This window comes from Blautia sp. HCP28S3_G10 (assembly GCF_052065235.1).
In the GTDB taxonomy this organism is placed as follows: domain Bacteria; phylum Bacillota; class Clostridia; order Lachnospirales; family Lachnospiraceae; genus Blautia_A.
Map to the genome: position 1 here is coordinate 54,582 of NZ_JBQHUL010000003.1, position 57,671 is coordinate 112,252.

Below are 57,671 nucleotides of genomic sequence, written 5' to 3' on the forward strand. Positions count from 1 at the left end.
ACGACTGGATGATGCACCAGTCATGGCAATAGTGACTCTTGTGGATTCTTCAGGAAAAGAAGTGACAGTAAAAGCGGAGGACGCCAGGCTCTATGAGCGTAATATCAATGAAGGAGACAAAGTTTGTTTCGATGTAAATAATAAATTGGAAAAAGTAGAATGAAAGCTACAGGGAGAAAGTAAATGGTAAAGCAAATTGTAAGAGACATTTTCTTTTTAGGTCAGCCATCTGAACCAGCCACGAAAGCTGACATCCAGGTTGGAAAAGATCTGCAGGACACACTGCGGGCAAACCGGGAACGGTGTGTTGGTATGGCTGCCAATATGATTGGTGTAAAGAAGAATATTATCATTGTGAATATGGGATTCATAGATGTTGTGATGTTCAATCCGGTGATTGTTTCAAAGCGTGATATGTATGAGACAGAAGAAGGCTGTCTGTCCCTGGACGGTGTTCGTAAGACGACCAGATACCAGGAAATTGAAGTAGAATATTATGACTTCAACTGGAAAAAACAGCGCCAGAAATTGTCAGGATGGACAGCACAGATTTGCCAGCATGAAATTGATCATTTGTCTGGAAAGATTATTTAACCGCATGCGGATTGTGAATATTCGCTTGACTCAAAGCGGATTGTGAGGTGACGGATATGCTGAAAAACGTACTGATCGTGGTGGATGATATAGAAAAATCCATAGAGTTTTATAGGGACTTATTTGGACTGCAAGTGATTCTTAAGAATGAAGGTAATGTGATCTTATCGGAAGGACTTGTGTTGCAGGAGGCGGATGGGTGGGGGAGAACATTGAATGAAACTTCTACACCATTTAATAACATGATGGAACTGTATTTCGAGGAATTTGATATAGATGGATTGCTTGCAAAATATGAATCCGGTAAGTATTTCGTCCGATATGCCACTGAACTGACAGAACTTGCAGGTGGGCAGAAGCTTGTAAGGCTGTATGATCCGAGTGGTAATCTTATTGAGGTTCGTACGCCATTTAGTTGCAATTAAAGGAGGGAATATGCAGATTTTTGTTGATGCAGATGCCTGTCCGGTAGTTGGTATTGTTGAAAAAGTTGCAAAAGAGCACAGTGTTCCGGTAACGTTGTTGTGTGATACAAACCATGTGTTGTCTTCTGATTACAGTGAGGTGATTGTAGTTGGAGCCGGCGCAGATGCAGTGGATTATAAACTGATCAGTATTTGTCATAAAGGCGATATTGTTGTATCACAGGATTATGGTGTGGCGGCAATGGCACTTGGAAAAAATGCATATGCGATTCATCAGTCCGGGAAATGGTATACCAATGAGAATATTGACCAGATGCTTATGGAGCGTCACTTGAATAAGAAGGCACGAAGGGCATCTGGAAAGAATCACTTAAAAGGCCCAAGAAAACGAACATCGGAGGATGATGAGCATTTCAGAGAATCCTTCGAGAAAATGATACATATGGCGATGGATAAGGAGAAGTAGTTCGAAATGGAAGAATATAGATTTCATATTGGTGATGTAGTCCAGCATTTTAAACGGGAAAATGTAAATCTGGAAACAGCGGAGTACTTGTACCGGATTCTGGCTTTTGCGCAGCATACAGAAAATGGTGAGAAGCTGGTGATTTATCAGGCATTGTATCCGCCTTATAAAACATGTGCCAGACCATACGATATGTTTTGCAGTGAAGTGGATCGGGAGAAGTATCCGAATGCGAAGCAGAAATATAGATTTGAGGTAGTGCCGGTAGATTTTTGGCCAAGATAATATGGGTAGAAAAAGAGAATTACATTGAAGGGCAAGACCTATGTGAAATTATGAGGTGATGTGCTATGGCTTCATTTGATCAGAAGCTCCGTACGTTATATCTGATGGAAATCCTGCTGGAACGTACCGATGATGAACATATGTTAAATGCATCGGAGTTGTGCACGATTCTGGATCAGGAATATGGGATCAGTACGGATCGAAGAACCATTTATACAGAGATGGAGATTCTTGATAAATTCGGATTGGATATCCAGCAGAAGAAAGGCAAGTGTTCGGGCTATTATATCGGTGCCAGGGATTTTGAACTGCCGGAGTTGAAGCTTTTGGTGGATGCGGTTCAGTCTTCTAAATTTATTACAGAAAAGAAATCCAAAGAATTGATACAGAAACTGGAGAAGCTTTGCTGTAAGACAGATGCCGAAATGCTTTCCAGATATGTCTTCATCGTAAACCGGCCGAAGACAGAGAATGAAACGGTGTATTATAACGTAGATTATATTCACACGGCTATTTACGAGAATAAACAGATCAAATTCCATTATGCGGAATGGACAGTTAAGAAAGAACTGAAATTTAAAAAGAATGGCGCTTTTTATGTTGTCAGTCCGTGGGCGTTGACATGGGATGATGAAAACTACTATTTGGTTGCTTATGATGCAGCGGCCGGAATCATCAAGCATTATCGTGTAGATAAAATGCGCGATGCTGAGATTCTGGAGACTGATCGTAAAGGAGAAGAGTCCTTCAAAAATTTTGATCTGGCTGCATTTGCCAAGAAAACGTTTGGTATGTATGGCGGTGTCGATGCGGAAGTTACACTGGAATGCAGAAATGAACTGGCCGGTGTTGTGATTGATCGTTTTGGTCATGATGTATGGATGTGTCCTCATGGAGAGGATCGTTTCAGAGCCAGAGTGCCAGTGGCAGTAAGCTCACAGTTCTTTGGATGGATTACCGGTATCGGATCCGGGATGTGGATTGTCGGACCGGAAGATGTACGGCAGCAGTATAAAGAGTACCTGCAAAATGTGATTCAGAACTATATGGACTGACGAATTCCGCTGGTTGTGCGGATTTTTGTACTCCTATTTTACGATAATATGATCATCAGTTAAAGGTACCAGGGGTGCCAAAGCAAAACGATAGAGAAAACATTTATCAGGAGGAAGGTACAATGAGTAAGAAAGATGGATATAGCAGACCGGGATTATTTGGAAGTATAAATCATTACGACAGCAAAGGACATAAGATTGGAGAGAGCAGGCCAGGGTTCTTTGGTGGGTATAATGATTATGATGCAAAAGGTCATAAGATCGGAGAAACAAGGCCAGGATTTTTTGGTGGGATGAATCATTATGACAGTAGAGGTCACAAGGTTGGAGAAACAAGACCGGGGTTCTTTGGCGGAATGAATCATTATGATGACAGAGGTCACAAGACGGGGCACAGTGACAGGAATTTCCTGGGAGACTGGAATCATTACGATGATTAATGGGAGATGTTATCTGTGAGAGAACTTAGAACTAGTTTGAGGGAGCTTCGTATGGAAGCTGGATTTACGCAGTTGGAACTTGCTGAGATTGTCGGAAACTGCAGAGACAATATAAGCAGGTAGGAAAGGAATAAATTCAAAAACCCGACATATCAGCTGCTGTATGATATTGCAGAGTATTTTGGAAAGTCGGTAGAAGTGAAGAGATATAAGAATAGGCTGGTGCATAAGTGGCGAGAGAAGTCACTACTGCATCAGCCTTTTTGTACGTTCAGCCCACAACTTTACCAAATGTTTTCAGAGTGGACTTTGAGGAAACGTTGATAGGCGAATATTTGCTGTTTAATGAGATAAGCTGAATACCGGAATCTGTCTGATGGTATTTTTTTACGTAAGCTTCACCATCAAGGAAGAAAATTCCGATCTTGCCCTCTTCAAGTGTATCCTGTTTATGTATCCAGATGATCTGTCCATCCAGATAGAGCGGTTCCATACTGTCTCCGGCAACACGGACACCAAAATCTGCGTTGGCAGCTACTTCATCGCCGACTTCTATTTCAGAGAATCGGTCGGAATCAAGGAACTGGCTGGTTCCAGCTGAAACAGGAAGATCAAAGAGGCCGACCTTTCCCTTTGGCATTCTGCAGATGGATAGAAGCATAAGTCTGACCTTTTCGTATGGCAACATCATCAATGCCAATCTCTTCTACCTCCGGATTATCTATAAATTCGATTCGATCATATAAGCGTTGTATGGTGTCATTGCTAACTTGTACTCCAAGCAATGCCAGTACTTTACTTGCCCCTTCATTACTAAGAAACATCGAAACGGCAAGGATTAATGTGTTCAAAGCATCCGTTCGTACCTGAGAGGCTTTAGACGCCCTTTTTTCTACAAAGATCATCTTTTCATAGCAGTTTCTTTCTTATGGAAAAGAATCGTACAAATCAGTACAGTAAGCGGAACGGAAAGCACAATTCCGAAGCTTCCGGCAAGTCCCTGCATGATCGCAATACCGATATTGTTTGAATTAATAATCTGCTGATATGGAAGATCATAGGCATAATTCAGAAGAAGTGTACTGACACTGCTTCCTGCAAATGCAAGGATCAGAGTATTGCTGTCTGTTCCCATCATATCTCTTCCGACACGCATTCCGGCCTTAAACAGTTCCTTTCGTGTAAGGGAAGAATTCTGTTTGTAGATCTCATCAATAGCACTGCTGATGGACATGGCGACATCCATGACAGCGCCGAGACAGGAGATCAGAAGTCCAGAAAAAAGAAGTCCGCCAACCTGGATCCGGTTGGTATTCCACAGAGTCATCAGTGTTTCAATATCAGATACATTGTAGCCGGAAATGCCGGATGCTTTACTGAAGCACCATGCAGAGATACCGGCAAGAACAACACCTGCCAGAGTACCCAGTGTAGCTGCACAGGTTTTCTTTGTCGATCCGCCGATCAGATACATAGTGACCAGTGTGGTAAGAAAACAGATAAATACTGCTGACCAGAATGGTGAATATCCAAGATACACAAGCGGAAGATACACAAAGATCACGCAGAAAAAAGTAAAGATCAGGCCAAGACATCCTTTGATCCCCTGTTTACCGCCGATGATGCACAATGCAAGGAGATAAAGAATGGCAAAGATGTAAATAACCCATTCACGATCCTGAGAGTAAACGCTGGCAATCGTGGTCTCACCGGCAACGCTCTGCATGACAATGACCTTCATTCCTACTGTACAGGCTGCACCAAAAAGATAACCGGAACTGCTGGTGACATCAAGTTCTTCTTCTTTTCGTACACCAGTGAGCATTTTTACCCGTACTTTCTGTTCTCCTACGCGAGTTCCGTTGGAATCGAGATTATCCTGAAGGATTTCTGTGACTTTTCCCTTTTCAAATGTCTGCCCCGTCCGGACAACCAGTTCTGTTTTCTCAACCTGATTAAGCCTGAATACAAAAACAGCGAACACACAGACAAGTAAAAGATAAATAAGATACCGGACCGCTTTTTTTCTGGAAAGTAGCCCGGTAAATCTGGTGTGAGTCATACGAGTTCAGATACCTTTAATTTGCAGAAGCGTCGGCTTCAGTCTCAGAAGCATCTGTGGTGTCAGCAGATGTATCTGTACCGGATTTCTGGATGGTAAAAGTGTCATCGATAGCTTCAGTTTTGCCATCATCGGTGATCTGGTAAGTGTCGATGGAGAAAGAATCAGCACTCATTGTGATGACGGAATAACTTGGAAGCCAGTTCTGGCTGCGTGCTGCTACATAATCCTGTTGTGTGGAGAGCAGTTCGTAATATTTAGAACCGGAAGCGGAGTTTGCTGTCATGTAAAGAATTCCCTGAGGATCTGCTACAGTATTTCCGTCTACATCCTCAATTGTATAGCAGTTGTTGTCCTCGTGGAATGCATCGAGAGCAGCCTGTGTATCAGTATCGCCTTCTTCCGGAGCAAGTGTGATCTGATCGCCGGTATCTACATTTGTAGCGTGATCCCAGTCATAGTCCGTGCCGTCTGCGTTTAAACTGAACTCATAGTTCTGATGAGTCTGTCCGTCACCGTAGAGCATTTTGGAACGGCTGTAGGTGTGGTCATGACCCTGGAGAACGACATCAATATCGTTAGCATCAAAGACAGGAGTCAGTTGGGTACGAAGGATCATACCATCTGTATCAGAATGATCAAGACCGGAGCCGTAAATATCCTGGTGGATAGTTACGATACGCCATTTTACATCCGGATATGCCTTTACAGCCTCCTCGATGGTTTTCTGATGCTCTGCCACATTATAGTTGTTTGTGTTCAGAACAATAAAAAGTCCTTCGCCATAGCTGTAATAGTAATCACCGCCGGCAGCAGTTTTTCCGTTTTCTGTATTGTTCGGATTGTTAAAATGATAGGAGTAATCAGGATTCAGAGAATCATGATTACCGATTGTTGTTGCTACCGGAAGGCTTTTCAGTGCGTCTGCACTCAGATAGGAAGCGTATTCCTCTTCTTTGGCTTCACCGGTTTTGTTTACCTGATCACCGGCGGAGATAACAAAGTTAATATCTGGGTTTTCAGAAAGAGCAGTATTGAGAGTACGATTCCAGGAAAAACCATCATTTTCTGCTGCAGTATTAGCTTCACCGGATTCGTTTGTCAGCTCGGCACCATCCTGAGTCTGACCTTTGGAAGCACCAATCTGTGGGTCACCTACATAGAGGATTTTTACGGAATCTGTTTTCTGTGTTTTATATTCGCACACGTCTGTCTGCTGACCGTTTTTCTCTACTGTGTAGTAGTAGGTTGTCTCTGGTTCGAGTCCGGTTACAGTTACGTGATTATATTCATATGCTTTATCGCCGGTAAGTTCCTGATCCACATCGCCGGCAGTACCCTCGAAAGTTTCAAGATTGTCTTTATCGGTTCCGAAATGGACAACAGGAGTAGCAGTACTGTCACCTTTTTCGCTGTACCATGCAAAGTTAAGCTGTGTGTCATCTGCACCCGGAGTGAGAGATACTTTGGTAAAATCTGCTGCCGCATCTGCCCAGCTGGAAGTCCAGTCAGACCATCCGGAATCAGCACCGGTAACGCTGCTGTCTGTGTAGTGTTCTGTGGAGGCATAAACGGAAGGACATGCAGTTGTAATGGAACAAAGAGCTAAAAAACCGACAATCAATTTTCTTTTCATAATAATATAAACTCCTTTAAGAGATAGATAATTAAAATGTAATAGATATTTGTTGGATCCAATCTTTATCCTCAGTCGACGCTGTGAAGTATATCACTGTAATTTTCAGAAAACAATAGCATTTACGGAGGTTTGATTGAGATTTTACAGAATCTTCATATAAAAATGTTTGATAATCTTTGTCAGGATTGCAGAATGGATTCTGTATGTTTCGTGAATAGGAAAATCTTCACAGGGATGTTATGATAGTAAATACAAAGAGGAGAATCGAAGGTGTGATCCTTAATCCCTGGAACCGCACGATCATGTTAGATAAATACCTGATCAAGGTGATTCTGGGAAAAAATATATAAGATTTTTTCTGAAATAAGTCTATAAAATTTTATCATAAGTTCAGGTATAATATTTCCCATCACAGCAGATACTGTCATCGTATTGCAAAATCAAAGAGAGGAAGCGTATACGATGATATTAAAAGAAAAGGAACGTACCACGATTGAAGACTTACAGACACAGGAAAAAAGCTGTATTGAAAAATACGGAAGATATGCGCAGCAGGCGAAAGATCCTGAACTGAAGAATCTTTTTCAGATTCTGGAAAAGAAGGAAAGAGAACATTATGATTCTCTTGACCGTGTACTCAGAGGAGAAGTCCCGCAGTGTAACTGCAACGACAATGCAGGGAAAGAGTATCAGCCGAAGGCTGCCTATACGGCGATGAGTTCCCCGGAGGACAAACAGCTGGATGCTTTTCTGGCGACGGACTGTATTGCGTCAGAAAAGCTGGTATCAGGAGAATACAATTCAAATGTATTTGCCTTTGGTGACAGTGGAGTGCGTAAACTGCTCGCAGATATTCAGGTAGAAGAGCAGAATCATGCAGAGATGTTGTATAAGTACAAAACAGTAAACGGCATGGCATAAGATAACAGGTTACTGTGAACGGAGTGAACAGTAACGATAACAGAAGATGAGGGCACAGCTCAGATAAAGGTTCTTTCTTAGCTTTGGGTATAACCAAGTGAAACATTAGCTGGTATCAAATTGATACCAGCTTAAGATCACAACAGGATAGTTGCTCTTATGTAAAATAATTAAGAGAGTTACAATTCCGGTACCTGCCCAAAAATGTTGTCGCTGACCAGAATCACGCGCCAAGTCTCGCAGATGCTCAACTTGAATATCTTGCGAATTTATCATTGTAACGAATATGCATATCTTCCCAATCCATGAACAATACGTAGAATACTTTCCCGTATTGCGGGTTCTCTACAATTCTTCCATGATCAAGAACAGAAAAATAAGTTCCGTCAGCTTTTCGAAGATGAAAGTGAATATAGTCATTTTCATTACCATTGTCAATCTGTTTCCAGATACTTGATTCTATCTGTTGCTGTTCATCTTCCCGGATCAAGTTGCGAAAACTTTTCTTAGTAAGTCTGAACAGTTCATCTATATCTTTATATCCGGACATATGAAGAAATTCATCATTTGCAAAAAATAGTTCATCATCTTCTTTGTCAGCTCTGTATATGATGAATGCACCTGGAAGATGTTCCGCGATATCCTTGAATACGAATCCAAGCTGTTTGCGGGCACCTGACCGAAGTCCTTCTCTGTAGACCATACATCCATTTTTTCCACGAAGCTTTATTTCATAAAGAGCGGCATCTGCGCAGCGCATGAGCTGTGAACGATTGGATGCAAATGTTGGATATTCTGCATATCCTAGAGAAATATAAAATGCATGTTCCTTACCATGGTATGAGAATGATTTAGGAAGTTTGGTGAATTGCTGTAGCTGTACATCTGCTTCTTTAAAGGTACAATTTGGTAAAAGAATGCAGAATTCATCACCACCATTTCTTCCTAGTAATGCATCGGATGGGAAAAAAGCCTTCATGCTGTCTGCAAGATTTTTTAATGCCCTGTCTCCGTAATTATGTCCATAGATATCATTAATAAACTTGAAATCATCGATATCAAGAAGCGCAGCCACAAAATGTGCTTTTGGATTTTTTTGAATCAATTTTTCTGCAAATTCATCAAATCCATAGCGGTTATAAATATTTGTAAGAGAATCTGTGTGCGCCAGTATCTGAAACTTTTTCTTATGTTCTTTTGCTACTAACCATACTCTGGTAAGAACTGACAGGAGAAGGCTTATTGTAAGAAACATTCCGATGATGATTATCAGTAGTGTGGCATTTCTCCATCCACTTTTAGGAGTTATTTCAAATTCCCAGTTTTCATCTCCTATTGTAAAAGTATAAGAAACAGGATGATTTATTTGCCCATCTGATTGATAAACCACTTTATAAGCATCACTCCATGGAGCATCTGTTTTGGAAATTTTGTATTCGTATCCAAAATTTGAAAGTGCACTGATTGAATCTGAAAAAATATCCGGAACACGCAGGATAACAATAGTAAATCCCCAGAAATACTCATGTCCGTTTTTATCTTTCAGGTATACGGGATTGCGGACTGCAATTCCATATCCTCCCTGTTTTAATTTGAAGGGGCCCTGTGTAATGATTGTATGGTTGTCTCTTGCGTAACGAGAAATTTTTCCGCGATCTTTATCATGGATCAAATCAATCTTACCTGCCTCATTTCCATTAGCCGGATAAATATCTGTAACAATACCATTAGGAGCAAGCTGTACACTTTCAATAGAATCAGACATAAGATTTCCGGCAATTGTTTCAAACTGATGGATCTCGCCATCTTCACTTATTAAGATTTGCTTCAAGGTATCTGTGATCTCAATTCCATTTGTAATTTCATTCTTTATTCGTTCTCCATAGGTGGCTACGTTTAATTGTGCTGTTATGTGTCTCTGATCTTTTTCGTGGGTGTCTGTTTTGTATACAATCAAACTAACAAGGCATATGCCCAGTAAAAAAATGATAAGAGGCACAAGTGTTTTCTTTTTCACTTGGTTCACCTCATTTTGTCCATGGGAATTTTTATAATAAAGCATTATATCACAGAAGTTGAAAAACAGAATAAGTTTTATAAAAAAAACGAACTGTGCATAATCTGTGAAATAAGGCGGGTTAATTCTTCGATTTATATATTTTTTAATGTGTTCGGGAATGATATTATGGTACTTATAAAGAACCTATCATGTCAGTTGGAGAGAGCGGTGAAAAGTTATGAAGCTATTGTTTAAACAAAGGTTATTTTCATGGTTTGACAGCTATGATATCTATGATGAAGCAGGCAACACTGTTTATGTAGTAAAAGGCCAGTTGTCCTGGCTCATTCCTGACGCCACATTATAATATTGATTACAATGGATGGCATATTGATTGAACCATTATGGAATGGGACTATAGCATTCTTGATCAAAGCGGTTATTCAATTGCATAGGGAAAAAGGAGTTATTTTATAAAGGAGATATGATGAAAATTACTTACATTAACCACAGTGGATTTTTAATTGAAACTAAAGATTGCTACTATATTTTTGACTATTATAAGGGTGAATTACCACTTCTTGACAAGAAAAAAGAAGTAATTGTTTTTTGCAGTCATTTTCATAAGGATCATTTTAATCCTGTGATTTTTGAGATCCTTGATGATATGAGCATGACATATCAGGCAATTTTGGCGAAAGATATACGCAAAAGAAAACATTTGCCAGATATGAAGATCACATATGTTTATCATGATCAGACTTATAATCTGGATAATGGCACCCAAGTCGATACATTGTTATCTAACGATAGTGGTGTAGCATTTATTGTCAAAACAAAGGAAGGCACCATTTATCATGCCGGTGACTTAAATGACTGGTATTGGGATGGTGAGCCAAAAGCTGATAACCAGAGACTTACTTCAGCATATCGTGTAGAGATCAGGAAAATCAAGGGTATGCATTTTGATGCTGCATTTGTCCCTTTAGATCCGAGACAGGGAAATCACTATGCCGACGGGATTCTGTATTTCCTTAAAAATGTAGATTGCAATGTCATTTTTCCAATGCATTACTGGAATGATGCCAATGTAATTGAGCGGTTTATTACTGAATATCCGCAATATAAATCACGTATTAAAAACACAGAATGTGCAAAAGGAGAAGAATTATGAAATTCCACAGCCATATAATCTGGGTGAATGCGAATTCCACCTGGCATTCCAGGCAAAGGATTACGAGGCAGCGCATAAGAAGCATGAAGAGATGGCATTCAGTAATAAGCTTGGTATAAAGAACACATCTGAATATTTAGCAGAAAAAGAACAGAAAAAATGAAAGACACATGTCAGAATGAGTTTCAGAAGGAAGAAAAAAATGTTATCGTTATTATTTATAATTTGTATGATTTGGTTTGTTGGAAAATTTTTGTTCTTTAATCAGCCTTTAATCAGTTATTTATGACAATTTATTACATGTAAGGTATAATAATGAACAAGAGATTCGGTTATGAGCAAGTAGCGAAGCGGATTGCGAATATCCGCTTTGAAAGGACCACGAAAACGAACAGCAGAAGATGATGAGCATTTCAGAGCGTTTTTTGAAAAAATGATACATATGGCGATGGACAAGGAGAATTAATTTGAATATACAGATTTTTGGAACAAAGAAGTGCAATGATACAAAGAAAGCAGAACGTTTCTTTAAGGAACGTGGGATCAAGTTTCAGTTTATTGATATGAAAGAAAAGGGAATGAGTAAGGGCGAATTTAATTCAGTTGCCCAGGCAAATGGTGGACTGGAAAATATGATTAACTGGGAGGGCAAGGATAAGGATCTGCTTGCGCTCATTAAGTACATTGCAGAGGAAGATAAACTTGAGAAGGTGCTGGAAAATCCGCAGGTGATTAAGACACCGGTTGTCCGTAATGGAAAACAATCCACTCTTGGATATCAGCCCGATATCTGGAAGGCGTGGAAGTAAGAGTGCCGGTAGATTTTTGACCAAGATAAAACAAATGATTCAACTGAAAGGCAATTAAATGACATTCAATTTTGACAGAGAATTCCAATCTATGATGCAAGAGCACAATTTAAATTCGGTGATTCTTTTGGGGCATCTGAACCCGGATGGCGATGCAGCCGGATCGGTGATGGGACTTGCACATTATATAAAGGTAAACTATTCGCAGTACAAAGTGCTGCCATATCTGGCAGATACGTTGGATAAAGGACCGAAGAAGCAGGTAAAACTGGATAAGGTCTTCGATCCGTTTGAGAAGCCGGATGTAAAAGAAAAATATGCAGTTATCGTATGTGATACTGCAGTTCTATCAAGGATGATTGGCAGGGAATATTACGAGGGAGCAGCAGCTAGTATGGTAATTGATCATCATGCGTCCAATGAGGGTTATGGCGATGTGAATTATACAAAAATCTCGGAAGCCTGCGCAGAGAATGTTTACTACATCTTGGACTCGGCCAAGCTGAAGAACACTGTCGATTGCGAAGCGAAACCGACTGCAGCAGACTACATTTATATGGGTATCCTGCATGATACAGGATGTTTTACCCGAGCGAAAGTAAGTACCATGAAGGCTGTGACTGGACTACTCGAGATGGGAGTAGATCATAGTTATGTAATGCATACTATGCATAATGACACTCTGGAAAGTCTGCAGAAGAGATCAGAATTGTTGAAGCGGGCAGAACGTCTGCTGGATGGAAATGTTGCCTGTGTGTGTATCAATCGTGCTGAGAGCGAGGCAGAGGGAATCAGTTATGAGGATATCCATCCAATCAGCGGATTTCTCAGAGACTGCGAAGACATTCAGCTAGGTTTTACCATGTATGAGGAAGAAGAAAACCGCTGGCGTTGTTCCTTCCGGTCTGATGGAAAATGGATCAATGTAAATGAACTTCTGCAGGCATTTGGCGGAGGTGGACATGCTGCAGCAGCAGGTGTGCGCAAGCGGACGAATGATGTAGAAAAATTCAGACAGGAAATCCTTGAACGGATTGTTGCGATGAGAAAGATTTCCGGTCAAGATAAATAAGAATTAGAAACAGAACACAGGAGAATCGGGAGGTGTAGAATGATGGAAAAGGAAAGAACCTATATTGCAATCGATCTTAAGTCATTCTATGCGTCTGTGGAATGTAAAGAACGAAATAGGGATCCTTTGACGACCAATCTTGTGGTTGCGGATAAAAGCAGAACAGAAAAAACGATCTGTCTTGCGGTATCTCCAGCTTTAAAGTGTTATGGGATACCAGGAAGGGCTCGTTTATTTGAGGTTGTTCAAAAAGTAAAAGAAGCCAACAGCACCCGCAGGTGGAAAGCGCCGAACAGAACTTTTATCGGAACCTCTGATGACAGCACAGAATTAGATACCGATCCTGCACTGGAGATCGATTATATTGTTGCTCCACCCCGGATGGCTCTCTATCTGGAATACAGCACCAGAATTTACAGCATTTATCTGAAATATATTGCGCCGGAAGATATTTTCCCTTATTCGATCGACGAAGTATTTATGGATGTAACGGATTATCTGCATATTTATAATATGACAGCAAGAGAACTTGCAATGACCATGATACAGGATGTACTGAAAACAACAGGCATAACGGCAACTGCAGGAATCGGAACAAATATGTATTTGTGCAAGATTGCGATGGATATCGTGGCGAAGCATATTAAAGCAGATAAAGATGGTGTACGAATTGCAGAACTGGATGAAATGTCATACCGAAGGAAACTCTGGAGTCACAGACCACTTACTGATTTCTGGAGAGTCGGAAAGGGATATGCAAAGAAGCTGGAAGAATACGGACTTTATACAATGGGCGATATTGCCAGATGTTCCATCGGAAAAGAGAATGAATTATATAACGAAGATCTGCTATATAAATTGTTTGGCGTTACTGCGGAGCTGCTGATCGATCATGCCTGGGGGTATGAGCCCTGTACCATGGAAATGGTCAAGGCTTATAAGCCGGAAACGAACAGTGTTTGTTCCGGGCAGGTACTTCATTGCCCTTATGATTTTGAAAAAGCAAAATTAGTCGTCAAAGAGATGACGGACCAGATGGTTTTGGATTTGGTGGATAAGAAGCTTGTCACAGACCAGATCGTGTTGACAGTTGGTTATGATATTGAGAATCTGAACAATGCCGACAGGAAAAAGCAGTATCATGGAGAGGTTACGATCGACCGTTATGGAAGAAGAATCCCGAAACACGCACATGGAACGACCAATCTGAAACGGCAGACGTCCTCAACAAAACTGATAACGGATGCAGTAACAGAGCTGTATGACAGAATCGTTGACAGAAACCTGCTTATCAGAAGAATCAATATCACAGCGAACAGGCTTGTGAATGAAAGCTCTGTCAAGAAAGAAGAAGTGTATGAGCAGCTGGATCTTTTTACGGATTATGAGGCGCAAAGGAAAAAAAAGGAAGAGGAAGAAGCCGCGCTGGATCGCGAAAAACGTATACAGGAAGCAATGCTCAGTATCAAAAAGAAATTCGGAAAAAACGCTGTACTGAAGGGAATGAATCTTCAGGAAGGTGCAACCGCCAGGGACAGAAATGAACAAATCGGTGGACATAAGGCGTAAAGGAGTTGGAAGAGGATGAAAAATAATTCTTATGACGATATCATTAATTTGCCACATTCGGTCTCTAAAAATCATTCGCAAATGCCGCTCCAGGACAGAGCAGCGCAATTTGCTCCTTTTGCAGCCCTGACAGGACATGATGCAGCAATAAAAGAAACTGCCAGATTAACCGATGAAAGATTGGAACTGAGCGAGGAAGCGATTGCGCAGCTGAACGAAAAAATCAACATAATCAGAAATAATATCGGTATAGAACAGAAGGTATCGATAACTTATTTTATTCCCGATGCAAAAAAAGCAGGCGGCTCCTATGTTACGTGTTCTGGTGTTGTAAAAAAGGTAGACGAATACGAGCATGCTATAATCATGACGGATCAAACGGTCATTCCAGTCGAACAGATAAGTGATATTAAATGTGAAGAGTGGTAAATGTAAAAACAGACACAAAGAATATAGGTAACCACGATGGCTTCTTTTGATCAGAAGCTTCGTACGTTATATTCCTCACTTTTCTTCATTTCGCATTTCCTCCTTCAGTCTGAAAAACAGATGTGGTGTCTGACACCATTAAGCCGACATTAAAATATGAAATCGAAACATTTATATGTTTAAATTAAATTCTGTATGTCTAAAAACTTGAAAAGGTTTTTGAACAGTGATATATTATTAATATGGTGTGTCCAAAAACTGATATTTGTTTTTAAACATGAGGTGATTTTGATGAAGAGCAATAACATTGACAATGCGCAGATGTCATTATTTGAGATTATTCCAGGTATGAAAGAAGAAAAAGTTTCCGATGACATTATTTCTGTTACAAAAGTAAAATTTATATCTCAGGAAAACACAACTTATGAAGATTTGTTCATAGGGTATAACGAACTGCGAGTCATTACCTTTTCCTATGCACTTTCCTTTATTGAAAAAATCATGCATTTTTTTGACAGAGGTGAAGTGATTCTGGGATTTGAGCAATTGGTAAACAAGAATGTTGCAGCGTTGATAGCTAATCAGCAGTTTTCTATCAACGAAATATGCAAAAACTCATATCTTCAAAAACGTATAATTGATAATGATTTTAAGTTTTATGTTCTTAACGATCTTGTCTCTCATCAGAAAGTTTATTTATTGAAAGCGGATGATGGACGTGTACGTACTATTACGGGTTCTGCGAACTTTTCGCAAAGAGCCTGGACTGGCGATCAGATTGAGACAGTCACCGTATGCGATGATTATGAGTGTTACAAAGTCTATCAAAAACAGTATGAAACTTTACAGCAGTTCTCAACGGATGAAATTGCGAAAAATGCTGTTCCTATATCTGAAGATGGTGATAATGCGGAAGAACTGCCTTTTTTTAAACGCATCGAAAAGGAAAATGCTGTGCTGATTCACGATATAAATTCTTGTGAAGAAAAGGAATATGCTTTTCATGCAGAGAAATTGAATAAAGACTGGGAGGAACGTTTAAAGGCCGTTAAGCTAAAGTCTGCCAAAGAGGGGAAAATTCTTCTGGAGGTCAAACACATTCGGAATATGCTTACGGGAATAAAAAAAGATATTCAGATAAAACGCAAAAGAGAAAGAATCAATCCTCAGTTTGTTTTGGATTATGTTAACCATAGTGCGGTTTACAATCAAAAAGAGTTTTTTTTGACACCAGACCCTGACGATGTAAAAAGTGATCTTCTTAACATATACGAATATATGTCTGGATTTGATTTGTTTACAAAGGATACTGTCAGATTAAAGACGCTCTATTGGAAAGTTCTCAACTATATGTTTTTGTCACCTTTTATCGCTAAGTTACGTTATGAAGGAAACCTCTTTGATTATGAAGATCGTTTCTTTCCGATGTATATGCTTATTTATGGGGACTCAGATGCAGGAAAAACTGGATTCATCAATCTGACACGTCAGCTCATGTTTGGTGAGAAAATGAATCCTTTAACTCAGGATTATTTTTCGAGTAAACCGATGACTTCATTGAAGACTGATGTAAAGGGGTGCCCGATTCTTATCGATGAGCTTACCCCTACTTATTGGAAATATGCCAAAGACATTGTAAAAATGGATAGTATGCTCATAAAGGAAAAGATTACAAATCATCCTACATTTGTACTTCTTTCCAACGATATTAATAATGTCGCACCGGAACTCAGTAAGCGTATTATTGTAATTAATCTCGATAATCGTCTGGATAGAACTACAGCTGCCTATAATGGAAAGAAAATAAACAGTATTATTAAAAATATAGGCAATTCTCTTTATTGTGAATATTTGAGACGTATGTTTGAAGGAGTTGACAATTTGATAGAAGAACTTCAGGAACACGATAACAAAGATAAGGAAGATTGGATTCCGGATATCTTTACACTTTCATCTGGCATCCTTCAGGATATCATGATAGAGTCTGGTACAGAAGTTCCGGCAGAATTCAGGGTATTTACCTGGTTTGATTATATGGGGGATGCAGTAATTAGTGAGAAAGCAGATGGAATCATACGAGACGAATTTACGCATAACTCTAAGATTTTTACTGAAAATGAATCAAGAAATGAACTAGAAATTGATTTTTCATGCTATGATACTAATGAGTCCAAGAAAAAACTTCGTATTTTGCATGATGAACTTCCGGCAGATGTAGAATGTAAAATTATAGGGACAAAAGCTGTTCTAAAACTAAACGTTATTAGGGAGCATACAGGGCTCACTTTTAAAACTAAGAAAGGTTTTTTATGGTTTAAACGATGAAATCCAAAATTTATGTGTATATCAAAAAGGGCGAGGATATAAAAGAAATAGAGGTTTTGTTGCAAAAGGCTTCTCAAGGTCGAGAACTGTATTATGACTTGTATACTGATTTCAACCGTGATTATATTGCTTTTAATCAATTGAAAAGAGATATCGAAAAAAAAGCAGGGATATTGATCATTAGTTCTATCAATAATATCGGATCAAATAAACAGGATGTTTATGAGCAGCTATTATGGCTCAAAGCAAATAAAATTGAAACTGTATTTGCAGATTATCCAGCTACGCATATATTTGATAATCCCATAGCGAATGAGCTTGCCCTTAGTGTGATTATAGATGTGTACGCTTCACTTCTGGGAAATAAAACTTTTGATATACGGTCAGCCATGTCTGCTGCAACTGGACGAAAAAAAATAAGTTATCCTGAAAACTGGGAAAACTTATATATGCAATGGGACAATGGTGAAATTACAGCTAAGGAATTTATGGATAAAACTGGTCTCAAAAAAGGAACTTTTTATAATCTTGTAAATGAATATAAAGAAACACTTGAGATTAATAAGCACACTATGGGCATAGGGTAGGAGCGGTGCACTAAGTAACTAAAGCAAAATTTTTATTCTTTATGGAGAATGTAAAATTTACAAACTCTATTTTTATGGCCTATATCAGTAAATAAGAAGGAAGAAATTCCTCCTCTTTGCAAGGAATACAAAGTATTCCATCACCAGAATCACTATAAAATATCTGAAAATAAAAAACAACGATGTAAACCTAAACAACAAAGGATAAATTTTTTTAGTAGTGTTAATAATTACATCTACCTATTCGGAGGTGCATTAGCGTCATAATTCCGATTGTGGAAGAGACTGGAAAATGTTATTCTTATCATAGGCAGTGGAGCTTAACAATAATGGATTATGGAAAGTAATTCCACTGCTATTTTAATAAAAATAAAACTGCGCCACAGCCTTGGCAGGCCATTGCGCAGCGATTTTGTTCAATTGGAAGTTGTGAAGGCAAATGAATCGGATACTACGATACAAGTACCATGGAGGAATATGAGAATGTCGAAAGATGAGTATTTGATAACCGATGCGCCCCTCAAAGCGTTGACGGTTTTTGCAATGCCGATGATTCTTGGAAGTTTTTTTCAGCAAATATACAATATGGCCGACTCCATTATTGTCGGCCAGTTTGTTGGTTCTTCTGCACTTGCAGCTGTCGGTGCCTGTGCAGCATTGACCAATGTATTTATTTGTGTGGCACTGGGAGCCGGCGTAGGTGCCGGTGTGCTGGTGAGCCGCTATTTCGGTGCCAAAGAATATGGCAAAATGAAAACCATTGTGTCAACGTCCTTGCTCAGCTTTTTGATTCTGAGCATTGTCCTTGGCGTTTTTGGCTTATGCTTTTCCTGCCCGATGATGCGGGGCTTGCAAACCCCTCCCGACATTCTGGATGAGGCAGTGCTGTATCTGCGGGTCTATTTTGCGGGCTTTCCGTTCTTGTTTATGTATAACATTCTCTCCACCATGTTCACCTCCATCGGTGAATCAAGAATTCCCTTGGCACTCCTGATTTTTTCTTCTGTCCTGAATATTTTTATGGACCTTTGGCTGGTTGCCGGGCTTGGTCTGGGCGTGTTCGGTGCCGCTCTTGCAACCTTGATTGCCCAAGGCATTTCCGCCGTATTTTCCCTTCTGATTTTTCTTCATCGGATGCGGCGATACGAGAGCCCATTTCAACGATTTGACTGGCGGGGGCTGCAATCCATGCTGCAAATTGCCGTGCCGTCGATTCTTCAGCAGTCTACGGTATCCATCGGTATGCTGATTGTGCAGGCAGTTGTAAATCCATTCGGCACACAGGCGCTGGCAGGCTATTCGGCGACAATGCGAGTAGAGAATGTATTCTCTTTGATTTTTGTCTCCATCGGCAATGCGGTTTCGCCGTTTGTTTCCCAAAACCTTGGCGCAGGCAAGCCCCAACGCATCAAAAAAGGCTACCACGCTGCACTGGTGCTGGATCTGTGCTTTGCAGCCATTGCGTTTGTGGCCATTGAAGCGCTGCACACGCAGATCTCCTCGCTGTTCTTGGGAAAAGATGGAACGGCGTTGGCCTATCAGGTGTCTGGTGATTATATGAGGTGGATTGGTTACTTTTTCATCTTCATGGGTATCAAGATGGCAACCGATGGAGTCCTTCGCGGTCTCGGAATTATGCGTCCGTTCCTCGTTGCAAACATGGTGAACCTTGCGATTCGTCTGTCCGTTGCCCTGATTTGTGCACCGCGTTTCGGCATTGCCTTTGTCTGGCTTGCTGTACCAGCTGGTTGGCTTGCGAACTTCCTAATCTCCTATGGGGCTCTCAGGAGATCATGGCCGACTGATAAAATGGCATCAACCAGATAACTTCAAGTTTGTCAACTTGCCCTTTGAGGGAGGAAAAATCCTTTTCTCAAAGGGCTTTTAGGACAATAAGCGGGAATCCTTGGCAATTCAATTACCGGAGATGAAAGCGCAGCATTGTGCGTATCCGCAAAAAAAATATGACAACAAAAATTGATTCCTTATATCTCCTGATCATTGTATTTGTTTTCAGAAGTAAGCAGGTCAGGTCTGCGTTGAAAAGCAAGAGCATTTTGTGCTATGATATAAACATAGTAGAAATTATGAATCAGAAGGAGAATGGAGATGCTGCTGTCACATAAAACGTCTATAAGGATCAGTCAGGAATATTCCAATATCATAGGTCATATGTGTTATGCAGCTTCCAAACTCTGGAATGTCTGCAACTATGAACGCCATTATTATAAAGAGCTGGGACTGGAAAAGTATCCTGACTGGTATTATCAGAAAAAAGCACATAAAGGAGATCTGTGGTACAGACAGCTTCCGTCACAGACAGCGCAGGAGACCTGCAAGCAGCTGGACAAAGCAAGGAAATATCTTTCATTGGAAAGATATTTTCATAAAGAGATCGCCAGGGTTCAGTCTGTATGGTATGCCCAGCAGTCAGAGAAAGGTATAAAATATCCAAGATCATCGAAACATATCCGGAGACTTTACAGGAAAAAGCAGAATGCAGTGAAGGATTACCTTCACAAAGTGACCAGATGGATTGCAGAATACTGCAGAAAAGAAGATATCTGCTGTGTGGTTGTGGGAGACATTCGAAATATCCGTAAAGAGAAAGATATGGGGCATAAGACCAACCAGAAGTTTCACGGACTGCCATATAACAGGCTGTATATCATGCTGGAATATAAGCTGAAACTGTATGGAATACAATTAATAAAGCAGGAAGAAAGTTATACCAGCCAGTGCAGCCCGTTATCACCAGAAGTATCAAAAAGATATGCAGAAGCATCAAATCGAAAAGAACGGGGTATATATATAACTGATGGAGTAAGATTTAACGCCGATGCAGTCGGCGCGTTTAATATCCTGCGGAAATATCTTTCCGTATCCGGAAAGCAAAAAGAACTGTCCGTAACCGGACTGAAAAATCCAGAAATAATAAAAGTAGCTGCATAGCCGAAAGGCAAGCAGTATTGGTGTCATGGACGCACCCTGAAAAAAGGCGGTATCCCGCCAGATTTCAGATGCTCTGGTAACTTGTTGCCGAGTAGTTCACAATTTGCTGATTTATTACTTAAATCGTTGTTTCTTAATGTTTGACAAGTTCTAAGTTTAAATATCTCATCGTGTATGCCTGAACAAATTTTGAACTTGGAAATTTAATATCATAATATGAAAGTGTGGAAAAAATGGCAGGGATTAAAGATGTTGCAAAAATGGCAGGAGTAGGTGTGGGAACAGTTTCAAGAATGCTTAATGACAGTGGATATGTTTCTCTGGATACGAGGGCCAAAATAGAAGCTGCTATGAAAGAATTGAATTATACACCGAATGAACTTGCTAGAAATCTGTATCATAAAAAAAGTGGTATAATTGCTGTACTTGTACCGAATGTATCCAATCCTTTTTTTGCTGAGTTTGTTGATTGTGTAGAAGGGGAACTGCGCAAAGCCGGCTTCAAAATTATGCTATGTAATACATTGAAAGATGTAAAGACTGAAGCTGAATATCTGGATTTGCTGAACAGACATATTGTAGATGGGATAATTGCGGGAATGTCTTCTTTGGATGAAAGTGAGTATTCTAAAATTCATAAGCCGATTGTTGCACTTGACAGATATCTGGGAGAAGAAATTCCGGTAGTAACTGTGGACCATAAAATGGGTGGACGTCTGGCAGCAGAAGTGTTGCTGCGTAATGGCTGCAAAAGAATACTTCATTTCAGAAGTACTGCAGAAAAAGAGTCTTTATATCATGATCGTCATGCAGAATTTCAAAAAATTATGGATGAGCAGGGAATAGAAACCTATTGTTATGATCTGGACTGGCGGCGTTTGGATATTCAGTATTATCATCAGGTTGCAGAAGAAGTTATTGAAAAAAATCTGAAATTTGATGGTGTGTTTGGTGTAGACCGACTGGCTATTGAATGCATGAATGGATTGATCAGGCAACACAAAAAAATCCCGAAAGAGGTAAAAATAGTTTCTTATGATGGAACGTATATTACAGAATTGGTAGAACCGCAAATAAGTACAATTGTTCAGCCCATTGACAGAATGGCAGAGGAATCAGTAAAAAGACTTTGTGAGCTAATTAATGGAAAAAAGGTGAAAAATAAAAAAAGTATTTTAATACCTGAATTCCGTAAAGGCGGAACAACAGTATGAACAGATGTCATACATATGTTGTGCATTTGTTACAAAATAAAGGATGAGAAACAAAGATAAGTACAAAATATTTGTATATAATTTATGAAAAAAATAAAAAGCCAATAATTGGATTGACAAAAACAGCAAAAAGTTTATAATAAAATTAGCAAGACGAAGAAAACAAAAGTTTTTTTAAACAATGTGGAACGCGTTCCACATTGTAAAACAAAATTTGTTTTCACAATGTTAACCCGTAGAATTAGATTACTCCGGAGAATATCTAAAGCGGTTGAAGCAGTATGTAAATGGAACGGCATGATGTTTAATATCATGGAATTTAGGATCTTTAAGAATAGGAGATTAAAAATGAGAAAAAAGATTGTTAATTCATTAATTACAGCAACTGTGATTGGAAGTATGCTTACAGGAATGGCAGTTCCCTGTTTTGCCGGTGGGAAAAAGGACGGTGAAAGTAGTATTACAGTTCTTGTAGAAAGTGGTTCACCTGCAGAAGCACTTGCCAATAATACAGCAGCTGATTTCGAGAAAGAAACAGGCTGTAAGGTTGTTGTTGATGCTGTTGCCTATACTGGCATGTATGATAAGCTTTCTACCGAAATTAAATCAGGACAGACTGCTCATGATGTTTCATGCATGGATTTTGTATGGCTGGCAGCTTTTGCTGATGCAATCGAACCAATTACAGATGCAGATACCAGTGATTTCCTTCCAACGCTGGAAGAAAGTGGAACAATAGATGGTAATCTCCTGGGATATCCGATGTGGGTAAACTCTAAGATTCTTATTTACAGAAAAGATCTGATTCCGGAAGATAAAGTGCCAAAGACCTGGGATGAATATAAAGCACTGGCAAAAGAAATGAAAACTGATGATATGTACGGAACAACAGTTTTTGGAAGTGGTTCTGACGCAGTTTGTTCCTTCCTTGATTTTGCCTGCCAGGCCGGTGCAGATGGATTAGTATATGACAAGGATGGAAATGTAAATATTACAGATCAGCCATATGTGGATGCGCTTGATTTTATGGTTGAAATGGCAAATGAAGATTGTACGCCATCCGATTCGCTGGCTACGGCTTCTACAGAGTCTCAGGAACTTTTCAATAATGGTAAAGTTGCAATGCAGTTGAACTGGAGCCATCAGTATCCTGCAGCTGTTGAGGCACTTGGAGCAGATAAGGTTGGATGTGCACCAATGATTGCCGGCAGTGCAGGAGTAGGAGCAACCACAGGTCCATGGTATGAATGTGTAATGAAAAATTCTGAGAATAAAGACATGGCACTGAAATATGTAGAATATATGTATGATCATAATGCAGATTATATGAACGGAACCCTTAAAATTGCCGGCAGAACTTCTGTTTATGAGGAAGCTGGAAAACAGGCTGGTAATGAGCATACAACAGCAGTTCTTGACACATTGAATGAAAAACAGTCTCAGCCAAGACCTATGATTTCAACCTGGTCACAGGTAGAGGAGGTTCTTACAGGTGTTGTAGAATCCTGTCTGGGTGGAGCTGATGTGAAAGAAACCCTTGAATCTGCAAAAGAAGAGATTGAGGCAATTGGAAAGTAAAGTGACAAAGTAATAAAGAAAAAGCAGATTGCAGACATCTACCAAATAATAAAAAAAATGTAATTAAATCAAGGGTGATTTCACCTGTACATCGAACACACTAAGCTATGATGTATGATGCAGGGAGTAAATCGCCCTTGATTTTATAAGAAAGCGGGAAATATTATGAAATTGATATCAAAAAAAACACTATTGCTGTTTTTTCTTCCTGGCGCGATTTTCATGGGTGCCTTTTTGATTTATCCTATTTTTAAAATGGTATTTGACAGTTTCTTTAAGGTTGGAATTACAGGAACCAGAACTTTTATTGGATTTGATAATTATATTAAAGCATTTACAGCTGGCGGTTTTTTGAAGCAGCTGAAAAATACATTGATTTATATTTTGATTGCGGTATCTGTGGAAACAGTTCTGGGATTTATTTTTGCATTATTATTTGAACTTAATTATAAGGGCAGTAAAATAGTACGTTCATTAATGATGACACCACTTATGATCGCACCGTTGGTTGCAGGTCTTATCTGGAAATTGATGATGAGTTCAAATTTTGGTATTGTCAATGAGTTTTTGAGCAGAATAGGGATCTTATCCAGTCCAAGTGAAATTTTGTGGCTTGCAGATTCCAGATGGTCATTGATCGCCTGTTGTATTGCAGATATATGGCTGACTACACCGTTTATGATGCTGATGATTCTGGCTGGCCTTCAGGGATTGGATACCAGCGTGTCAGAAGCTGCAAGAATGGATGGAGCAAGTAAGCTACAGGAAATTTTTTACATAAAAATACCGGGAATTAAACCGGTTCTGTTGACGGCATTGTCAGTGAGAATTATAGATGCGGCAAAGACTTTTGATATTATCTGGGCAATGACAGAAGGTGGACCTAATAGTTCATCGGAGACAATCAGTATTATTATTTATAAGACACTTGTAAAGTATAATAATACAGGATATGCCAGTGCAATGGCTGTTATCTTTATCATAGTTCTTGTAGTGTTTACATTAGTATTTATGCAGAGTTTATGGAATCCAAAGAAAAAGTAAAAGCTGTCAAAGAAAAACAGTAGTAAAAAGGATTCAATAAGGAGACCAAAATGAAGAAAGGTAATAGTATCAAACTAAAAATAGCAGTTATTATTTCTATAATTATTACAATATTCTGGCTGCTTCCATATATTTATGTAATTTGTTGTTCGTTTAAACCCGGATCAGAGGTAATTGCTGTTCCACCATCTTTTCTTCCAAAAAGCTTTTCAGTTGAAAATTTCACTCAATTATTTGTAAGAATGAACGCAGGTGGGTATCTGCTGAACAGTTTGATTACAGCAGTTTGCAGTACAATTATTGCAGTTATCCTGGGTTCACTGGCTGCATATGCTATTCAGAGATCTGGAGCGAAGCTGTCAGTAGGATTGGTGGTATTGATTTTATGCCTGAAAATGATTCCTACGTCCAGTATTGCAGTACCTATTTATGAGATTATTTGTAATATGGGATTGTATGATACCAAAATTGCATTGATTATTGTTTATGCGGCAGTAAACATGCCTTTTGTAATGTGGACAATGCTTAGCTTTTATGAGGGAATACCGTCTACTTTGGATGAGGCTGCATATGTAGATGGCGCTTCCAGCCTTCAGACATTCAGAAAGGTTATTTTTCCGATTTGTAAGCCGGGACTTGCAACTGCCTTTATATTTACATTGTTCCTGGCATGGAATGATTTCCTTATTTCTCTGTTGCTGACCAGTATGAATGCTAAAACATTTACAGTAGGTCTTGCCGGTTTCCTGTCAGCGTATAATCTTGACCTTGGACCGATGTGTGCAGGAGCATTTTTATTTAGCTTCCCGGTAATGATTTTATCAATGTTTGCACAGAGATACATTGTTCAGGGAATGACAGCAGGAGCTGTAAAGGGATGATAAGAATGGAGAAAGCCAGTGAATAAAATATTAATGAAACAAAGAATAGAAAACGCGCAAAAAGAAATTGACAGTAAAAAGATGACTGTTCAAAATGGAAAAATGCGTCAGCATTATCATTTTATGCCCCAGAGTGGGTGGATGAATGATCCTAACGGACTGATATTTTTTAATGGACAGTATCATGTGTTTTATCAGACGAATCCATATAATGGATTTTGGGATTGTATGCATTGGGGACATGCAGTCAGCAAAGATTTAGTTCATTGGGAATATTTGCCTTTGGCATTGGCACCCAGTGAAGAGTATGATGATTATCAAAAAGGTGGATGTTTTTCCGGTAGTGCAATCGAACACGAAGGTAAGCTATATGTATTTTATACGGCAACTGCAAATCACGGAAACGGAAGTGAGCAAAGCCAGTGTCTTGCTATAAGTGAAGATGGAATAAATTTTGAAAAGTATGACGGAAATCCTCTCTTTGATGCACCGGAAGGTATTCAGCCGGATTCATTCCGCGATCCAAAGGTATGGAAGCATGAAAATAAATATTATATGGTTGTAGGGGCCAGTCGTAATAACAGAGGATTAGCATTGATATATGAATCTGAAGATCTTTATCATTGGAATTTCTTAAACGTGCTGGCAGAAAGCCGAGGAGAATGGGGTTTCATGTGGGAATGTCCGGATTTTTATCAGCTGGGCGATAAATATGTTCTCACTTTTTCTCCAATGGGGTCAGGAGATCATACATCAGTATACCTGACAGGAGATTTTGATTACAAAACAGGAAAATTTGACTGGCATATCAGTGGTGAAATGGATTGGGGATTTGATTTTTATGCGCCACAGTCCATGGTTGCTCCTGATGGAAGACGGATGATTGTTGCCTGGGCGAATGAATGGGAATGGATGCCTCTATTTAAGGACTGGGGACCTACTTATCAGGAGGGATGGTGCGGATTTTTTAATGTGATTCGTGAAGTTCGGATGTGCAATGATGGAACGCTGGCGTTTGTTCCTGTAGAGGAAATGGAAAAAATCCGTGAAAACAAATTTATGCAACGGGAAATACAGGTTACAGAAACACCTCAGCAGTTAAAAGCAGGAGATGGAATCAGCTTTGAGATGAAATTTACATTGGATCTTGAAGAAACTGATGCAGATAGGGTAGAATTGAAGCTCAGATGCGGAAAAGAAAAAGAAACTCGTTGTATTTTTGATCTGAAAAATGGTGAATTGCTGGTAGACAGAAGCTGTGCAGATGGATGGAGTGTAGGAACATCCAGAAGTGTACTTAAGGTCAGTGAAAAAAGTCTGGATGTACATATCTTTTCAGATCAGAGTTCTCTGGAGATATTTACAGATCAATACAGAAATAATCATTCCAATAATATTTTTGCAGGAAATGATCAGGATGCAATAAGTATATCTGCGTTTGGTGGAAGAGCGGTAATCAGAGACTATGAAGCATATGGATTGCAGGAGTGTTTTAACTGAATCAAGTAGCGAAGCGGATTGCGAATATTCGCTTGACATGAACTGAAAGCAGGAGGAGTGTTGACATGAAATGTAATAATTATTATGATGTTACTGACTGGCAGATAGGTAACCCATATACGGATATCGGTGAAGTAATCAACAGCATCATTGCAGACATCAAGAGCAGACAGAAGGATACAAATGTAAATGATGAAGGAAAACCGGGAGCAGTAATTTATATTCCGTCTGGAGATTATCATTTAAAAACACAGGTAAAAATTGATATCAGTTACTTGAAAATTCAAGGATCAGGACATGGATTTGTGTCTTCAAGCATCCGATATAATGTGCCAAAAGAACAGTGGAAGGATCTTCATGACATCTGGCCGGGAGGCAGCAGGATTCTGGTAGATTTGGAACCATTAAAGGGAGATGAAAGATCTGGTGCTGCTTTTCTGGTGGAACGAGAGGGAGATCCGAGAATTAGTTCCGTGGAGTTTGAAAATTTCTGTATTGATGGACTCCATTTTGTAGATGATGGAAATGGAGATCCAGAGAATACATATTTAAATGGAAAAACAGGAATTTATGTAGCCAGCGCACAGGATTCTTTCAGAATTACAGGAATGGGTATTATTTATCTGGAGCATGGAGTGACTCTTTACAATTCTGATGCATTATCTGTCCATGATAATTTTATAGCGGAATGTGGAAATTGTGTAGAACTTCGTGGAGCCGGACAGGCATCTAAAATAACAGATAACCTTATGGGTGCCGGTTATAGAGGTTATACTATTTTTGCTGAAAATTTTGGAGGACTTCTGATTACTTCCAATAACATTTTTCCAAGAGGAAAGAGTATAGTACATCTTAGGGGTGTTCTTAGATCATCAGTAACAGCAAACAGATTTCATTCTTTTTATCCGGGAATGCTGATAATGGAAAGCTGCAGAGAGAATCTCATATCTTCCAATCATTTTCTCAGAGATCATGAACCATGGCCGCCTATGCTGGCATATGATAATGGATTAGAGGATGATTTTGGGTTGATTCATATTCAGGGAAGCAGCAATTCCCTGATTGCCAATCACATTTCAGAGACAATTGAACAGCAATATCTGAAACCGGCAGGCGTAAAACCGATAATCATTCGTTTGGTGTCCGGAAGAGAAAATTACATTGCAAACAATCATATTGTGGCAACAACAAAGGCAGATAAAAAGGAAAACGAGGAAAATAAATCCTGCTTTGATGCGCAGGTAGATGCTCTGTTAAGTATGGATGAATTAGTGAAACTTTCAAGTGAAGTTGTACATATCGATGAAGAATCTATAGATAACATAATATTGGATACATGCAGGGAAAATGAAGCGGCTATGGATTTCTCCAGAAATATATTCAGAGGGATTCCGGTTAAATAAATGTATACACTTACTTCATTGTTTTATTCTGAGACGGTGTGAATTTTTTTCTGTAAATTCAGATTTTCTATGATAATTGATGCGGCTTAACAGCAGATTTCTGGGTTAAGCCGTTGTTTATTTAATAGCAAAAATAAGCTGGTATGTCAAGAGCACCCAGAGAACGCTGGGTACGTAATGTGGTTATACGCGGAGAAATCGAAGCTTCTGAATATGCCATGATCTTTTTAAGAGACATTACAAAAGAGGAAAATATAAAGCAACGTAAAATGATTTCTGAAAATGCCCACATGGAACAGTTTCTTGTGAATTATAAAACTATGGAACCACTGGAAACATTGGATGTGCTGCTTTCCCCGGAAAATATTTGTGAATCTGTTGAGTAATGCCATCAAATATACTCCGGATGGAGGAAATATTACTCTTTTTATTGAGGAAAAACCAAATGGATTCTCAGAACCTGGCTGTTATGAATTCATCATTGAGGATAGCGGAATCGGTATGTTACCTGAATTTCAGAAGATTATGTTTGAACCTTTCAGCTGTGCAGATGATAAAAGAACTACTAAAATTCAGGGGACAGGTTTTGGCATGGCGATCACCAGAAAAATTGTGAAGATGATGAATGGACATATTGCGAAACCGCTGGATATAAATAAGCTGAGTGAGATTTTGATGAAGATTTTTGTAACTGTTCACAGGTAATATCCCGCGAGGTGTTTTGCCATGAATATGGCAAAATCCCGAGACATACGGGGCAAAATCCCATCACCGAAGGTGATTTGGAATGGATTTTGACCAAGTTGCTGTGAACGGAGTGAACAGTAACAGATTTTTATATGATTCACATATGGGACAGTAAATAACACTTGCTATTTATTGTCTCTTTTATTATAATTTAATATGTATGATAAGGCATTTATATGTTATTATGTACAAAAATGGGAGAGAAAATATGTGGCAGCTCATTTTAGGAAGTACAGGATTTCTCCTGTATTTTATTTATGACATAAACAGCATTAAAAAGAAGAATGCATTTCTACAAAAATTTTTCGCATTGGGGACGGTTCTGGTGGCTTTATCACTCGTCATGGAACTCTGGCTTTTGTGGGGACAGTGCCAGCACAGAATCGGAAGTATAATCGGATTTGGAATCGGAGCCCTGAGCTTCTTTGTACTTCTTATATATACCCTGTTTTTTGCTCTTCCCTTTGAAGAGACTTACTGTGAAGAAAACAAATTACGTGCGGCATACACTGAGGGAGTGTACGGCTTGTGCCGACATCCTGGAGTTTTGTGGTTCGCAGGGGCATATCTTTGTATGTGGGGAATGTTTGGCGGATGGAGACAGGGAATCTATTTTCTACTTATGATTTTTTGGAACTATCTGTATATCATTTTTCAGGATCTGTGGACTTTTCCACAGACATTTTTTAATTATAGGGAATATCAGAAAACAACCCCGTTTTTAATACCAAATAAAGAAAGCATACAGGCTTGCCTGCATAGTATCAGAAAACAATGATCGATCTGGAGCGGACAGACTATGAATTTAGAAGAAAAATTAAAAAAACAACAGTATAAAGAAATCTGGCAGCAGTACTGTGGTTTCCTGGATCTGTCGATGGATGGATATATGAAGATTCAGCGGCGGTTGATGGAGGAGCAGGTCAAGTTGTGGAGCAACTGTGGTCTGGGACAGTCTATTTTAAAAGGAAAGCATCCAAGAAATCTGGATGAATTCAGACAAATGGTGCCGTTGACAACCTATGATGATTATGCGGATATTCTGCTTGCCAAGCAGCCGGATATGCTTCCGGGAAATCCGGTCATCTGGATCCAGACAACCTGGGAGGGTGGAAAGCACCCGATCAAGGTCGCTCCGTATACCCGAAGCATGCTGGACACCTATCGAAATAATGTCACAGCATGTCTGATCTTATCAACCAGTAAAGAAAAAGGAATTTTTGATGTGGCTGCTACAGACAAATTCCTGTATGCGCTGGCACCACTGCCTTATGCTACCGGACTTTTTCCGTTGGCCCTGGGCGAGGAGATTGGAATCGAATTCCTGCCTGCAGTAAAAGAAGCTGTAAACATGAGCTTCAGCGAAAGAAATAAATTAGGATTTAAGATGGCAATGAAGAAAGATCTTGGATTTTTCTTTGGGCTTGGAAGCGTAGCCTATGCAGTAAGCCTGAGTCTTTCTTCACTGACAAGCGGCGGTGGAGGCGGCGGAGTCAAACTGTCAAGCCTCATGAAATGTAAGCCGCATATGATATTACGTCTGCTGCAGGCGAAGCGTCGCTGCAAAAAAGAAAACCGGGTAATGCTTCCAAAAGATCTTTTCCATCTGAAAGGATTTATGGTAGCTGGTACAGATAATCTCTGTTATAAAGACGATCTCGAAGAACTCTGGGGAATCCGTCCGATGGAATTATTTGCCGGCACGGAACCGTCCATTATGGGAACAGAGACCTGGACAAGAAAAGGAATGTATTTCTTCCCGGATACAGCGTTTTATGAATTTATCACCGAGAAAGATATGATGCGAAATTATGAAGATCCTTCTTACATCCCGCCGACTTATCTGATGGATGAAGTCCGGCCTGGAGAAAAATACGAACTCGTATTTACTATTCTCAAAGGCGGTGCATTTGCCCGCTACCGCTGTGGTGATATGTATCGCTGTGTTGGCCTGGAGAACCGCGAAGATGAGACAAAGATCCCGCGCTTTGAATATGTGGACCGAGTGCCGTGGATCATCGATATTGCTGGATTTACAAGAATTTCGGAAAACGGAATCCGAAGCGTGATCGCTCTTTCAAAGCTGCCGATCATAAACTGGGTCGCAACAAAAGAATATAATGAACAGAATCGTCCTTATCTGCATATGTATGTGGAACTGGAACGTGACGCACTGCTCAACACTGCGATGAGCACAAATATTTTGAAAGATCTTTTGAGTACATATTTCAAATATATTGATCAGGATTATAGGGATCTGAAAAAGATCCTCGGAATGGATCCTCTGCAGGTGACGATCTTTACTTGTGGGACATTTGAAGCCTATGAGAAAAAGACCGGCAAGAAGATACATCAGATGAGTCCTTCTCATTATGAACTGAAGGAGCTGCTGGATATGCAGGAAAGCCTGAACAGAGTGAGATAAGATTTAAAATAAGAATGAAAATAAGAATGAAAACAAGAATGAAAACAAGAGTGGAGTAAGGGGAGTTTATGGGAACCTATGGATATATATCGATCATAGCCATGTTGTGCTATGGATTTTTGCTGTTGATGTTTTTAACGGCAAAGAGAAATAAAATAATAAACAGTTTTTTGGTGGTGCTGACGGGCCTGCTATTCTGGGCCGGAGGTTCCGCCTTTATGCGAGCACAGCTTTGGCCTGGATGTGAATTCTGGTACCAGGTTTCCCTGTTGGGAATTTTATTGCTGCCATATGCGTATTACCGTTTTATTCTTGCCTTTGGCGGCGAAAAGAACGGCATTTCAGGAAGAATATACCTTGCAGTCATGTTGATCTGCTTCTGGCTGAACGTACAATTTGGAGTTTTTCTTGAATCACCGAACATGGTAGAAAAAAACGGAGTTGCAACTTTTGTATATGAGATCAAGCCTGCGATCATCGTATTTTTTATACCAGCGGCAATTTTCCTGCTCCATATCTTTACAGTCCTTGTACGGATCTGTAAAAACAATCCAACTATGAAAGTCCAGTACGAACCAGTCATGCTGGGAGTTCTGGCATTATTCTTAGGAAATGCATTTCTTGGAATTCCATTCTTCAGTGGATTTCCGATTGATATCTTAAGTGGTGTAGTAAACGTATTTTTACTGTTCTACGCATTGATTCGCAGACGTTTGTTCCGTCTGCAGATGCTGGCATCCCCTTCCTTGTACTATGGTGTCGGCTTTCTGTTTTCCATTCTTGTTTTCTTAAATATCGTTCCATCCCTGCAAAACTTATTCCACATGCAGCCGGATAAGAACACCCAAATTTATACCCTTGTTTTTGCAATTGTTTTCCTGGTCATTTATGCATTCTTTATATTCCTGTGGAAGCTTCTGATCCGCAACGTGTTTGTCAGAGAAGAAAACCATCAGGCTGAGAAGATCAGAGAATTTAACTCAGCAATCTCCAAAACACTGGATCTTCAGGAAATCCTGGATAAAACAATCCGTGTTATGAAAGATCTGATGGATGTTGGAAATATCTATATCTGTATGCAGGACGCACCTGGCGAGGCATATTGTGGGGTTGCAAGTGATCAGCCTTTAAGTGATCTGGCGTTTGCCTTTGAAGAAGAAAATCCAATGGTCCAGTGGCTGAAAGACCACGAAGAACCGATCATTTACCGTGATTTCCGCTACTCTGTAGAGTACAAGTCCATGTGGGAGGAGGAAAAACATCAGCTGGATAAAAACCATACACGTTACTGTGCCGGATTAAAAGATGGTGATAATCTGGCGGGAGTGATTCTGATCACATCATCTTCTTCAAAAAAGAGACTCGCATACGATGAAGTAGAGATAATTTCAAACATCACATCAGTGGCATCTATTGCTATCAAAAATGCAAAGCTGTATGAGAACGCCCGTCTTGAGGCAAGAACCGATGAACTGACTGGATTGTTAAATCGAAAATATTTCTATGAAGTTCTCAACGAAGAATTCGAGAAAAACAGAGATGCCTCTCTGGTACTGGCCATTATCAACGTAGATGATTTTAAATTATACAATCAGCTGTATGGTATAAAAGAAGGCGATCTGTGTCTGCAGCGCGTCGCAGAAATTATCAACAGCAGCGTAGGAGAAAGCGGTTATACTGCCCGCTATGGCGCGAAAGAATTTGCTGTTCTGCTTCCGGGATACGACCTTTTCTCTGCCAGAAATCTGGTAGAATCCATTGCAAAACAGGTTTATGTTATGAATAACCGCAGAACTGATATGAAGCTTAAACCAATCACGGTCAGCGCAGGAATCAGCGCAGCACCGTATGCGGCAAAGAATGTCAAAGAGCTGATGGAAAATGTTGACCTTGCGGTTTACCACGTAAAACACAGCGGAAAAAATGGAATTCAGGTCTTTGATACCATGTTCCGCAATAACAATAAAAATGCTCATGCAAAGAACCACGCACATATCTATAAAGAATATGAGTCAACCATCTACGCATTGACCGCAGCCATTGACGCAAAAGATCATTACACCTTCAGCCATTCTACAAATGTTGCCTATTATGCAACAGCACTTGCAAAAGCACTTGGAATGAACGAAGATATGATCGAGATTATCCGTCAGGCAGCACTTTTGCATGACGTCGGTAAGATTGGTATTCCGGAAAGTGTATTAAATAAGGCAGGATCATTGACAGATGAAGAATACGAGATGATCAAAGGCCATGTAGAAGCTTCCATCGACATTGTCCGACATCTTCCGTCACTGGATTATGTTATCCCGGCGGTCATCGGTCATCATGAGCGCTATGACGGAAAAGGATATCCACGCCGAATTGCAGGCGAAGATATTCCACTGACTGCACGTATCCTGTGTGTGGCAGATTCATTCGATGCCATGACATCCGTACGATGCTATAAGAAAGCTTTCCCTGTAAAAGTAGCACGGGAGAAGCTGATCCAGGATGCTGGCAAACAGTTTGATCCGGAGCTTGTTCGTAAGTTTGTAGAATGCCTGGATAACGGAAAAATCACTCTTGTAAAAGCAGAAGAAGAATGACAACAGAGAGAAATCAACATGAAGATTATATCAGATGTGAGATGACTCCCACCTCTGTAGGTGGCGAGCAACAAATCAGTATCAGTGGTGGGAGTCAATCCCCCATCTGATATAGCCTCCGGCAGGATTGCAGAGATGCGCAGAAGAAGTATGTCATGCGTTGCATGACGCGCATCTCGCAGCAAGAATGCAGAGGCATTCTTGAATGATTTTGGCATGGCAAACAGACAGACTGGGAATCTGTCTACTAAAAGCTATTGATTCTGTTGGTTATCGATATAGAAAACTGGTTACAGTCCGTGCTTTAATATGGCGCGGACTGTTTCTGTCAGGGCGTATAGGAAGAATATCAGTTGTTTTTTTCTTGAATGGAAATAAACCAGTCCAATGGTATATTTTAGAACAGCAGAAGAAGCTCTTGCATATGGCGAAAAGATTGGTGGTTTATATCCGATCAAAGCTGCTGAAATGTTTGACAATGTTAAAAATGGCAGTAAGAAACTGGCAGGTATCGGAATCCTGAATGAAATTGTATGTGTTGCAATTGGCGTACTGGAATCTGTAGAAATAGAGAGACCAGGTGCAGTTGTTGCATCTCCGACAGTGGGTTCTGTAGGAATTCTTCCAGCAGCAGTTGTATATCTTGGCGATTCAATGAATATGTCAGATGATGAAATTGCAATGGCAATGTTTGCAGCCGGAAGTGTTGGAACATTTGTTGCACATCAGGCAACATTTGGCGGAGAAGTAGCAGGTTGTCAGGCGGAATGTGGTTCTGCAGGAGCTATGGTAGCTGCCGGTATTGTTGAACTTATGGGCGGTACTGCTACTCAGGCATTTATGGCAGTAACAATAACAATCCAGAATACTCTTCGATAAATTCCTTAAAGGCCTTCAAACCAACCTTCGTGCAAGGTTGGTTTGAAGGATTTTTATTTTGTTCCAAATAACACCCATAAAGAACTTGCTTTATACTTGATAAATACATTGTTGTGCGAGATAATATGTGATATCGAAATAAGATATATCAAACATCGAGGTAAATGTTTAATGAAATAAATAAAAAGGAGTCCATGGTTTTTCTGTTTTTGATTAATATCAAAAATTCTAAGAAGAGGAAAATTGTTGTATGTTAAATAAAAAAGATTTCTTAAAGTATGCGTCAAAGCTGGCATTTCCAATTATGATTCAAAATCTGATCGGAACATTGGTAAATATTGCAGATACTATAATGCTTGGATATGTGAGCCAGACTGCCATGTCGGCTTCATCACTTGCCAACCAGTATACCTTTATTCTTTTCTGTTTATATTACGGTATGGCCACAGGTACTTCTGTTTTGTGTGCCCAGTACTGGGGGAAAGGCGATAAAAAGACAGTGGAAAAGATTCTCGGCCTAGCAGAACGAAGCTCGCTGATTATCTCTCTTGTATTTTTCTTTATCTCTTTTTCTATGCCAACTACGATTATGAAGATTTTTACCAACGGTCCTGAAACGATTGCTGCAGGCAGTGAATATTTGAAGGTAATTTCATTTTCATTTATGTTTATGGGATTTTCACAGGTTTTTATGAGTGCACTTCGAAGCATCGGAAAAATAATGATCCCTTCTGTTACGTATATTGTTTCTCTTTGTGTAAATGTGCTTTGTAATGCCACCTTTATCTTTGGTCTGTTTGGATTTCCGAAACTTGGTGTTACCGGTGTTGCCCTTGGTACTGTTATTGCCAGAATCACAGAAGTATTGATCTGTCTCATCTACTCATTAAACAGTTCGGAAGTCAAATTCCGAATAAAATATTTTTTTGCAAAATCAGGTGTTCTGCGCCAGGATTTTATGAGAATTGCCGCTCCGGCTGTAATAAATGACGTTATCTGGAGTTTTGCCAGTTCAGCGTTCGCAGCAATCCTTGGTCATATCGGAGATGATATGGTTGCAGCAAATGCCGTTGCTGTTATGGTGGTAAATATTGGTGCAATCGCCTGTCGCGGTTTTGCCAACGCTACTACCATCATTGTCAGCCAGGAACTGGGCAAAGACCATATTGATACAGCCAGAGAATATGGGAAACGTATGCTCAGGATAACGGTTATTGTAAGTCTGATAGGTTGTGTCATTATTCTGGCAATTCGTCCTTTGATACTGGATTTCTATCGAGATAAACTGACAGAAACGGCCATTAATTATCTGGGTACTTTTATAATAATGACAACCTGGCGTCTTGTGGGAGAAGCTATTAATATGTGCCTTATATGCGGCTGCTTCAGAGGCGGCGGTGATTCCAGATTCGGAATGATCATAGACGCTATATTTATGTGGCTTGTTGCTGTTCCGCTAACCTTCCTTTCTGCATACGTTTTCAAACTGCCGCCTGTCTGGGTGTACTTTGTAATGACTCTGGATGAGTTCGAGAAAATGCCTGTGGTCTTCATTCACTATTTCAGAGAAAAATGGCTTACAAATATTACCAGGGACTTTGAGTGATCATTACCATTGCAGCTGCTTTATGAGGGCCAGTCATGAGACTGGCTCTTCTTTGCATTTACAGTAAAAGCGGAGTTTTTGTTGCTGTTCATTCTGTTCACAGCAACGAGCTTTTACTACAAAGGATATAGACATAAGGAAATACGGGGTGTTATAATAAGAAAATTTATGCAATCGTAACTGTTCAGTACCCTCACAGTTACGAGTCAAAATGCATTTCAGATCACCTTCGGTGATAGCATTTTGCCTTGTATGTCTCGGGATTTTGGCAAAAAACATGCTAAAACACCTCGCGGGATACTACCTTCTGAATAGTTACATGCAATCAATAATAATCGTTGCTATCAGAGCATAGCGCCGGAAAGAATGAGAAAGATGAAAAAAATAAAACATCATCTGGCTGTACTGATGTCTGGTGTACTTGTAACAACAGTTTTTTTGTCCGGATGTGGACAGGCAAAAAAACAGGTATCCCCAAAAGATGATCACCTTACCGTTTATCTGTGGGAAAACCGGTTGATGAAAAATATCGTCCCATATATCTATGAACAGTTTCCTGACCAGGATATAGAGTTTATCACAGGTAACAATGATACCGATTTATATAGTTATCTTGAGGAACATGGTGAACTGCCGGACATCATAACAGTGCGTCGGTTTTCAGGAACAGATGCTCAGGATCTACAGCCATATCTTATGGATTTTTGTTCTTATGATGTTGTTTCCAGGTATTATTCCTATGCATTGCAATATTATAAAAATTCAAAAGATGAGATTCAGTGGCTGCCCATATGTGGTATTCCACAGACGATCATTGCTAACAAGACACTGTTTAACAAGTATGGAATAAAGATTCCGACAAATTATAAAGAATATGCACAGGCCTGCCAGCAATTTTATGATAATGGCATAAAGCCTTATTCACTGGATCTTGCAGAAGACTGGTCTGATCATGAAGTAATTCAGGCAGGCGCAATCGGTGAATTTATGAGCCTGGATGGAATCGAATGGCGAAGTTCGGCTGAAAGTTCACCGAATAATATAGAGTTTGATGATACATTGTGGAAACGTATTTTTTCAGAAACCAGTACATTTCTGAAGGATTCACATTTCACTGAGGAAGATCTCAATGTTGATATTGATACTGCCACTCAGACCTTTGTTGAGGGAAAAGCAGCAATGTTTCATGGATATCCGGCGTCTATGCAGAAATTTCAGAAACAGATGGATACACAACTGATTCGTGTTCCTTTCTTTTCACAGACTTCGAATGAATCTTTTGTAAATATGACTCCATCTTTAAACATTGCATTTAATAAAGATCTGGAAAAAGATCCTGAGAAACTGGAAACAGCATTAAAGGTTCTGGATTGCATGATATCAGAACAGGGACAAAAGCTGATTGCAGATGGATCTGGGGTGATTTCATTTAATACAGATGTCCCAACAATGATGGAAGACGTGCCGGAGCTTGAAGAAGAAATCAAAAATAATTCTATTTATATCAGGTATTCTGCCAAAAAATCATTTGATGCAAGTTTTGAAGCTGTTCACGGTCTGTTGTCAGGGAAAATGAATGAAACGCAGGCTTATGATGCTTTTCGTGATGTAATGAACGGTAAGGCCACAGAAGAAAATCCTGCGATAAATTTTAAAAATGAGTATTCGATTTCGCTGAATGATAAAAACGGTCGTGATGCGGCTTCCTCTATTTTAACTACAGTCAGAGAAGAAAATAATGCGCAGCTGGCTCTGGTACCATACTATTATTTTACTTCTTCCATTTATAAGGGAGAATGCACAGGCAGTCGGATCGCTATGATGACATCGAAGAATTCAGATACACCATTATATCTTGCAAAGATAGATGGCAAACAGGTTTGTGAACTTGTGGAAAAATACCTTACCGGTTCTGATGAAAATTTTGCTGTGACCAATAAATATGAATTACCCATAGCCTCTGGTATGAAGATGATTGTTGATCATGAGAAAAATGGATTCTCATTAAAGGACATAACAATAAATGAGAAAAAAACAGAGAAAGAAAAAGAGTATTCTATTCTTCTTGCAGATACAACAATGTCAATTCTGAAAAAACTATATCCGGAATGTGAGATCGCGCAGCTTAAAGATATAACGCTATCAAGTGCATGGACTACATTTATGTCAAAAGGAAAGCAGCCGTCAGCACCGGAAGATTATATAGAGGTTGAAAGATAAAAGTGCAGATAGAACAAAAAAACTTTAAAAAGAGGAAAATTATAATACCGCTGGTTGTAATATTTCTCCTGTTGTTGGGTACAGTTCTTGCAAGATTTCTTTTAAACAAGATGAACACATATATCGATGAAAACGGAAAAACCAGCATGGGAGCTGTTATTGAACAGATACAACAGACATATAATCTTCAGGTGGATGGATACTACAGTCAGCTTCATCTGGTCGAGGATTACCTGCTTCAGGAGAAGAATCTGTCCCTGGAAACAGATACTAACCATAACTTTTTTGAGGCATGGGAAAAGGAATCGAATAGTTCACTTATATTTCTTCAGGAAAATGGCAAGGCAATAACTGCAGATGAAACAAAACTGCGGTTTGACATTCCGGGTAAGCTTCTGTTGGATTTAAGGAATGGCCATAATATTGCAAAACTGGTTGCCTGGAATTATGAAGGAATGCAAAACGGTGGTTATCTGGTTGCAATTCCATGTCAGGAATATCAGATTAATGGGGAAACTTATACAGCAGTCGGAACTGTGTATGATCATTTGAAACTGGATTCCATGTTATAGGTTAAAGGGTATAATGAGAATGCATATCTGTTTATGTTAGACAACGAAGGAAATGTTACTTATACGAACCTGAGTGAAGATAAATTCTTCCGAAATTATTCTTTATTGAAACATTTAAAGGCTGATCAGGCCATAACGGAAAAAGAAGCTGTACTGCTCCAAAAAAAGATAGAAGAAAAAAAAGAAGGGGTAGAACTTTTAGGAAAAGATAACCCCTACTATCTGGGTTACTGTCCGATAGAAAGTAACAATTCTATGTTGATCTGTATTGTGGAAAAACATGTTGTTGATAATGTGTTAAATGATTACCAGAAAACGATGCTTGTCACAACAATACTCATAGTAAGCTTTATATTTGTACTTTTTGCCATGTTATTTTACTGTATTTCAAAACTTTATACTGCAGATCAAAAAGCAAAATATGAAAAAAGAAATAGTGATTTTCAGATACAGGCAATGAAGGAAATGGAAGCAGCAAATATAAATCTGAAAAAGGCTAAAGATATCGCAGTAGATGCTCTTCAGACAGCTGAAAATGCAAATAAGGCTAAAACCGATTTTCTGTCAAATATGTCTCATGATATTCGTACACCGATGAATGCGATCATTGGTATTACATCATTGATCAGACATGATGCAGGTGATAAAGCCAAAGTAATAGAGTATGCAGATAAAATAGACATTTCATCTCAGCATCTGTTAGGAATCATCAATAATGTTTTGGATATGAGTAAGATCGAGGCAGGAAAAATGATTTTCAAGTATACTGATTTTTCCATCTCGGATTTTGTGCAGGAACTTAATACTATATTTCATTCACAGACAGACGAGAGAAACCAGACTCTTACGATTATAAAAGAAAATATCCGGCATGAGTGGGTGAATGGGGATCAGATTCATCTGACGCAGATTTTCAGCAACCTTTTGTCTAATGCGATGAAGTATACACAGGAGGGCGGAGAAATTCAGTTTTTTGTAGAAGAATGTGAGTCAAATTCATCTGTCTATGCAAAGTATCATTTTCTGGTTAAAGATAATGGCACAGGAATGTCCGCAGATTTCAAAGAAACGATTTTTGATCCGTTTACCCGTGCTGAGAGCTCTGTGACAAACAAGATACAGGGAACCGGTCTTGGAATGGCTATCACCAGAAACCTGGTCGAAGCCATGGGAGGAACGATTGATGTGGAGAGTGAACCTGGACAGGGAAGCTGTTTTGAGATTCTTCTGGATCTGAGAATTGCAGAGGACAGATCAGTTTCTTCAGCATCACAGGAAGAAACAGCCGAGCCGGAGGAGAACGCCCTGAAGGGAATGAGATTTTTGTGTGCAGAGGACAATGAGCTGAATGCGGAAATTTTGATGGAATTGTTAAAGATAGAGGGAGCTGAGGCAACAATCTATGAAAATGGTAAAAAGACTGTGGAGGCATTTGAACAGTCTGTAACCGGGGATTATGACATGATCCTGATGGATGTGCAGATGCCTGTTATGAATGGTTATGAGGCAACAAAGGCGATCCGAATGAGTTCACATGAAATGGCAAAGACGATCCCGATCATTGCCATGACTGCCAATGCATTTTCGGAGGATATTCAGCATTCGCTGGCAGCCGGTATGAATGCACATATTTCAAAACCGGTTGATATGAAGATACTGAAAAAAACGATAAGAAGTATAAAATCCGGCGGGGGGGGCGAAGTGTAAGCCATTAAACCCGAATTCTCCTTACAACAGCTGAGCAGGAAGGGATATGCTTGATTATTGGCAAAAATCGTATTATTATTGTGAGAAGAACGCCGGGAGAAAGGAGGAAGCCTTGATGAATGGGTATTTTTATGTATTAACCATCATTGATCTGTTTGTTTTGGGGTTTATGTGCATTCTTACTAAATTAAGTGAATCACTGAACTACAAACAAAAGCGAGGTTTCTTCTGTGCGTTTATATTGATCGCTGCTGTTTCAGTACTGGAAGTGATAACTCTGGCTGTGGATGGAGCTCCTCCGGGATATCGCTGGTTAAATATTGTCTCTAATTATCTGGGGTTTGGATTATCACCTGGTGTTGCTGTATGCCTTGTATATGTATTGGATAAAAAGACTGCGATCAGACGCGAATTGAGAATTGCAATATATTGTGAAATCGTATATCTGATTTTTCTTGCTGTATCTGTTCCGTCTGGACTTGTATTCTCCGTCAGTGCAGAGAATATCTATTCACGAGGCCCTTATTTTTATATTTATGTATTCATGTATTTTGTGGCGATCATGTATCTTTCTATATCTACTATTATCACTGCAAAAGAATTTCAGAACAGAAGCAGAGGACTCATTTATCCGCTGATCTTTTTTTTAACATCTGAAACCATTATACAGGTCACCTTACCTAATCTGCATGTGACATGGTTATGTGTGACATTACTTTCAATACTTTATTTCATCTATTGTAATGAAATGTGGACGCAGCTGGATTCTCTGACAGGATTGTTAAACCAGAACAGTTATTTAAACCGTACAGCAGAAATGAAAAGGACAGGTGGAGTGCTGATTGTATTTGATGTGGATGATTTTAAGAACGTAAATGATCAGTACGGACATCTGAAAGGGGATATCTGTCTTTCGGAAATTGCAGACTGCATAAAAAAAGCCTATGCAAAACTCGGATATTGTTATCGTATAGGTGGTGATGAGTTTTGCGTACTTATGAAAAATGTGGATCAACAGGAAAATTGTCTGAAGAAATTTATAGAACTTTTAGAAGAAAAAAGAAGCAGGCTGGATTTTTTGCCAACAGTTTCTTTTGGCTCTTGTGTTTTTTCTGGTGAAGATATTTTAACAATCAAGGATCGTGCAGACCAGAATATGTATCGCTTCAAAAAGGGAAAAAAAGAAAATGACGAACATGGACAAAAGGCAAAAAATACTTATTGTAGATGATTCAGAATTTAACAGGGATATATTGAAGGAATTTCTTGGAGAGACTTATACCTACATAGAGGCTGAAAATGGAAACCAGGTAATTCAGAAACTGGAAGAAAATCCGGAGATCGATCTGATGCTTTTAGATATCAATATGCCGCAAATGGATGGCTTTGAGGTTCTGAAATGGATGAATTAGTTTCGATGGATCGATGAAATTCCTGTTATTATGATTTCGGCTGAAGAATCCATTGAAACTATGCGCAAAGCATATGAACTGGGAATTACGGATTATATTACAAGACCTTTTGATGCACTTATTGTAAAGAAAAGAGTTCAAAATACGTTGAGCCTTTATGCAAATCAAAAGCGTCTGATCAATGTGGTTGTAGACCAGGTTTATGAAAAAGAAGAAAACAGCAATATTTTGATCGGTATTCTGAGTAATGTACTGGGATCTCGTAACAGCGAGAGCAGGGAACATATTTTGAATATTCGCAAAGCAACGGAAATGATGCTGAGAAAACTGGTAAATACAACGGATGCCTATCATTTGACAGAGGCAGATATTGCTTTGATCACAACTGCATCTTCACTTCATGACATTGGTAAAATCCGTATTCCGGAAGAAATACTGAATAAACCGGGCAGGCTGACCGATGAAGAGTATAAGATCATGAAAACTCACAGTGAGATTGGAGCCTCCATGATCAAAGATATGCATTTCCTGCAGGATAATCCTCTGGTGCATACTGCATGGGAAATCTGCAGATGGCATCATGAAAGATGGGATGGAAATGGATATCCTGACGGTCTGAAAGGAGAAGAAATACCAATCTCCGCCCAGGTGGTATCTATTGTCGATGTTTATGATGCACTTACGAGTGAGAGATGTTATAAGAAAGCATTTGATCATAATACAGCGATCAAAATGATCCAGGAAGGGCAGTGTGGTCAGTTTAACCCGATTCTTCTTAAGTGCCTGAAAGAACTTAGTATTCAGTTCTCAAAAATGATCAATAATGAGATAGATGATAATAAAAATTATTATGAAGCACAGAGACTTTCTGATGAAATACTCAGAAAAAAATCTTTACCGCACAAAAACTATTCTCAGCGTGTAGTTAAGATCATGCAGGAAAAAGTAGATTTCTTTAAGGCAAACAGTGGCAGGAATTCTATTGAATATAATGCAATTTCAGGTCATTTGACTATAATAAACGGAAAACAGCAGATATTATGTCAGAAAGAAGATCCGGAATTTGATATATTTGAGGTGTTCAAAGCAAATGAAGAAGATATTCGGCATATCAGAGATTTATTAGCTCAGACATCAGCACAGAATAAAGAAATCTCATTGCGGATAATGGCTGAGGTGGAAAACAAAAGACAGATGTATAATCTGAAACTTCATACGTTATGGTCACCTTTAAGAGAAGATGGATATATAGGGATTGTCGGATACTTTGACGTTATATAAAACGTAATGCAAAATTATAGAGGCTGTGAAACGGGAGTCGGTTGACCTTGCAAATGTACGTACAGCGTATAATGATGTAATGACGGCTGTTGTATCAGAAGATACAGCAGAGATGAAGGTTGTACAGCTGAAACAGAAAATAGATGACTGGCAGTCTTCTGACACAGTGACAATTGCCGGAATTTCTCATTCCAATGGTGAAGGCGATACTCCGAACTGGCATGGAAATCCGGTTGCAAATGGAACCTGTGAGGTATCATACAACCCTGAGACGGGGATTTTGCTGGACTGGAAAGGCGGCAGCGGCAACAGTGGAAAGAAGTATTTCTTTAATACAGAAGAGGATCTGGATCTACCTTTAAGGGAGAGTGGTGTACTGGAAAGTCTTATAAGTGATGGAAACAATTATTTTGAAATTGATTCCCGCTGTCCGGCTTCGCTTTCGACCATGATCCGAAAGGTTAATGAGAAGATCAAAGATGACAGTCTGATGAAAGAGGGAACCTGGGCATATCTGGGAAGTGCCACGGATGCTTCAAAACGTTATTTCTTCTGGACTTCCGTAGATACTGATAAAGTAGGTGCAGGCAAAAAAATTCCGGTCATCATTCGTACTGCTGATGGCAAATATTATATTTCAGAGACAACAACGGCTGCCCGAAAAAATAATTATGTGGCAATAGCGGATCATCTTACCTACGATAAACATAAGCAGCTTATATCAGGTAAAAAAGAATATGGAAATCTGAAAGATGCATATGATGCATATGAAGAGGCACTTACCGAGGGAGATTACAAGGAATATAAGGATACTCTCCCTCAGTAAAACGCTTTAAGACCGCCGGACAGAGTTTCGGCGGTGTTTTTTTGCCTCATAGAGATCCTGATCGGCAAGTGCGATGAGATGATCAATATCTATGTCGGGAGCAGGCTGAAATTCAGCAATCCCAATAGAAATTTCCACAAGGAAAGGTTTGTCAGAGTCTGAATTAAAAGCGGCACAGGCATTTTTGACTCGCTCACGGAAAACATTTTCGAAATGTTCTGTTTCACAGTCAAGAAGGATGAGAAATTCATCCCCGCCTACTCTGGCGAGAATATCATAATTACGCAGACAGCTTTGCAGGATTTTAGCAACACTCTGGAGAGCAAAATTTCCAGCAGGATGTCCCCAGGTATCATTGATTTCTTTCAGATGATCCAGGTCTCCACATATGATGTATGCACGACGATGCGGGTTATCATGACAGAAAATCCTGACACGTTCTGTAAAACCTCTCAGATTCAGAAGGCCTGTGAGTTCATCGTATTTTGAAATGATACCCAGAATACGGTTGCGTTCTTTCATAAGTTCTATATCGTGGGACATTTCCCGGCGGCGAAGTGCCTCGGCCTTGTTGAGTTCAAGGTAATATAAAGAAAGTCCCAGCTGAAGACTTATGATATAGAAGAATGGAAAATCTTCCTGGTGTATATCGCATGCCAGCACACCGTATTGCTTTTCACCGGAAAACAGAAGAAAGATCATAAACTGATGCTGTTCGTCATCTTCCATCAACTGACACAGGCCATTTCTACTGTTGACGGAAGGCCGGTCATAAAGATGAAATGCCTTTGTACTGTTATTGTGATAATAAGCTGCAAGGCGCAGATTATCCGGGCAGATCCACTTTTCACCTTTTTTGTAAATGACAGGTTCATCCAGAAGAAAGAGGTATGTACATTTTGTGTGAAGTTCCCGTATGTTATTCATAGCTTCCATAAGAAAAGCGTGTTCATTCTCCATACAATTGTTGAGGTTTCTTGCAAGAAATGGGATAAACCAGGATTTACGCTGAAAATTAATAAGTTCCAGCTTCATATTGGTAATTGTACGATTGAGGTTGTGGATCTGCTGAGTAAGGTTCAGCGGAGTGTTATATATTTTACTGTTTTTTCCGTGACAGCCGCAGGACTCTCTGTTGCAGAGAGAGACAGGAACTCTGCGGGAAGATACTTTCTTTCCATCAAGTCTGCTTATAAGGTCATACATGGCCATTTTGCCCATCAGAATGCCGTCCTGCTGGATTGTGGTAAGAGGTGGTTCCATACCGGAGGCACGTTCACAGTCATCAAATCCGGTGATCAGAATATCTTTACCAACAGTGAGACCACGTTTTTCGCATACACGATATCCGGAAAAGGCCATCTCATCGTTGGCAAAGACAATCGCCTGTGCGTCTGGATTATCATCAAGAAGCTGTTCCACCTGTCTGTCAACAAATTCAGAATAGTCTCCCTGACCAATCATCTGAGGAGTTACCGGAAGCTTATATTTCTGCATCATCTCAAAATATGTGGCAGTACGCTCCTTGGAGTCTGTATTCTGAGCAGGACCTTCCATAAAAAGGATCTTACGGCAGTGATGCTTCAGAATAAGGTGCTCCATGATCAGCCGGATGCCCTGATGATTGTCACAAATCAGGGAGTGGCAGTTGGCTGAGTGGACGATCTCTGTGAGAAATACTGTGGGAATGGAATTAAACTTCAGCGCAAATTGTTCAGCAGACTTATTTTTTAACTGAAGTCCCAGAGTTCCGTAATTGATGATCAGTCCGTCAAGTCCACCTATAAGGCTGTAATCATGAATTGTGTTGAACTGATAATCGTAAGAATCCTTGTGAGTTCCTCCGAGCATATCCTCAAAGAAATCTTTCGTCTGAGTGCCAAGAAAGAAATAAACATTGGCATCGAACTCCTTTGCTGCGTCTGAAATTCCACGGATATGTTCTTTGGGAAAATATGTATGTACACCACCAATGAGGACTCCAATGTTATATTTTTTATCATTTTTCATAAAGCAATTTCTCCTGTACAAGTGAAATATGCAATTCGTTTTGTTTATTATAACAGAATATAATGAATACTGCAAAAAAGAATTAGATATTATGCACAATTTTTTGCGGGTGAAATAAACAGCAGCAGGAAATTTGATAAACAGTGATAAAAACTGGTAAAAAAATCAGATAAAAAGTTGATATTTGCTTTTGTACATGCTAATATCAAAGATAATAAATATCTTTTTCAGTGTGCTTTTGTTATATGTTTATACGTTTCCTTAAATATGGCAAAAGGAGAAAATCTATGGAATTAAAAGATTATCAGAGATATTCAGAGATTACGCGTGGCCAGAGAAAAGCTGAACTGGTTCTGAAAAATGCAGAGATTGTAAATGTCTTTACCGGAGAGATACTGGCTGGAGATGTGGCGATCGAAGATGGAATTATTGTAGGAACCGGTTCTTATGAAGGAAAAACAGAACGGGATATGACCGGAAAGTATATCTGCCCCGGTTTTATAGACAGTCATCTTCATCTGGAGTCTACGCTGGTAACACCTGGTGAACTGGTAACTGTTGCTTCACGTCACGGAACAACTACATTTATTGTGGATCCGCATGAGTCAGCGAATGTTTCCGGACTGGCAGGAATTGATTATATTGTGAATCAGACAGAAGATGTCAGTGCAAATGTGTTTGTCATGATGCCTTCCTGTGTTCCTGCTACATCTATTGATGACAATGGTTGTACACTGACGGCAGAGGATATGGCACCATATCTGAAAAATAAACGTATACTGGGACTTGGAGAGGTAATGGATTACATTTCTGTGGTAAACGGTGAGGCAGGAATGCATCAGAAGCTGACTTTGTTTGAAAACAGAGTACGTGATGGTCATGCACCATTTCTTGCAGAAAGGGATCTGCAGGCATATGTGATGGCAGGGATTAAAACGGATCATGAATGTTCTGAATTTGAGTATGCAATGAGAGAACGAAGAAATGGTATGACAATACTGATCCGTGAAGGCAGTGCTGCCCGAAATGTTGATGCGATCGTTTCCGGACTGGTAGAAAACCATATGACAGGTGAAGGATTCTGTTTCTGCACAGATGATAAACATATTGAGGACATTGAGCGAGAAGGTCATATTGATCATAATGTGAGAAGAGCCATAGAACTGGGAATGAATCCGGTAGATGCAATAAAAATGGCGACAATTCATTCAGCACAATGTTATGGATTTGATAACCTGGGTGCAATAGCGCCTGGATATCAGGCAGATCTGATCATATTAAATGATCTGGAAAAAGTTTCCATTGATGAAGTTTATTATAAGGGAAAAGTAGTACAGAAAGACGGAAAAATCGAGATCAGAAGTTGCCCGGAGGAACTGAAAAATACAGTTCATGTGGGCGGATTTTCAGAAGCTGATCTGAAACTTGAATCACCTGATGGATTTTTTACAGTAATAGAGATGCAGGATGGGCAGATTACCACAAAAAAACAGATAAAAAAACTGGCTGAAGGTAAATGCTCTTTTGTTTCAGATGAACAGTTACAGAAAATCGCAGTGATCGAAAGACATAAAGCAACAGGCAAAACAGGAGTTGGAATCGTCAGTGGATTTGGGATTCGTGGCGGTGCGATTGCTTCCAGTGTTTCTCATGACTCTCATAATATAATTGTAATCGGTGATAATGATAAAGACATGTGGCTGGCAGTTCAGGAACTTATCCGTGTTCAGGGAGGATATACGATTGTATCTGATCACAGAGTTTTTGATACACTGGAACTGCCTGTAATGGGACTGATGAGTGATGCAGGATACCAGTACAGTAACCGTAAACTGAAGACAATGATTGATAAAGCACATGAAATGGGCGTAGGAAGAGGTGTTGATCCTTTTATCACATTATCTTTTATGGCACTTCCTGTAATACCAGAGATCCGCATTACTCCAAGAGGTATTTATGATGTTCTGAGCGGAGAATTCAGCCGGAACTGAAGCAGCAGGGATTTGAAAAAGAAGGAGAGGCGTGAATGAAGCCAACTGTAAGAAATATTGCAGAAAAAGCGAATGTTTCTACCGCCAGTGTCTCACTGGTACTGAATAACAAACCTTCAAGGATAACGGAAGCAACCAGAGAGAGAATAATAGAGGCAGCAAGGGAACTTGGCTATGATTTCGAAGAAAAAAAACGAAAAGCCAGACAGATAAGTGAAAATCAGGGAGGAACCGTCAAAAGAGCAGCAGTAATAGGAGTGATACGCCCCCGGTATTGTAATGAATTTCTAGAATCGTGCCAGAAGGGAATTGATGAGTACAGTCAGGTGTATGGATATCATGTGGTTGTCTGTGCAGGAAATGATACTACGGAACAGACTCTGGACCGTATACATTTTCTTGCGGATATGAAAGTCTCAGGACTCATTGTTGTGCCGCCCATGGATATGAATATAGAGAAAAACAATGAAAAACTGGGACGTGCGCTGAAAGAGGCGGGGATACCTTTTTTGCTTCTGAATCAGGCAATCGACAGAGTTTACTGTGATTTTATAACTGCAGATAATAAGAGCGGCGGCTATATGGCCGTAGAGTATCTGATCCATAACGGATATGACAGGATAGGCATGATCGTGGGAAACAGAGAAGTGTACACCTGTCGAAAAAGAATTGAAGGATATAAAGAAGCACTGGCGTTTTATAATATTTCCATAAGAGAAGATTATATTTATTATGGTCAGTACAGAAGACAGACCGGGTATGAGGGAATGAAATACCTGGACAGTCTGGGAGTCCATGCAGTGTTTGCCTATGATGATGAAATAGCGATTGGCATTTACCAGTATGCAAGGGAAAACAACCTGATTGTTGGTAAAGATATTTCTGTTGTAGGGTTTAACAATATGGACATGGCAGCGATTCTGACCCCACCACTGACCACAATAGCACAGCCCGGAGAGCAGATGGGCAAAAAAGCCGGTGAGATTATTATTAATCGTATCACCGGTAAGGATAAGGATGCAGTGCGGGATACGTACTTTGCACCGGTTCTGATCGAAAGGCAATCTGTCAGGAGACAGGGATGAAAATCAGTTTGAAAATAAAGTATAAAGATTTTATATGATGTCATAAAATACTCCGCAGGTTAAAGCGGAGTATTTTTTTGACTAATATTTCCATTACAATTTTATATAGATTGCATAAGAAACATAAATACGAGAAATATTTACCAATATTAACCAAAATACAATAAAGTTTACCATTGAGAATAATTCAGATAATAAAAAGAATATATTAATTTGAAGAAAAAATATAAAGAAAATAAAGTACATACAAACAAAATATGATTAACAAATTAGGTTGACAAAAGTGATTAATTGGTTATAATTAGGTTAACAAAGGGAAACGTGTGAAACAAACAAAACACTTATAAAGAATGTTAATCACAATTTTACCAAAAGGAAGAAACTAAATGAAAAGAAAAGCATTAGCAGCGATCATGGCAACTGCGGTTGTCGTAAGCTCACTGGCAGGTTGCGGGGTCTCAACAGGAAGTGATACCTCAAAGGAAGAAACAAAGGAAGAAACAAAAGAGGAAGCAGAAGACACTGCAGACGACGCTGAGGAAGCAGAAGACGCAGCAGATGATGCTGAGGAAGCAGAAGATACAGAAGAAGTTGCAAAGGCATCTGATGATTCCCTGAAAGACAGAGAAGAGATTAACCTCTGGTTCTGGGGCGCTGAACCTTACGCTCAGGAAGCTATGAAAAAATATCTGGTTGATGCATACAATGCTTCTCAGGATAAATATCAGCTGGTTGTTGAGTTCAGACCGTCTGTAGATTCTGATATGACAACAGCACTTGCAGCTAATCAGGGTTCTGATATCGTTTACGGATCCGGCCCTGCATTCGTAATGCCACTGGTTGAAGCTGGCAAACTTGAGCCAATGGACGAATATTCAGAAGAGTATGGATGGGCAGACAGGATCCTGCAGCCATATTATGAATCCGGAACAGTTGACGGCAAGCTTTACAGCCTGACAAACGGAATCAGTACAATGGGTGTTTTCTATAATAAGAAAGTGCTCGAAGACAATGGATGGGAAGTTCCGACAACTATCGAAGATATGGAAAAGATCATGGATGAAGCCATGGAAAAAGGCTTATATGGATCAGTTACAGGAAACAAAGGCTGGCAGCCTGTAAACGAAAACTATGCTTCACTTTTCCTGACACATGTTGCAACACCTGATACAGTTTATAAATGTCTGACCGGCGAAGAAAGCTGGAACAATGATGATGTTAAGGCAGCAATTGAAAAATCCAAAGAATGGTGGGATAAGGGATACCTTGCAGGTGATGATTACGTTAACCTGAACTTCAGTGAATCCTTACAGCTTCTTGCTGATGAAAAAGCTCCGTTCTTCATTGGACCATCTATCGCATTCCAGTGGGCAGCTTCTTACTTTACAGATGATAAGACAGAAAACATTGCATTTATTCCGTTCCCTGCAACAGAACAGGTTCCGGACGAAACTTATACACTTGGTGCAGCCTGCACTTTATCTATCAACGCTAATGTAAGTCAGGAACACAAAGATGAAGCAGCGAAGATCATTGATATCATGATGTCACCTGATTTTACAGAGGAAATGACAGCTGCATGGCCGGGATACTGGGGAACTCCGCTGAAAGACCTGTCTTCTGTTGATACATCTGATATGGGATACCTTTCCAAATCCTTCATGGACGTAGTTCAGAATGTATCTGCAGCAGTAGAAAAAGGAAACTTCGGTTTCTATGATAACGTATTCTTCCCGGCTGATACACAGCAGAGAATCGTTAATATTGATGAAGTATGGTTCGGTACTTCAAGTGTTGATGATTATGTAGATTCCATTGAGACTGCATTCAAAGATGAATTTGATAAAGGTCTTGTTCCTCCGATTCCGAAACCGGCAGGAATTGAATAAGTAATATTGATTTAAAGAAATGAAACACTAACAGAAAAAAGGCAGATGGTTTTGGGTTTACCCAGATGCCATCTGCCACTTTTGTAGATAAGGGAGGCTATTGCCCAATGAGTAAGAAGAAAAAATTTAACTGGAACTATCTTCTGATAGCTCCGGCACTGCTTATAAGTGTCTGTGTTATTCTGGTTCCTGGAATTATGACAGTAGTTTATTCTTTTACAGACTGGAATGGACTGTCACCAAATATTAACTTCATAGGCCTGCAAAATTATCAGGAACTGTTTCATGACAAAATCTTTTTTACAGCGATCAAGAATAACTTTATCTGGGCAATCATGTTCCTTACTATTCCTGTTTTTATTGGTATGCTGTCCGCAATGCTTCTTCTTTCGAGAAAGAAGACAAGAAGTATCTACCAGGTTGCATTCCTGATCCCATATGTACTTGCACCGTCAGTTAATGCAATGCTCTGGCTGAATATCATGTTCAGCCCTGTAGTTGGTGTAGTTGCATTCCTGAGAAATACATTCGGATTGGATATAAGTTCGCCTCTGGCAAGTATGAAAACTGCGATATATGCCTGTGCAGGCGTTGATATCTGGCATTACTGGAGTTATCTGACAGTTATTTATCTGGCAGCGCTGAGACAGGTTCCTACAGATCAGGTTGAAGCTGCAAGGGTAGAGGGCTGTAATGGCTGGCAGTTATTCAGATACGTTTATCTGCCAAATATCATGCCAACGGTCAAGCTTATGTTTATGATGATAACCATTGGTTCTTTCCTGTCCTTCGACTATGTCAAACTGCTTACAGGCGGCGGCCCGGCTCATGCAACAGAAGTTCTTGGTACCTATGCATATTCTTTCGCGTTTGGATCTATGAAAGTCGGAAAAGCAGCTGCAGTTGGAATGTTTATCAGTATTTTTGGCCTTATTGCATCTATCATATATGCACGTATGACCAGAAAAGAATCTATAGAATAGGAGGAGACACTGATTATGGGAGCTTCATCAAGAAAAAAGAAGATAGCAGTGAATACAGTCATTCATATAATTCTGATACTGCTGGCTGTTATCTGTCTGTTTCCTATATTTTTGGTACTAATCAACAGTTTTAAAGAGAATGCGGAGATCGTAAGAAATCCATTAAGCCTGCCGGATATCATTCATCTGGAAAACTATATCCAGGCATGGACGACAGGTAAATTTGCAAAAGGATTCCTGAACAGTGTGAAACTTACCGGCTGTACAGTTTTTATCGTACTTATCTGTTCAACTCTGGCGGGATATGTACTTTCAGGTAAAAGAATCAAAGGAAGTGGAGCAGTGCTGATGTATTTCATGGTAGCAATGACTGTACCGATCCAGCTGTTCCTTTTCCCACTGTACTATGCTTTTGCAAAAATGAATCTAATCGGAAATATTCCGGCAACAAGTGTAATTCTAGCTGCAACCTATATGCCATTGGCGATTTTCCTTATGAGGACATTTTTCCTGAATGTTCCGAAAGAACTGGAAGAGGCTGCGAGGATCGACGGTGCAAATACAAGACAGGTTATCTGGTCTGTAATGCGGCCGGTTGTTTCGCCCGGACTTGTTACAGTTGCTGTACTGATCGGCCTTCAGTCATGGAATGAATATCTGATCACATCTACTTTCCTTCAGGGAGAGAAAAACTTTACAGCAACACTTGGATTCCTTTCCATGAACGGAAGTTATGGTTCCAATATGTCAATATTAATGGCTTCAGCCATGATACTGATAGGACCTATTATCATCTTCTTCCTGCTGACACAGAAGCAGTTTGTTGATGGTATGGTAAGCGGAGCTGTCAAAGGTTAAGATTATTGAACGTAATTAAGGAGAAAAAAATGGGATTACAGAAATACAGAAATAATGTATATGCAGGTGTACTTGGAAAAATCCTCGGGGTTTATCTGGGACGTCCTGTAGAGGGGTGGACTTTTGAAAAAATCAGAGATACTTTCGGGACGGTATCTTATTACAAAAATCACAAAACCGAAGCACCACTGATCGTTCCGGATGACGATATTTCAGGAACTTTTGCTTTTTTCAGGGCACTGGAAGACTCTGGATATAAGGTTGACATTAAGGCAGAAGAGATCGGCAATGCATGGCTGAATTATATTGTAGAAAACGAGACAATACTCTGGTGGGGCGGACTTTGCAGAAGTACAGAACATACTGCTTACCTGAGACTGAAAAACGGAATCAAGGCACCGGAGAGCGGATCAATAAAATTAAACGGACAGAGCATGGCAGAACAGATCGGAGCTGAGATTTTTATTGATACCTGGGCACTGGTGAATCCTGGAAATCCTGACAGGGCTGCAAAGATGGCGAGAGAAGCTGCAAGTGTAAGTCATGACGGAGTTGCAGTAGATGCGGCTGTTTATCTGGCTGTCATGGAAGCAATGGCATTTGAGGAAAAAGATATCAACAGACTTCTGGACGAAGGCCTGAAATATATTGATAACGAGGACTTTAAGAAACTGATCGCCGAACTGAGAGAAAGATGTGCAAAAGCAGCAGACTGGTATGAAGTAAGACAGTGGATTGCAGAAGAACACGGTTATGATAAATATCCGGGAAACTGTCCGATGCTCACAAATCATCTTACGTTGCTTATGGCATTTATCATGGGTGGGGATGATTTCCAGAAATCCTGTATGATCGCATGCTCGGCAGGCTGGGATACAGACTGTAACAGCGGAAATGTCGGCTGCCTGAATGGAATAAGACTTGGCCTTGACGGTTTTAATAAGGGTGCTGATTTAAGAAAACCTGTAGCAGACAGACTTTATGTGGTGACAAGTGACGGTGGTTCCTGTATTTCTGACGCAGTGCTCGAAACGCGCAAGATTCTCAGGGCAGCCGCCGCATTAGAAGGTGAGAATATTGATCTGCCGGAAGAAAGATTTGCTTTCGAGTATCCGGGATCAGTACAGGGAATTATTCCTTATGATGGAGATGTGGAAGAGCAGGTTCTTACAAAAATCGAGAACTCTTATGAGACTACAGGGGAATATGGGTGCAAAATCTCCTATGAAGGTCTGGCAAGTGGTGTTCATGCTTCTGTAGCGGTGGATACATTTATTGATCTGAAACCGAAAGGAAAAGAAGGAACAAGCTATTTCGATGTTTTGTGCTGTCCGACACTTTACAGTGGACAGGATATTAAACTGGTTGTTGATGCACCGGCAGAAAAAAATCCTGAACTGGAATTATTCTTTGAATACTTTGATGAAAATGATGAACTGCAGAATTTATACTGCGGCAGAAATCAGCTGAAAAAAGGTCTGAACACAATTGAACTGAGAGTGCCGGATACAGAGGGACATCCAATCTTCAGACTTGGCCTCCGTCTTACAAGTGAAGAAAGACTTGACGGAAATATTATTATTAAAACTCTTGACTGGTCAAATGCACCGGTACTTTACAGAATGGGAAGATCCATGGAGATGACTCCTTCTCTGACACCGTGGACAACAACTACTTCCTGGCTGAAAACTTTTGTTTCATCAGCAGATCATTTCAATCCTGATTATACAGTTACTTTCTCCATCTGCCATGCTGTGAAGAACGGAGTTGTGACAACAGGAACAGCAGACTGGGCAGATTATTCTGTGAAGAGTATCATTACTTTTTCGCAGCAGGATGCAGCCGGTCTTGTTGCAAGGGCAAAAGGACACAGAAGATATTATGGTGCTGTGCTGACAGAAGGCTGTGCACTGATCTACCGTCAGGAAGATGAGAAGAGGATCGAGATTGCAAGAAAGCCTTATGATTATAAGATCGATCATACCTATGATCTTGAATTCCGTGTAAAAGGCGATGATCTTAAGATGCTCATCAATGGAGAAGTTGCGGCAGAAGGAAAAGATGCTTCCTATGACAGAGGTCAGACAGGATTTGTAGTTGACGCAGGAGCAATACTGGGAGATGGATTTGAGGTTCGCAGACTGTAGGATATGAACCCGGAGGGAATGACAGATGATAAAACAGTTTGAAGATAAAATTTATGCAGGTGTCCTGGGAAAAATCCTTGGAGTTTATCTGGGACGTCCTGTGGAAGGATGGAGTTATCAGAAGATCCAGGATACTTTTGATGAAGTAAAATATTATGTTCATGATAAAGCAGGGGTTCCGCTTATTGTAGCAGATGATGATATTTCCGGAACTTTTGGTTTTTTCAGGGCAATTGAAGATAATAACTATGACAGAAACCTTTCGGCAAAGGCATTCGGAGATACCTGGTTAAACTATATTATTGAAAACAGAACTATCCTCTGGTGGGGCGGACTTGGACGTTCTACAGAGCATACGGCTTTTCTGAATCTGAAAAACGGGATTGATGCACCGGACAGTGGTTCCATGAAAGTAAATGGAAAAACTCTTTCCGAACAGATCGGCGCACAGATCTTTATTGATGCGATCGCAATGGCATGCCCGGATGATCCGGATCTGGCAGTAGATCTGGTAAGAAAGGCAGCAAGTGTAAGTCATGATGGAATTGCTGTTCAGGCAGCCTGCCATCTGGCAGCACTGGAGGCAATGGCGTTTACAGAAAAAAATATAGATGTACTTCTTGACAGAGCGGCGAAATATGTAACAGATCCACTTCTTACAGAAATCATTGCTGATGTAAGAGATATATGCAGTAAAGAAAAAGACTGGAGGAAGGTCAGAGCATATCTTGATCCGAAATATGGCTATGGTGTATGGCCGGGATGCTGTCATATGGTTCCAAACCATGCAATGGTTATCGCATCTATCCTGCTTGGTGGAGATGATTTTCAGAAATCTATCAGCATTGCTGCTTCCGCAGCCTGGGATACAGACTGCAACGCCGGCAATGTAGGTGCTTTTAATGGAATCCGTCTTGGAATCGATGGGATCAATGCCGGAGCAGATTTCCGTACACCTGTGGCTGACCTTATGTATGTGGTAACTGCAGACGGCGGTTCTGTTGTTACAGATGCCGTACTTGAGACAAAAAGGATCGTAAATGCAGCAGCACATCTGGCAGGTGAAGAAGTCGAAATATCAGATGAAAGATATACTTTTGAATATCCGGGATCAATACAGGGATTTTCTCCATGTGAATTCGATCATGGCTGCGTCAGCAGGGTTACTGTACATAATAAAAATGAAAGCAGTCAGGAAAATGCACTGGCGATCAGCTGTGACTGTGTTGCCGATGGTGTGACAGCAAATGTGGCCACCCAGACATTCATTGATTTTTCCAAGGTTGCACTGAATTTCTCCACAGTAGCATCACCTACACTTTATTCTTCGCAGATCGTGAAGACAAAGGCGAGTGTGGAAGGGGACAAAGAAGTATTCCTTACACCATACATTCTTTATTATGACCTTGATAATCAAAGCCAGGTTATTTATGGAGAACCGTGGAAGCTTACTCAGGAAGTCCGGGAATTTGACTGGAAAGTACCGGATACAGAAGGTATGGCAATCTACAAGCTGGGTTATCAGATTTCTTCTGTAAAGAGATTCAGCGGAAATGTGTTTATCCACAGTATTGACTGGAAGGGTGCGCCGACGGATTTCGCACAGAGAGGAATGCTGATGACCTCTATCTGGAATACCAATCCGCTGTGGCTGGCAAGTTTTGCAAGTTCAGCAGCACAGTTTGCAGCTGATTTTAACCAGACATACTGTGTATCCCATCAGGAAGATGACGGTCTGGTAACAATCGGAACAAGGGACTGGAAAGATTATAAGGTAGAGTCAACTGTATATTATAACCTTCACAAAGCAGGCGGACTTGTTATCAGAAGTGCAGGACATAAGAGATACTACGGTGCTGTACTTACCGGTTATAATAAGGCTCAGATTTTTGTTCAGAAAGATAGAGAGCGCAGAATTCTTGCAGAAAAAGAGTATAAATACGAAGAAGATAAGCCGTACAGACTGGAGTTTGCTGCACAGGGCGATCAGTTAAGTTTCCTGGTAAACGGTGAAAATATTTT

General features: G+C 39.9%; 45 protein-coding genes and 3 pseudogenes (2 of these 48 cut by a window edge). 43 read left to right on the forward strand and 5 right to left on the reverse strand.

Going from position 1 to position 57,671, the window contains the following annotated elements:
* The 7 genes and pseudogenes from ACTNB8_RS02530 to ACTNB8_RS02560 all read left to right on the forward strand — a co-directional run.
* Positions 1–163, forward strand: the 3' portion of a protein-coding gene (locus ACTNB8_RS02530) for a hypothetical protein (RefSeq protein ID WP_441052009.1). It extends 53 nt beyond the left edge of the window; the window shows 163 of its 216 coding nt (coding positions 54–216); its start codon lies off the left edge, out of view; the stop codon is at positions 161–163.
* Between the two features lie 20 nt (positions 164–183).
* Positions 184–594 carry a peptide deformylase gene (locus tag ACTNB8_RS02535; RefSeq protein WP_173762508.1) on the forward strand — a complete coding sequence of 137 codons (411 nt, stop codon included), beginning with the start codon at positions 184–186 and terminating at the stop codon, positions 592–594.
* A 56-nt stretch (positions 595–650) separates the two neighbouring features.
* A complete protein-coding gene (locus tag ACTNB8_RS02540) occupies positions 651–1,019 on the forward strand; it encodes a VOC family protein (protein ID WP_441052012.1) in 369 nt (122 codons plus the stop codon).
* 10 nt (positions 1,020–1,029) lie between these two features.
* On the forward strand, positions 1,030–1,485 hold the full coding sequence (locus tag ACTNB8_RS02545) for a YaiI/YqxD family protein (RefSeq protein WP_441052013.1): 456 nt from the start codon (positions 1,030–1,032) through the stop codon (positions 1,483–1,485).
* Between the two features lie 30 nt (positions 1,486–1,515).
* Positions 1,516–1,770 (forward strand): annotated as a pseudogene (locus tag ACTNB8_RS02550) (DUF1653 domain-containing protein); the annotation flags it as partial.
* 65 nt (positions 1,771–1,835) lie between these two features.
* A complete protein-coding gene (locus ACTNB8_RS02555; protein WP_441052015.1) occupies positions 1,836–2,825 on the forward strand; it encodes a helix-turn-helix transcriptional regulator in 990 nt (329 codons plus the stop codon).
* A 122-nt stretch (positions 2,826–2,947) separates the two neighbouring features.
* Complete coding sequence (locus ACTNB8_RS02560; RefSeq protein WP_441052017.1) at positions 2,948–3,265, forward strand: hypothetical protein; 318 nt, start codon at positions 2,948–2,950, stop codon at positions 3,263–3,265.
* A gap of 271 nt (positions 3,266–3,536) precedes the next feature.
* On the opposite strand, the gene ACTNB8_RS02565 is transcribed toward ACTNB8_RS02560, so the two are convergent.
* The 3 genes from ACTNB8_RS02565 to ACTNB8_RS02575 all read right to left on the reverse strand — a co-directional run bounded on the left by ACTNB8_RS02565 (position 3,537) and on the right by ACTNB8_RS02575 (position 6,963).
* On the reverse strand, positions 3,537–3,956 hold the full coding sequence (locus tag ACTNB8_RS02565; RefSeq protein WP_441052203.1) for a S24 family peptidase: 420 nt from the start codon (positions 3,954–3,956) through the stop codon (positions 3,537–3,539).
* A gap of 210 nt (positions 3,957–4,166) precedes the next feature.
* On the reverse strand, positions 4,167–5,327 hold the full coding sequence (locus tag ACTNB8_RS02570; protein WP_441052019.1) for a YibE/F family protein: 1,161 nt from the start codon (positions 5,325–5,327) through the stop codon (positions 4,167–4,169).
* A gap of 16 nt (positions 5,328–5,343) precedes the next feature.
* Complete coding sequence (locus ACTNB8_RS02575; protein WP_441052021.1) at positions 5,344–6,963, reverse strand: metallophosphoesterase; 1,620 nt, start codon at positions 6,961–6,963, stop codon at positions 5,344–5,346.
* A gap of 465 nt (positions 6,964–7,428) precedes the next feature.
* Here ACTNB8_RS02575 and ACTNB8_RS02580 point away from each other — a divergent pair, with 465 nt between their 5' ends.
* Positions 7,429–7,887: a ferritin-like domain-containing protein gene (locus ACTNB8_RS02580; protein WP_161285556.1), complete on the forward strand. Its 459-nt coding sequence runs from the start codon at positions 7,429–7,431 to the stop codon at positions 7,885–7,887.
* 247 nt (positions 7,888–8,134) lie between these two features.
* On the opposite strand, the gene ACTNB8_RS02585 is transcribed toward ACTNB8_RS02580, so the two are convergent.
* Positions 8,135–9,904 (reverse strand): diguanylate cyclase domain-containing protein, encoded by a 1,770-nt coding sequence (locus ACTNB8_RS02585; RefSeq protein ID WP_441052023.1) that lies wholly within the window; start codon positions 9,902–9,904, stop codon positions 8,135–8,137.
* Between the two features lie 469 nt (positions 9,905–10,373).
* Here ACTNB8_RS02585 and ACTNB8_RS02590 point away from each other — a divergent pair, with 469 nt between their 5' ends.
* The 28 genes and pseudogenes from ACTNB8_RS02590 (at position 10,374) to ACTNB8_RS02725 (ending at position 44,686) form a co-directional block, all read left to right on the forward strand.
* Complete coding sequence (locus ACTNB8_RS02590; RefSeq protein WP_441052025.1) at positions 10,374–11,060, forward strand: MBL fold metallo-hydrolase; 687 nt, start codon at positions 10,374–10,376, stop codon at positions 11,058–11,060.
* 4 nt (positions 11,061–11,064) lie between these two features.
* Positions 11,065–11,154 (forward strand): annotated as a pseudogene (locus tag ACTNB8_RS02595) (lactoylglutathione lyase); the annotation flags it as partial.
* 373 nt (positions 11,155–11,527) lie between these two features.
* Positions 11,528–11,869 carry an arsenate reductase family protein gene (locus ACTNB8_RS02600; protein ID WP_118039893.1) on the forward strand — a complete coding sequence of 114 codons (342 nt, stop codon included), beginning with the start codon at positions 11,528–11,530 and terminating at the stop codon, positions 11,867–11,869.
* A 91-nt stretch (positions 11,870–11,960) separates the two neighbouring features.
* Entirely contained in the window at positions 11,961–12,941 is a 981-nt protein-coding gene (locus tag ACTNB8_RS02605) for a DHH family phosphoesterase (RefSeq protein ID WP_441052027.1), read from the forward strand.
* Positions 12,942–12,983: 42 nt separating this feature from the next.
* Positions 12,984–14,510, forward strand: a complete 1,527-nt coding sequence (locus ACTNB8_RS02610; protein ID WP_441052204.1) for a Y-family DNA polymerase — start codon at positions 12,984–12,986, stop codon at positions 14,508–14,510.
* A 15-nt stretch (positions 14,511–14,525) separates the two neighbouring features.
* A complete protein-coding gene (locus ACTNB8_RS02615; RefSeq protein WP_441052029.1) occupies positions 14,526–14,939 on the forward strand; it encodes a hypothetical protein in 414 nt (137 codons plus the stop codon).
* A 291-nt stretch (positions 14,940–15,230) separates the two neighbouring features.
* Positions 15,231–17,264, forward strand: coding sequence for a restriction endonuclease PLD domain-containing protein (locus ACTNB8_RS02620; RefSeq protein WP_441052031.1), 2,034 nt, complete (start codon positions 15,231–15,233; stop codon positions 17,262–17,264).
* On the forward strand, positions 17,261–17,851 hold the full coding sequence (locus ACTNB8_RS02625) for a hypothetical protein (RefSeq protein ID WP_441052033.1): 591 nt from the start codon (positions 17,261–17,263) through the stop codon (positions 17,849–17,851). The genes ACTNB8_RS02620 and ACTNB8_RS02625 overlap by 4 nt, the downstream gene beginning before the upstream one ends.
* Before the next feature lie 483 nt (positions 17,852–18,334).
* Entirely contained in the window at positions 18,335–19,678 is a 1,344-nt protein-coding gene (locus ACTNB8_RS02630) for an MATE family efflux transporter (protein ID WP_441052035.1), read from the forward strand.
* 282 nt (positions 19,679–19,960) lie between these two features.
* Complete coding sequence (locus ACTNB8_RS02635) at positions 19,961–20,803, forward strand: RNA-guided endonuclease TnpB family protein (protein WP_441052037.1); 843 nt, start codon at positions 19,961–19,963, stop codon at positions 20,801–20,803.
* A gap of 233 nt (positions 20,804–21,036) precedes the next feature.
* A complete protein-coding gene (locus tag ACTNB8_RS02640; RefSeq protein ID WP_441052039.1) occupies positions 21,037–22,017 on the forward strand; it encodes a LacI family DNA-binding transcriptional regulator in 981 nt (326 codons plus the stop codon).
* A gap of 348 nt (positions 22,018–22,365) precedes the next feature.
* Positions 22,366–23,595, forward strand: coding sequence for an ABC transporter substrate-binding protein (locus ACTNB8_RS02645; RefSeq protein WP_441052041.1), 1,230 nt, complete (start codon positions 22,366–22,368; stop codon positions 23,593–23,595).
* Positions 23,596–23,760: 165 nt separating this feature from the next.
* Positions 23,761–24,639 carry a carbohydrate ABC transporter permease gene (locus ACTNB8_RS02650; protein ID WP_441052043.1) on the forward strand — a complete coding sequence of 293 codons (879 nt, stop codon included), beginning with the start codon at positions 23,761–23,763 and terminating at the stop codon, positions 24,637–24,639.
* A gap of 50 nt (positions 24,640–24,689) precedes the next feature.
* Positions 24,690–25,520 (forward strand): carbohydrate ABC transporter permease, encoded by an 831-nt coding sequence (locus ACTNB8_RS02655; RefSeq protein WP_441052045.1) that lies wholly within the window; start codon positions 24,690–24,692, stop codon positions 25,518–25,520.
* Positions 25,521–25,538: 18 nt separating this feature from the next.
* Positions 25,539–27,020: a glycoside hydrolase family 32 protein gene (locus ACTNB8_RS02660; protein WP_441052047.1), complete on the forward strand. Its 1,482-nt coding sequence runs from the start codon at positions 25,539–25,541 to the stop codon at positions 27,018–27,020.
* Positions 27,021–27,085: 65 nt separating this feature from the next.
* Positions 27,086–28,423, forward strand: a complete 1,338-nt coding sequence (locus ACTNB8_RS02665) for a NosD domain-containing protein (protein ID WP_441052049.1) — start codon at positions 27,086–27,088, stop codon at positions 28,421–28,423.
* Positions 28,424–28,566: 143 nt separating this feature from the next.
* Positions 28,567–28,809, forward strand: coding sequence for a hypothetical protein (locus ACTNB8_RS02670; RefSeq protein WP_441052050.1), 243 nt, complete (start codon positions 28,567–28,569; stop codon positions 28,807–28,809).
* Positions 28,793–29,128, forward strand: coding sequence for a sensor histidine kinase (locus ACTNB8_RS02675; RefSeq protein ID WP_441052052.1), 336 nt, complete (start codon positions 28,793–28,795; stop codon positions 29,126–29,128). Before ACTNB8_RS02670 ends, ACTNB8_RS02675 begins: the two co-directional genes overlap by 17 nt.
* A gap of 841 nt (positions 29,129–29,969) precedes the next feature.
* Complete coding sequence (locus tag ACTNB8_RS02680; RefSeq protein ID WP_441052054.1) at positions 29,970–31,595, forward strand: GH3 family domain-containing protein; 1,626 nt, start codon at positions 29,970–29,972, stop codon at positions 31,593–31,595.
* A 68-nt stretch (positions 31,596–31,663) separates the two neighbouring features.
* Positions 31,664–34,183: an HD domain-containing phosphohydrolase gene (locus ACTNB8_RS02685; RefSeq protein WP_441052056.1), complete on the forward strand. Its 2,520-nt coding sequence runs from the start codon at positions 31,664–31,666 to the stop codon at positions 34,181–34,183.
* 387 nt (positions 34,184–34,570) lie between these two features.
* A complete protein-coding gene (locus ACTNB8_RS02690; protein WP_441052058.1) occupies positions 34,571–35,062 on the forward strand; it encodes an L-serine ammonia-lyase, iron-sulfur-dependent, subunit beta in 492 nt (163 codons plus the stop codon).
* Between the two features lie 250 nt (positions 35,063–35,312).
* Complete coding sequence (locus ACTNB8_RS02695; RefSeq protein WP_441052060.1) at positions 35,313–36,668, forward strand: MATE family efflux transporter; 1,356 nt, start codon at positions 35,313–35,315, stop codon at positions 36,666–36,668.
* Between the two features lie 375 nt (positions 36,669–37,043).
* Positions 37,044–38,888: an ABC transporter substrate-binding protein gene (locus tag ACTNB8_RS02700; RefSeq protein ID WP_441052061.1), complete on the forward strand. Its 1,845-nt coding sequence runs from the start codon at positions 37,044–37,046 to the stop codon at positions 38,886–38,888.
* Positions 38,889–38,998: 110 nt separating this feature from the next.
* The gene (locus tag ACTNB8_RS02705) at positions 38,999–39,460 is read left to right on the forward strand and encodes a hypothetical protein (RefSeq protein WP_441052063.1); all 462 of its coding nucleotides are present in this window, start codon (positions 38,999–39,001) and stop codon (positions 39,458–39,460) included.
* A gap of 33 nt (positions 39,461–39,493) precedes the next feature.
* Entirely contained in the window at positions 39,494–41,167 is a 1,674-nt protein-coding gene (locus ACTNB8_RS02710) for an ATP-binding protein (RefSeq protein ID WP_441052064.1), read from the forward strand.
* A gap of 115 nt (positions 41,168–41,282) precedes the next feature.
* Positions 41,283–42,398 (forward strand): GGDEF domain-containing protein, encoded by a 1,116-nt coding sequence (locus ACTNB8_RS02715; protein ID WP_441052066.1) that lies wholly within the window; start codon positions 41,283–41,285, stop codon positions 42,396–42,398.
* A pseudogene (locus ACTNB8_RS02720) lies at positions 42,364–43,860 on the forward strand (HD domain-containing phosphohydrolase). The gene ACTNB8_RS02715 and the pseudogene ACTNB8_RS02720 overlap by 35 nt, the downstream one beginning before the upstream one ends.
* A gap of 25 nt (positions 43,861–43,885) precedes the next feature.
* On the forward strand, positions 43,886–44,686 hold the full coding sequence (locus tag ACTNB8_RS02725) for a prepilin-type cleavage/methylation domain-containing protein (protein WP_441052067.1): 801 nt from the start codon (positions 43,886–43,888) through the stop codon (positions 44,684–44,686).
* Between the two features lie 6 nt (positions 44,687–44,692).
* Here ACTNB8_RS02725 and ACTNB8_RS02730 read toward each other — a convergent pair whose 3' ends face one another.
* Positions 44,693–46,696 (reverse strand): diguanylate cyclase domain-containing protein, encoded by a 2,004-nt coding sequence (locus tag ACTNB8_RS02730; RefSeq protein ID WP_441052068.1) that lies wholly within the window; start codon positions 46,694–46,696, stop codon positions 44,693–44,695.
* A 287-nt stretch (positions 46,697–46,983) separates the two neighbouring features.
* Between ACTNB8_RS02730 and ade the strand changes: the two genes are divergently transcribed.
* The 7 genes from ade to ACTNB8_RS02765 all read left to right on the forward strand — a co-directional run.
* Positions 46,984–48,687: an adenine deaminase gene (ade, locus tag ACTNB8_RS02735; RefSeq protein WP_441052070.1), complete on the forward strand. Its 1,704-nt coding sequence runs from the start codon at positions 46,984–46,986 to the stop codon at positions 48,685–48,687.
* Between the two features lie 35 nt (positions 48,688–48,722).
* Positions 48,723–49,772 (forward strand): LacI family DNA-binding transcriptional regulator, encoded by a 1,050-nt coding sequence (locus ACTNB8_RS02740; protein ID WP_441052071.1) that lies wholly within the window; start codon positions 48,723–48,725, stop codon positions 49,770–49,772.
* 386 nt (positions 49,773–50,158) lie between these two features.
* Positions 50,159–51,661, forward strand: a complete 1,503-nt coding sequence (locus ACTNB8_RS02745; RefSeq protein ID WP_441052073.1) for an ABC transporter substrate-binding protein — start codon at positions 50,159–50,161, stop codon at positions 51,659–51,661.
* Between the two features lie 107 nt (positions 51,662–51,768).
* Positions 51,769–52,644, forward strand: a complete 876-nt coding sequence (locus tag ACTNB8_RS02750; RefSeq protein WP_441052075.1) for a carbohydrate ABC transporter permease — start codon at positions 51,769–51,771, stop codon at positions 52,642–52,644.
* Between the two features lie 15 nt (positions 52,645–52,659).
* Positions 52,660–53,502, forward strand: a complete 843-nt coding sequence (locus tag ACTNB8_RS02755) for a carbohydrate ABC transporter permease (protein WP_441052077.1) — start codon at positions 52,660–52,662, stop codon at positions 53,500–53,502.
* Between the two features lie 29 nt (positions 53,503–53,531).
* A complete protein-coding gene (locus tag ACTNB8_RS02760) occupies positions 53,532–55,649 on the forward strand; it encodes an ADP-ribosylglycohydrolase family protein (protein ID WP_441052079.1) in 2,118 nt (705 codons plus the stop codon).
* Between the two features lie 25 nt (positions 55,650–55,674).
* On the forward strand, positions 55,675–57,671 hold the 5' portion of the coding sequence (locus ACTNB8_RS02765; RefSeq protein WP_441052081.1) for an ADP-ribosylglycohydrolase family protein. Its footprint extends 97 nt past the window's final position; only the first 1,997 of its 2,094 coding nucleotides appear in the window; its start codon is at positions 55,675–55,677; its stop codon lies beyond the right edge, outside the window.

Bases quoted from the DNA above. Each gene is read 5' to 3' on its own strand.
- ACTNB8_RS02535 (WP_173762508.1), top strand. From the start codon at position 184: ATGGTAAAGCAAATTGTAAGAGACATTTTCTTTTTAGGTCAGCCATCT.
- ACTNB8_RS02540 (WP_441052012.1), top strand. From the start codon at position 651: ATGCTGAAAAACGTACTGATCGTGGTGGATGATATAGAAAAATCCATA.
- ACTNB8_RS02545 (WP_441052013.1), top strand. From the start codon at position 1,030: ATGCAGATTTTTGTTGATGCAGATGCCTGTCCGGTAGTTGGTATTGTT.
- ACTNB8_RS02555 (WP_441052015.1), top strand. From the start codon at position 1,836: ATGGCTTCATTTGATCAGAAGCTCCGTACGTTATATCTGATGGAAATC.
- ACTNB8_RS02560 (WP_441052017.1), top strand. From the start codon at position 2,948: ATGAGTAAGAAAGATGGATATAGCAGACCGGGATTATTTGGAAGTATA.
- ACTNB8_RS02565 (WP_441052203.1), bottom strand. From the start codon at position 3,956: ATGATGTTGCCATACGAAAAGGTCAGACTTATGCTTCTATCCATCTGC.
- ACTNB8_RS02570 (WP_441052019.1), bottom strand. From the start codon at position 5,327: ATGACTCACACCAGATTTACCGGGCTACTTTCCAGAAAAAAAGCGGTC.
- ACTNB8_RS02575 (WP_441052021.1), bottom strand. From the start codon at position 6,963: ATGAAAAGAAAATTGATTGTCGGTTTTTTAGCTCTTTGTTCCATTACA.
- ACTNB8_RS02580 (WP_161285556.1), top strand. From the start codon at position 7,429: ATGATATTAAAAGAAAAGGAACGTACCACGATTGAAGACTTACAGACA.
- ACTNB8_RS02590 (WP_441052025.1), top strand. From the start codon at position 10,374: ATGAAAATTACTTACATTAACCACAGTGGATTTTTAATTGAAACTAAA.
- ACTNB8_RS02605 (WP_441052027.1), top strand. From the start codon at position 11,961: ATGATGCAAGAGCACAATTTAAATTCGGTGATTCTTTTGGGGCATCTG.
- ACTNB8_RS02610 (WP_441052204.1), top strand. From the start codon at position 12,984: ATGGAAAAGGAAAGAACCTATATTGCAATCGATCTTAAGTCATTCTAT.
- ACTNB8_RS02615 (WP_441052029.1), top strand. From the start codon at position 14,526: ATGAAAAATAATTCTTATGACGATATCATTAATTTGCCACATTCGGTC.
- ACTNB8_RS02620 (WP_441052031.1), top strand. From the start codon at position 15,231: ATGAAGAGCAATAACATTGACAATGCGCAGATGTCATTATTTGAGATT.
- ACTNB8_RS02625 (WP_441052033.1), top strand. From the start codon at position 17,261: ATGAAATCCAAAATTTATGTGTATATCAAAAAGGGCGAGGATATAAAA.
- ACTNB8_RS02630 (WP_441052035.1), top strand. From the start codon at position 18,335: ATGTCGAAAGATGAGTATTTGATAACCGATGCGCCCCTCAAAGCGTTG.
- ACTNB8_RS02635 (WP_441052037.1), top strand. From the start codon at position 19,961: ATGCTGCTGTCACATAAAACGTCTATAAGGATCAGTCAGGAATATTCC.
- ACTNB8_RS02640 (WP_441052039.1), top strand. From the start codon at position 21,037: ATGGCAGGGATTAAAGATGTTGCAAAAATGGCAGGAGTAGGTGTGGGA.
- ACTNB8_RS02645 (WP_441052041.1), top strand. From the start codon at position 22,366: ATGAGAAAAAAGATTGTTAATTCATTAATTACAGCAACTGTGATTGGA.
- ACTNB8_RS02650 (WP_441052043.1), top strand. From the start codon at position 23,761: ATGAAATTGATATCAAAAAAAACACTATTGCTGTTTTTTCTTCCTGGC.
- ACTNB8_RS02655 (WP_441052045.1), top strand. From the start codon at position 24,690: ATGAAGAAAGGTAATAGTATCAAACTAAAAATAGCAGTTATTATTTCT.
- ACTNB8_RS02665 (WP_441052049.1), top strand. From the start codon at position 27,086: ATGAAATGTAATAATTATTATGATGTTACTGACTGGCAGATAGGTAAC.
- ACTNB8_RS02670 (WP_441052050.1), top strand. From the start codon at position 28,567: ATGTCAAGAGCACCCAGAGAACGCTGGGTACGTAATGTGGTTATACGC.
- ACTNB8_RS02680 (WP_441052054.1), top strand. From the start codon at position 29,970: ATGAATTTAGAAGAAAAATTAAAAAAACAACAGTATAAAGAAATCTGG.
- ACTNB8_RS02685 (WP_441052056.1), top strand. From the start codon at position 31,664: ATGGGAACCTATGGATATATATCGATCATAGCCATGTTGTGCTATGGA.
- ACTNB8_RS02690 (WP_441052058.1), top strand. From the start codon at position 34,571: ATGGTATATTTTAGAACAGCAGAAGAAGCTCTTGCATATGGCGAAAAG.
- ACTNB8_RS02695 (WP_441052060.1), top strand. From the start codon at position 35,313: ATGTTAAATAAAAAAGATTTCTTAAAGTATGCGTCAAAGCTGGCATTT.
- ACTNB8_RS02700 (WP_441052061.1), top strand. From the start codon at position 37,044: ATGAAAAAAATAAAACATCATCTGGCTGTACTGATGTCTGGTGTACTT.
- ACTNB8_RS02705 (WP_441052063.1), top strand. From the start codon at position 38,999: ATGAACACATATATCGATGAAAACGGAAAAACCAGCATGGGAGCTGTT.
- ACTNB8_RS02710 (WP_441052064.1), top strand. From the start codon at position 39,494: ATGTTAGACAACGAAGGAAATGTTACTTATACGAACCTGAGTGAAGAT.
- ACTNB8_RS02715 (WP_441052066.1), top strand. From the start codon at position 41,283: ATGAATGGGTATTTTTATGTATTAACCATCATTGATCTGTTTGTTTTG.
- ACTNB8_RS02730 (WP_441052068.1), bottom strand. From the start codon at position 46,696: ATGAAAAATGATAAAAAATATAACATTGGAGTCCTCATTGGTGGTGTA.
- ade (WP_441052070.1), top strand. From the start codon at position 46,984: ATGGAATTAAAAGATTATCAGAGATATTCAGAGATTACGCGTGGCCAG.
- ACTNB8_RS02740 (WP_441052071.1), top strand. From the start codon at position 48,723: ATGAAGCCAACTGTAAGAAATATTGCAGAAAAAGCGAATGTTTCTACC.
- ACTNB8_RS02745 (WP_441052073.1), top strand. From the start codon at position 50,159: ATGAAAAGAAAAGCATTAGCAGCGATCATGGCAACTGCGGTTGTCGTA.
- ACTNB8_RS02750 (WP_441052075.1), top strand. From the start codon at position 51,769: ATGAGTAAGAAGAAAAAATTTAACTGGAACTATCTTCTGATAGCTCCG.
- ACTNB8_RS02755 (WP_441052077.1), top strand. From the start codon at position 52,660: ATGGGAGCTTCATCAAGAAAAAAGAAGATAGCAGTGAATACAGTCATT.
- ACTNB8_RS02760 (WP_441052079.1), top strand. From the start codon at position 53,532: ATGGGATTACAGAAATACAGAAATAATGTATATGCAGGTGTACTTGGA.